Origin of the sequence: Paenibacillus marchantiophytorum (assembly GCF_014640555.1) — a bacterium.
Taxonomy (GTDB): Bacteria; Bacillota; Bacilli; order Paenibacillales; family NBRC-103111; genus Paenibacillus_E; species Paenibacillus_E marchantiophytorum.
Map to the genome: position 1 here is coordinate 24,639 of NZ_BMHE01000043.1, position 40,991 is coordinate 65,629.

A 40,991-nucleotide genomic window follows, 5' to 3' on the forward strand; every position below is an offset into this window, starting at 1 on the left:
TGAAAGAAATCCGAAAATTTCGAGATTGTGGAAACCCGAAAAAAGGGTTTAAGCTGCTCGTATGTGAAGGGTGCCACGATCTTAAGGCGGTGCCTTTTTTTTGGTGCAAGGGGCGTTTTCTGCACGACGTGTTCATGCGGGGAGACCGAAGAGTGGAGCCGTGTCTTGTCTGAGGACGTATGTCAAGTCAACCATCGACATGTTATCTTGACCATCGACGAAGGTCTAAGAGACATGCTTTTGGGTTGGGGTGAGTGAAGCTTGCCCAGAATTTAAATGTTGGAGATTGACGCCAGTCTCCAGGCTTGGGTTGTAGGCGGCCCAACACGTTGGAGTGGTTCGATGCGATGCGATGTGAATAAGGTAGCTGTGAACGTACTTATTTGTTCGAATTGGTGCTGGTTTGGAGGTATAAACAAGCTATTTGGCAGAATGAGATCCTCTAGCTTTGCAATCGCGCGGAGATAAGGGAACGTCAAGCCGCGATTGTAGGAAAATCTGTCATGATAAGGATCCAGAGGGAACTACAGTCCGCTATAATTGCGAAAACCGCCATATTCCACGCCAGAGGGAACTACGATCCGCTATTGCACCATTTCCTGGTTGAAATCAGCAGATTCCGCTTACATAGCGGATCTCAGTTCCCTTTCATGCTACGTTTACCCCAGTTCCCGCCATTTAACGGATCATAGTTCCTTTTCACACGACGAACTCTGTCATTTCAAAGCTCAAAGGGAACTAGGATCCGCTAGATTGCTGAAAACCGTTATGAAGATGCTCATCTCTCAGGGCGGCAAAGCCGCTTTTCTTAACTTTGAATTAATTTTTATAGACGGAAATGCAATGCGTCTATAAAATATGTTGTAAATTTATAAACAATTAAATATAATGTCTATATATTAACGTTCAATCTGTGAATTTGTTTATAATTTCAGATCGAACGTAATATGCAATTAGATATAGGAAGGGTGTAAATTTTCATGTTGTCCAATCGTTATGTACGTACGATTCTAATTTCTCGCGTGCTTTTGCAGCTTGGGATTTGGATCAGGAACTTTGCAATTCTGCTTTATGTTGCTGAAGTTACCCAGAACAATCCGCAGTATATTTCTCTTATTTCTGTAGCGGAGTATGCGCCGATATTCGTGTTTGCCATCATTGGAGGGACGTTTGCTGATCGTTGGCAGCCCAAACGCACCATGGTCGGGTGTGATTGGTTATCGGCCGTATCCATTTTGCTTGTTCTCTTTGCTTTGCATTCCGGATCATGGCTGGTGCTGTTGCTGGGCACACTGGTGTCGGCAAGTTTATCGCAGTTCTCACAACCATCGGCGATGAAATTGTATAAGAACCATGTTTCCGCGGAACACTTGCAAAGTGTTATGGCAATGAATCAGTCACTAATCGCCATCTTCATGGTCTTGGGTCCGATGATCGGGACTTTCATTTATCTGCATTACGGTATGCAGGTTTCGCTCATCGTAACATTTGTCACTTTTTGCGGTTCGGCGTTAGTCCTATCGAGTCTTCCCCGTGATCAGCAAGAATCCCAAGCAACTGCCAATACTCATTTATTGAACGAGATGATGGCAGGCATTCGTTATCTCTGGACGAACCAGGCGCTTCGAACTTTAAGCGCGACATTCGCCGTTACTGGGCTGGCAGCAGGAATCATTCAGCCGCTCGCGCTGTTTATAACCGTAGAGAACTTGGGCCAGGATAAACAATTCTTACAATGGCTGCTTATGGTGAACGGCGCCGCAATGCTGCTCGGTGGCATACTCATTATGGGAATAGCCAAAAAGGTGAAACCACAGCTGCTTCTAGCTGTAGGTTTACTCGTAACGGCATGTTCAACGGTAGCTATTGGCGCATCTCACAGCACGGTATTGACCATCATGCTTCAAGTTATTAGCGGTTTGTTTTATCCCTGCATTCAAGTAGGAATTCAAACGATGATTATGAAAAATACCGAAGGCGCCTTCTTAGGGCGTGTGAGTGGAGCTATTATGCCTATTTTTATGGGGATGATGGTCATCGGGATGTCATCGTCCGGTTATTTGAAAAATGGGCTTACACTTTTTCCCGTCTACCTGATCAGTGGTGTCTTGCTAGTCATGGGTGCCCTGTTTCTCAGCCCTTTACGTCAGCCCAAAAGCCTAGCAAACTAGTTCCTCAGACCGAGAACTTTTAAATACTGCAGTCGGATGATCGGAAGTCCATTTGGTTTTATGCTTATAGTGAAGATTGAACACGAGGCAACCAAATTGGATAAAGTTGAGGTGCACTTTTGAAAACGGAAGGCAATAACAAGAAATTAGTATTAATCGGACTGCTGCTTGGTCTAGTTTTCTCTGAACTGGATCAAACGATTGTGTCCACAGCTTTGCCAACGATCATTCGTGATCTGCATGGCTTATCGCTTTATGGCTGGGTTGCGGGTATTTACATGCTATCGATCACCATGTTTATGCCGATTTTTGGGAAGTTAGCGGATATTTATGGTCGGAAGAAGATCTATCTTACTTGCGTTATTTTATTTTTGACGGGGTCCGTGATCTGTGGATTGGCGGGTTCCATGACGACGCTTTTGATCGGTAGGGGCATTCAGGGCATTGGGGCCGGAGGGCTCATGCCACTCGCGATGATCATCATCGGAGATACGTTCCCACTAGAGCAGCGAGCTAAGCTTCAAAGTTTAATAGGCCCTATGCTCATACTTCCACAGTTGCTGGGTCCAACCATTGGGGGCTTCTTCGTAAGCCATGTGAGCTGGCATTGGATTTTCCTGATCAACATTCCTGTCGGGATTGCCTCGGCCATCGTAGTATCGAAGGGCTTGCGCGAGTCAGTCAGTACGGAGAAAAAATCTATTGACTGGGCAGGAGCAATCACGCTCGTACTCTCCATGCTTTCCCTCTTGCTGGCTCCGGTTCTGATTGATGTCAAAGGGTACACATGGGGTTCACCCGTCATTATCGCATTACTGATTGGCGCTTTAGCACTTATCGTACTTTTCGTACGCATTGAGGCGAGGGCGAAGGAGCCGATTATTCCCTTAGTTTTATTTCAAAATCGTTCCATAATCGTCCTATCAGTCATCGTTTTTCTCACGATGTTAGGCATTATGGGCGGTATGTCAGGGTTTCCGTTCTTCGCGCAAAATGTCATGGGCCTATCGCCGACTGCCTCCGGCTACTTGTCACTGGCCTTCATGGCGGGGGCAATTCCAGCGAGCATCGTTTGTGGTCATTTGATTACCAAGCTTGCTTATAAGCATCTATTCATTGTTTCTTTCATTTTCCCGATTGCAAGTTTTATCATGCTGTCGCGCATTCATATCGATACGACTGTGCTTTATGTCATCGTCGCTTTCTTCATTTTGGGATTGGGCATTGGCGTTCTGTTCGGATCAGATAATCTAATCGTGCAGGAGTCGGTCCAAAAGCAACATAGCGGAATTGGCGTAGCAACGGTTCAATTGTTCCAGGCCATTGGGACGACGCTCGGATTCAGTATTTTTGGCAGCCTGCTATCGCGAAATATTTCTGGTGGGATCGCCGGATTATCCGGGCAGTTTCCAGAAGGTACAAGTGAAACGATCATGAATGGCGGGATTCCCAAAGGGATCTCTGCCGAACTGCTGCTGAGCATTAAACATATTTTTACCGGCGCGTTTCAACATATTTTTGCTATTAGTATTGGTTTTGCGATTGTCGCCTTCATCGCGTGCTTGTTTATGAAAAAAGAAGTGCTTGCGACCACCGAGGAACTTCCTGCCAGCAAGCAAGCAACTCCTTCCAGTGCAGGCTGAGACTGCGCAGTGGCAGATCAGCTTTAGGAACCTTCGATTTCACTATTATGGTGGAATTGAAGGTTTTTTCTATGTGCTCTACTCATGTCGCAGCAAATAAAGATTGCATTCAATATTCATATGCGATATATTGCATATAATATAATTTATCGATGAAAGGATCCATAGCCATGACGAATAATAAAGATCTAAGAATACGCAGCAAAGTAATCAGTGAAGGTGTAAATCGCGTACCGAATAGAGCGATGTTAAGGGCTGTTGGATTTAAGGATGAAGACTTTCTCAAACCGATGATCGGCGTTGCCAGTACCTGGAGTGAAGTTACGCCATGCAATATGCACATTAATGAGTTGGCGCTGTATGCCAAAAAAGGTGTCCAAGCGCATGGCGGAGCCCCTTTAATTTTCAATACGATTACCGTATCAGACGGCATTTCGATGGGACACGAAGGGATGTTGTTCTCCTTGCCTAGTCGGGAAGCGATCGCGGATTCCATCGAAATTGTAACAGGTGCAGAACGTTTTGATGGTTTGGTAGCGGTAGGGGGTTGTGATAAAAATACGCCTGCCTGTTTGATGGCGATTGGTCGTATGAATATACCTGCGGTATATGTCTATGGGGGCACCATTCAACCGGGGAAATTAGATGGGAAAGATGTGGATATTGTCACGGCTTTCGAAGCAGTGGGGAAATATCATGATGGAAGAATGTCGGAGGAAGAACTGCATGAAGTGGAATGCAGCGTATGTCCTGGCGCCGGGGCATGTGGAGGGATGTATACAGCCAATACGATGGCATCTGCTGCAGAAGCGTTAGGTATGAGTTTGCCTGGATCATCGTCAACGCCAGCGATTTCGGCTAATAAACTAGTCGAATGTGAACGAGCCGGCGAACAAGTCATACAGTTGCTGAAAATGGGGATTTATCCACGTGATATTATGACCAAAAGAGCCTTCGAGAATGCGATTACAGTTGTTATGGCGCTAGGCGGATCCACCAATGCGTTCCTGCATCTTATCGCTATGGCGCATTCGGTTGATGTCGAGCTGACGTATGATGATTTTGAACGGGTTCGACTGCGGGTTCCGCATCTTGCCGATCTCAAGCCTAGCGGTAAATATGTGATGCAAGACTTAAATGATATTGGCGGCGTGCCGGGCGTGATGAAGCTTCTGCTGGCCCAAGGGCTTCTCCATGGCGATTGCCTAACGGTCACTGGCCGAACATTAGCCGAAAACTTGGCTGATGCAGCTTCGTTGCAGGAAGATCAGGCTATCATTTATCCTTTTGACCAACCCTTGAAACCTACCGGACCGTTAGTTGTATTAAAAGGAAATCTGGCGCCAGAAGGGGCTATTGCCAAGATGTCAGGGATGAAAAAGCTGCGGTTCACGGGTCCGGCGCGGGTATACGATAGTGAGGCAGAGGCGACAGAGGCAATTCTCCGAGATGATATCCAGAAAGGTGATGTGCTTGTCATCCGATATTGTGGACCCAAGGGTGGGCCAGGCATGCCTGAAATGCTTTCCGTAACCGCTTTGATCGTTGGCAAAGGGCTTGGCGGTGAGGTGGCGCTTATCACGGATGGCCGCTTTTCTGGTGGATCGCACGGATTTGTTGTTGGCCATGTAGCACCAGAAGCGCAGGTCGGCGGTCCTATTGCTTTGCTGCATCATGGTGATCCGGTCACGATTGACAGTGAGACACAAGAAATCTCCTTCGAGATTACAGAGGCCGAGTTTGAACGAAGACAAATGGCTTGGGTTCAGCCTCCACTCAAAGTAAAACGTGGTGCCTTAGTCAAATATGCACGATTGGTCTCCTCCGCTGCCAAAGGTGCCGTAACTGATTTGTGACATATGGTTCAAATACAACCTGTATGGGTAATGAAGATTAACAAATTACCACTATTTCAGGAGGTGCATCAACCATGAGCCAAGTCAATCCGGCTTTCCATGAAGCAGAAGAAGAAATCGTTGTGCAAAAACAAGGAAATAGCTATATCCTATCCACACTTGCAGGTACAGTAGGTGAAATTACTTATCAATTGGTTGATGTTGATACTTGGGTGATTGATCATACCTTTGTCGATCCGCGTTTCCGTGGCAGACACTTAGGCCGTCAGTTACTTGACTTCGTTGTGGAAGAGGCGAGAGAGAAGGGCCGTAAAATTATTCCTTCGTGTTCTTTTGCTTTGGAAGAATTTCAGCAGCACGCTGAATATGCGGATGTGTGGTCCAAATCGGATACCCAATACTCCGATGTATACAGCTCGGGCAGCGCCGAAATGAAATAGAGCTGGACGAAGCAGGCAGGTTTACGCGATAGCGTGAACCTGTTTTTGCGTTGTTTGGGGTAAAAAAGCCCCCGCGCGCAGCGGCGGCTTCAAGTTGAATTTTGTTCGTCATAGGTAATTCTTCCTTTAAGTCTGCGAATGAAACCTTTCGGTTGCAACAACTTTATGGCAGCTTGGACGTATAATTTAAAGTGAAATTATTTGGGGAAAAGGTTGGTGGAGAGTAGCGAATGAAGAATAAAACATTTATCTTAGTTATGCTGTGGTTCACGATTCTGACGATATGGGCTGTAAGCTCCATCAAGAGTTCTCTGCACGATAGTCGAAACATTACGGTACAGGGTGTGCCAGCGCCAGCGGTTCCGCAGCCCTATCAAACGGTTCATATGGATAAAGATACGGTATGGATCATTGATCCACTGAGCAGCAATATTAAAGTGATCAGCCATGATAAGGATGGCTATCATATTACACAAGCTACTATGGATCTCAAGAAATGAAATAAAGCCTTAGTTGCTGCCGACGCTGCTCGACAGAAACCAAGGCTTTTATTTATGAAATTCAGTGTTTAATTTTATTAGCTGATGCTAGAAAGACGATCAGGAATAGGCCACAGAGGATCGCGATGAACCCATACACGCCGAACACATCGTACCGGGTAGAGATGTAGAAGAAGCTTAAACCAGCCAGAATGTGAATTTCCGGGAAGCCTCAGAACCATCAGCGTGGCAGAAATAGTACCAAAGTAGTAGCCTCTCGATGACATAAGCTGGGATTAGGCTAGAAAAAAAGCGAATGGCGTACTGTATTCGAATGGTAAAAGTGTCTTTTATGATGAAGCTCCTCTCAAGTCTGATTGGGCAATAAGGCTCAATCAGTCAAGGCGGGGCTCGTGATGAATGATCTGCTAGATCTTAACAGGGCGGCCGAGCGAAATTAGGTATAGGACAGATTCCTTTTTTCACGAAAGCTGTGTTATTATGCTCATCATAAGATATGAGAAGTGACAGGTCAATTGAAATCCGCTCAGAGTGGTGGTGGCGAGTTTGAACAAAACGGATCGACTGCTGGCCATCGTCCTTGAATTACAGCGCAGTGGTACACTGCGTGCTGAGGATTTGGCAGCGACTTTCGAAACCAGCCAAAGAACGATCTATCGAGATATCCAGGCGTTGAGTGAAGCAGGGGTACCGATTGTCGGTTCTACAGGAATTGGTTATTCATTAATGGAAGGTTATTTTTTGCCGCCGCTAAGTTTCACGATTGAAGAAGCGGTTGCGCTGCTGATTGGCACTGATTTTGTTGAAACCAAGTTTGATTCTCGTTATCGAGCAACCGCGAATACTTCGCAAGCGAAAATAGAAGCTATTTTGCCTGATAAGGTGCTTGATGAGGTGCGGCGAATTCGAGGAATAACGAAAGTGGCAGACCCCAATGAAATTGGAATTAGCCGGATGGAGAAGGAATTCTTAGTTCAGCTTCGGCAAGCGATCTTACAGATGACCAAAGTGGAGTTTCGTTATGCCAAAAAAAGCCGATTTGGTGAAGATGTTGAACCAACTCGCCGCAGAGTTGCACCCTATGGCCTCATTCTTATTAATGGGTATTGGGTATTAATCGCAGCTTGTGAATTGCGGGATGCAATAAGGCATTTTCGCCTCTCACGCATCTCAGATCTTCATGAGACAGGCGAAATCTACGAAGTTCCTGCTGAGTTTAATCTGAAGGATTATAGCCCAGTTGATGACCGACATCTGCTCATTCGCGTTCATACGAACCTGCGATTGGCAGAGCAAATCAAAGAATCGAACAACTTTTATTTGGAAGACATACAGGTTGAAGAGAGGGGATTAATTGTAACTTTTCGTGTCCGACAGATCGAAGATATCCTGCACTGGGTCCTCAGTTGGGGATCAGATGTAGTTGTACTGGAACCTGATCAGCTTCGCCAACGTGTTCGCGAAGAACTGGAAAATATGTTAAAACGCTACTGACATACTGTTGTCAGTAGCGTTTTTGTATGATTAGGCTACCAAACGAAAGAGGAGCTGTATATCCCCGATGAATACGATGCTAACATTGAAGAATCTTGAAGAAGTAACCCGTGTATATGAGCAAGAACTACATGATTTTAATATGGCCCAGCTGACACAGAAACCGAGCGAGGATGAATGGTCGATTGGTCAAGTATATGTACATTTGATTCAAACCGCACTTTATATGCAAATTCGAAACATTGAAACTTGTCTCGCGGCAAATGAAGAGAAGCCCAATTATGAAAAAACAGCAGCAGGAAGTGCTGTTTTTGAACTCGGCAGCTTTCCGCCCATTAAGATTCATGTTCCGCCTTCTCCGCAGTACACACCTTCGCAACCAGTCGATAAGGAACAGATGGTTACGGGCTTGCAAACAGTCATTGCTAAAATGCAGGTTATTCAAGCTCAACTAGATGTAAATTTATCGAATTATACCGCTGCTCATCCCAGATTTGGTGAGTTGAACGCCAAAGAATGGTTTCAGTTGATCGAAATGCACTTCCGTCATCATCGCCTGCAGGTTAATCGGTTAAAAGAAAGTTTAGGTAGTATAATCTAATTGTGTTTTTCAGAGTGATTTCCTCTCCTAGCTTGGGCTTGGGCTCCCAGTCAAGATGGAGTGGCGAGGAGCTCTATACGCTGAGAATAAGCCCGATCTCATAATTCTAGGTGACCTAGCCGTAGGCTAGGATGGAGGAGACCCCGAGATCCCGCCTCAATTCACATGTGAAGCATGTGGCGGACAAATATATCCGGAGTACTACGAGGGAGTGCACGGGTATGTTTACCGTATCGAAGATGGATTGAACCAAAGAGAAGCTATAAGGGAACGTCAAGCCTCGATTATAGAAAAATATGACAAGATAGCGAGTTTGAGGGAACTACAGTGCGCTATAATTCTGAAAACCGCCATTTTCCACGCCAGAGGGAACTACGATCCGCTATTTCAGCATTTCCCGGTTGGAATGAGCAGTTTCCGCTTAAATAGCGGATCTCAGTTCCCTTTCAGGCTACGTTTATCCCATTTCCCGCTAAATAAAGGATCATAGTTCCTTTTCACACGACGCTCTCTGTCATTGCAAAGCCCAAAGGGAAGTAGTTCCGCTATAATGTTGAAAACCGTTATGAAGAGGCTCATCACTTAGGGCGGCGAAAGCCGCTTTTCTTAATGTCCACTCCGTGGCAGTCAACCGATGCTTTACGTGAGCACATGCCCGCCTTCCACATGAAGCACAGTTCCTGTTACAAAGCTGTTCTGAAGCAAATAAAGCACGCTTAATGCTACATCCTCCGGTTGACCCACACGCTGCACAGGCAGCTTATTGGCAATGGTTGAGTAGAAATTAGCCCGCGCCTCTTCGGACAATTGAATGCGTGAAGGCGTATCAATAATCCCTGGTGAAACGACATTGACACGGAGTGGCGCAAGCTCTAAGGCTAATGTCTGGCCAAGATTCGCGATGGCTGCATTGACGGCGCCAAGCACGGATGAACCGATCATCGATTTGTAGGCGACCACACCTGAGAATAGTGTTATAGAACCATTAGGCAAGATGTTCGGTGCCCCGTACTTGGCGGCATAATATTGCCCCCAGAATTTGCTCTCAAACAACTGGCGGGCTTTGGCTGTCTCTGTGTGAAGAAAGGGGCCGCCAGATGTTTCGGCTGCACTCACGATTAAATGGTTGAACGTGCCGACTTTTTCGAAAAAAGCTTGAACCTCCTGTTCGCTGGTTGTATCCAGGGGATAGGCGGATGCTTGCTTGCCCAGTTGTGCCCGTGCCTGTTGCAGCTTGATCTCGGAACGACTGGCAATGATGACCTCCGCACCTTGAGCAATCAGCCGTTTCGCTGTCGCTAATCCAATGCCGGAGCTTCCTCCGATAAGAACGATTTTTTGATTTTGAAACATGTAAGTTCGAAACATATAAGTTCCTCCTAGTCGTGTATTTCATGTTATTATAAACCAACTAACTTCATTGAGGGAAGTAATGGAAATAAATACATATAGTTTCCCAAATGATACTATTGTGCTATGATTCAGAAAATGATGGGGGAATAGGAGGAAGTAGAGATGAGCAACAAGGAACAAATACAACTAACCAAAGGAATCCCTGGTGTGATGTGCCCAATTGCCAAAACGATAGATTTAATTGGAACCAAGTGGACGTTCTTAATCATTCGTGATTTGTTGATCGAGGGGACGTTGCGATTCAGTGATCTGATGCGATCTATGGACGGAATCAGTCCCAAGACGCTCTCACTTCGACTGCGAGAACTAGAGCATAATGGCATTGTCAGTCGCAAGGTTTATCCCGAGGTACCGCCGCGTGTCGAATATACGCTTACTGACAAAGGAAGGAATTTGGAAGGCATTTTTATTGAACTGAAACGTTTTGGCTTGCATTTATAAGAGGGGGGAGTAGGAATGAGCGATTTATCAACATCGAAGCCTGATTTCAGTGTGCAAATTGAGCCGTGGGCAGAATCTGATCTAAATTTGCTAGTTCGGCTGAATATCCCTGAAATGCTGGAGCATTTGGGAGGAACTGAAACGGAAGATCAGGTGCATAATCGCCATAAGCGTTACAGGGAGCTAAAGGCAAAGGGGAAAGGATGTATGTTTAGCATCGTTCTGCTGCCTGAAAGCGTAGCCGTTGGCAATGTCGGTTATTGGGAAACGGAATGGCAAGGGGAAACAATCTACGAAATGGGATGGGGAGTGTTGCCTTCCTACCAAGGTCAAGGTATAGCTGCCATAGCGACAGCCTCTGCTATTTCTTTGGCGAAAGATGCGAATAAACATCGTTTTATGCATGCTTTTCCAGCTGTTGACAATCCGGCTTCCAATGCCATTTGCCGCAAATTAGAGATGGAATGGGTCGCTGAATGTTCGTTCGAGTACCCGCCAGGGACTTTTATGCGATGCAATGATTGGCGTTTTAAGTTAAATGATAAGGAATAAAATGGAAGATTAACTCACATAGCAAATAGGCAAGTAAGAACCTTACGCATTTTTGGGTTCTTTTTTTGCGTTTTTCTTAATTTTTTGCAAAAAAATGTATGCGACAAAAGAATGAATTCTTATCTGGTGCTTATCTCCTTTTCCAAATACAGTTCGTATCCTATGTAGGTCGAAGTGTTCAAAATGACTAGCCCTTAGTGCCTGAAAATGAGCATTTTCCAATTTTTGAGACAGAAAAATACATTTTATACGAAGTCTATAGGAATAAGTCAGGCAACCAATTGTAAAAATTTTACTGTTTTCTTGCCTATGAACTTGGTTATTGTTGAGGAAGCGAGACAGATACGAAGGGATCCGTCTGTAAATATTTAAATATCAGGTGAGGGATGGGTTATTCCTATGAGAAGAATGTTCTCAGGTGAAGGTAGAGTCTTTTACTTGTATCGTTATATTACGTTAGCCGTGACATCGTTAGTTTATGCCATTGAGGATCGAGGCCCTCCGATGGGCGTGAAGATCTGTATTATTCTCTCTTTATTTATATTCGCCAAATGGATTACAGACATGTATACCAAAAGCAGACAAGCTTCGCAGGTGATCAAAATAACTGTGGGCTTGGAAATGGCCGGTATGATGATTCTGCATCTGCTCAGCGGCGGCATGGAAAGTCCATTCCTATGGTGTGTATTCAATCCAGCTTGGATGGCTGCCAGTTATCTTTCCTCGGTGTATTGCTGGTGTATGATGATCAGTTATTTCCTAGTCAACACCGCATTTTCCTACTTCTTCGTTAATGAGAATCACGAGACCTTAGGTCAAATATTGTTGAATGACAATCATTTTTATCTCGTGCTGCTGTTCATGACCTTATCTATTCAACTGCTGGTCGGCGTGAAAACCAGACTGGAAATTGCCAATGCACGATCAACGGAAACGATGGAGCACATGAAGTCGCTTTATCAAATTGTGGAGGCTGCGACACATAGCGAATCCGAAAATTTGAAAATGATTTTCGCCGAATTCGCGCTCAAACTGACGAGATTGAAAATGGCCTTCTTCTGGGATGTCAATGGACAAGAACGTGACGAGCGACTTATTACGCAAGGAATTACACCGCAAGGACTTGAAGCTGCGCTTAGCGTGGCAATAGAAGACAATGTAGCAGAACTAAGACAGCTGGACAGTTGTATGGTGATGACGATGCCGGAGCAAGGTGAATTTCTGGTGATTCCGATTAAATCCTCAACCCGGTTCTGGGGTGTGATGGGGGTGAAAATTGAGCGTTCCAGTTATGAAGAGGGCAGGCATTGGTTCGTTAAGCAGTTATATTTCTTGTCCGAGCTGTGCGCTGTGATTCTAGAAAGACATCAGTTGGAGCGGATTGAGAATCAATTAATGATCATTGAGGAACAGAACCGGATTGCGGACGAGATGCATGACAGTGTCTCGCAATATATGTTTGGCATCGTATATGCGGTGCATTCGTTGAACCGCAAATGGGGGGATATTTCGGCAGAGCAGATCAAGGAGCAGCTGCAGGTCATTCAAGAATCCTCCGTTGCGGCTTCCCAAGAACTACGTTCAACGATCTATAGTTTGAGTTCCAGGAAAAATGGCGGTAATTTCTGGATCACAACGGTCAAGTCACATCTGGATAGTTTGTCTAAATTGCATGCGGTCAAAGTTAGTCTGAAAGTGACGGGCGACGACCATGGACTGCCCCTTAATTATCAAAAGGCGTTGTTCCGCATTATTTCGGAGGCAACGGGCAATGCGATTCGTCATGGCAGCAGTTCACAAATTTATGTGGAGTTGAGCATGAAACTTAGTGGGATCCACTTATCTGTGCTGGATAACGGGCGTGGCTTCTCCGTCACAGAAAGGTTGTCCGACCCGCTATCATCGGGTCTTGGTGTCAACAATATGAAATTGCTTGTCCATGCATTAGGCGGAACAATCGTCATTACGAGCAACGAAGGCAAAGGTACGCATATCCAAGTAGAGTTACCCATTCAACATCACGAGCAGAAGGTACCGGATGAGCTTCAAGCGATGGGCTAAACCAAGTAAACCCCCATTCTAACGAAAGCAGGTGTTACTGTGAAAGTCATTATCGTAGATGATCACCCATTAGTGCGCAAAGGATTATCAGCTGTGTTAAAACTCGAAAATAATGTGGAAGTTACTGGCGAGGCAGAAACGGTGGAGCAGGCTGTAGAGTTAATTATGCGAACGAAGCCAGATCTGGCAATTGTCGATCTCAAGCTCGGAAATCGCTCCGGCATTGAAGTAGTTGAACAAATCCGGGATTCATCCTGCCGAAGCATTATTCTTACTTCATCGACCATGGAGCAAGATGTCAGGAAAGCAGAAGCGGCAGGCGCTGATGGCTATGTGCTGAAAGAAGCGCTGCCGGAAGAATTGCTGCTTGCGATTAAGTTGATTTTCAAAGGAAAGAAATATTACGATCCAGGGTTGATGGAAATGATGTTCAAGAAAGAAGATGAAGACAGTTTCAGCAAGCTTACACCGAAAGAGCGGGAAGTGTTGATCGGACTCGGGGAAGGGCTGTCCAACCAAGGGATGGCCAAGAAATTGATGGTTACGGAGTTTACCGTGAAGAAGCATGTCAGTCAAATACTTAATAAATTAAGCGTGAATGACCGTACACAAGCAGCCTTATTAGCGCAATCCAAAGGGTTGGTCGGCAGTTTTCAGTAGAATACTAAGCTTTTGTGGTCCTAAAGTATACCATCGTTTTGTTACATATAGCCAAATGGGCATATACAAAATAGACCCAAAAATCACAATATTGAGTAATATCATAATCACGGGAATTCAGATAAGCTTTAAGTATAACCAAATAATTGACAAAAAGCGGCATGCTTTCTTCCTTATGACACGATCCTATGTCTGGGACAGATCAACTGCTGATCCTGTCGAAAGAAAGTGAGGTGTGCTCCACTGAAGGAGTGATTGATGACAGAGAGTAGGTAAAGGTTAAGAGAAATGAAACGCTTTCATTACAGCAATAATAGCTTAGACAAGTTTGAAAATCAATGCCGTTTAACTAGAATTACAAACTTTTTTTCGGGAGGGTGTCATGGAGAAATCGTTGCTGGATTACTTCGTACTCATTCGCAAAAAACTGTGGATGATTGGGTTGTTCGTTCTACTCTCCTGCCTGACCACCTTTTACGTCAGCAAGACATTCGTCGAGCCGGTATATAAGGCAAACACGCAAGTGTTGGTTAGCAGCAGCATGAAGAGTGAAGCAGCCATCGATCTGAACGAAGTGTCAATGAGCTTGAATTTGATTGAAAGCTACAAGGAAATTATGAAGTCGGATCATACGATTAATCTACTGCTGCAGAATCACCCTGAATTCAATCTGACGCAAAAGCAACTGCTGAAGAATCTCAAAGTGAGTTCAACGGACAAGACGCAGATCATCAAAATGGAGTTTGAAGACAAGAGCTATGAGAAAGCGGTTGTGATTACGAAAGCACTCGCTGACACATTCATCAGTGAAGTTCCAAGCTTGATGAATATGAATAATGTCAAAATCCTTTCATCTTCGGATCCAGCAATCAAGCCGTTGCCGATTAATTCGAGTGTGGCAATCAACTTGGCCGTCAGCTTCATTCTTTCGGCTATGGCAGCGATTGGCGTGTTTTTCTTCTTGGAAAACATGAATGACACGATTCGTTCTGAAAAAGAAGCTGAACACAGCATTGGGCTGCCCGTTCTGAGCTCGATTGGTACGATCAAGAAGAATCAGATCGGCAAACCAGCCAAAGCAGCGTCCAGAGAGGTGGGAGAACAAACGTATGCCACAGTTAAGTAATGCGCTTGTGACTGAGTTCGACCCGATATCGTCGGTATCTGAATCCTATCGCGCACTGCGGACAGCCATAAGGTACAAGAAGCTTATGCCAACGGCTAGAGGCATCATAATCATGATTGCTTCTCCCAAATCACAAGAAGGTAAAACAACGACTGCGGCCAACCTGGCTATCGCTTATGCGCAAGAGGGCAAAGCCGTTGTCCTCGTCGATGGGAATTTGCGCCAGCCATCGCTTCATGACGTGTTTGGCGTGAAAAATAACAAAGGGTTGCTGCAGGGACTTGCCAAAGGCATGGCTCAGCAGGACATTGTAACTGCAAGCGGTATTCCCGGTCTTGAGCTCATCGTAGCCGGCGGCCAGCCCGTAAATCCATCGGAGCTGCTAGGATCGGTGAGAATGGCTGAACTCGTAGCTCAATTGAAACAGCAATATGACGTAATCATCTTGGATTCTCCATCCACGCTGGATTATACCGATGCCAGCTTGTTGACGGAGTATAGCGACGGAGTCGTATTGGTCGCGAAGAACGGCAAAACGAAGCGCGAATGGGCGAAACAGGCTAGAACCCAGCTTGAACAGTCCGGTGCCAGAATGCTCGGCATTGTGTTCAATCAATCATAGAGAGGCTGGACTTTCCATAATCGATAGGAGGATGAGATTAGATGAAAACGGTGAAGAAAGCAATTATTCCGGCTGCGGGACTGGGAACCAGATTCCTGCCTGCCACGAAAGCGATGCCCAAAGAGATGCTCCCTATCATCAATAAACCCACTATCCAATACATCGTGGAAGAAGCCATTGAATCCGGTATTGAAGATATTATTATTGTGACCGGTAAAGGGAAGCGGGCGATCGAGGATCATTTCGATAACGCTTTTGAGTTGGAGAACAAGCTCTTGGAGTCAGGCAAACTTGAGATGCTGAAAGAAGTGCAGCGTTCTGCCAAAGTGGAAATTCATTATATTCGTCAGAAGGAACCTAAAGGGTTGGGACACGCTGTCTGGTGTGCCAGAAGATTTATCGGCAACGAACCATTCGCTGTTCTACTCGGGGATGATATCGTCACAGGACGGGTGCCATGCCTAAAACAGCTCATTCAGCAATATGAATTAACTGAAAATTCTGTCATTGGTGTGCAAGCCGTGCCGCCAGAATTGACAAACCGTTACGGCATTATTGATCCCGGTGTGCAAAATAACCGGTTGTATCAAGTCAATGATTTTGTTGAAAAGCCTAAGCTGGGAACAGCGCCTTCCAATCTTGCCATTATGGGTAGATACGTTTTCTCCCCTAAAATCTTTGAATTTTTGGAGCTTCAGGAGAAAGGCGCAGGCGGAGAAATCCAGCTGACGGACGCTATTCAGAAGCTTAATCAAATAGAACGCGTACTTGCTTACCATTTTGACGGTATCCGCTATGATGTTGGCGAGCGCCTGGGTTACATTCTTACAACGATGGCTTTTGCAATGGAAAGCAAGGATCTTCGCTTCGATGTGATGGAAGCTATGGCTGAAATTCTGATCAAAGAGAAATATCAACCGATGCTGGATCATCTGGGAGGTGTTGATAATGAGTTTGCGCGAACTGCAGGAGGATTATGAGTATTTAGGCCCTAAGCAAAGCTATTATCAAGCTGCGAGAATTCCTCGCGGGAAGAGCCTTGCATCCTATTTGTTCGTCAAGCGAATACTCGATATCGTACTTTCTTTGCTCGGCATGCTGTTCCTGACGCCATTGTTCGCTGTCATTGCGATCTGGATCAAAGTGGAAGATCCCAAAGGGACTGTGTTCTTCAAACAGAATCGCGTTGGGAAAGATGAAGTGCTGTTTCCCATGTATAAATTCCGTTCGATGGTATCCAATGCCGAAGAGCTCAAACAGCAATTACTGGAGCAAAATGAAGTTGAAGGCGCTATGTTCAAAATGAAAAACGATCCGCGTGTGACACGTGTAGGTCGCCTGATCCGGAAGACAAGTATTGATGAATTGCCGCAATTGTGGAATGTATTTATAGGCCACATGAGTTTGGTTGGCCCTAGACCGGCCTTGCCAAATGAAGTTGCTGAATATACACCTTACGAGAAGCAGCGTTTAACGGTAACCCCCGGTTGCACAGGGTTATGGCAAGTAAGTGGAAGAAGCAATGTGAGCTTTCAACAAATGGTTGAGCTCGATTTGAACTATATCACGCATCGCAGTTTGCTGTTTGATATCAAAATCGTGATGAAAACGGTTCTCGTTCTGCTAGGCTCCAAAGACGCATTCTAAGATCAGTGAAGTAACGAAGGGAGGATAGCCATGGTACGAAACCAGTCCAAACCTAGTATATCTATCGTCATTTGTACGTTTAATCGAGCGGATCTTCTGCATCTCACGCTAGATTCCATTCTTGCCCTTGAAGATTTGGATCAAGCTGAGATTCTGATTGTGGATAACAATTCAACCGATCATACCCGAGATGTAGCTCATACATTCATTCAGCGTTATCTTGGCATCTTGCGTGTTCATTACGTATTTGAGCAAAAACAAGGATTGTCGGCAGCGCGAAACAGCGGTATCGAGCAAGCTCAAGGTGACATTGTCGCATTTCTTGATGATGATGCCATCCCGTGCAAGGTCTGGATTCGTACCATGTTGACCACCTTTGGTGAGCAGTTGGAAGTTGAGGCGATGGGCGGCCGGATTCGTCCGAATTTTGAAAGTGAACGTCCTGAGTGGTTAATTAAAGGGTTAGAAATGCCCTACACCATCGTTGATTTGGGACCAAAGAAACAGGAATATCCAGTCACGCTTCATCCTTTTGGGGCGAATATGGCTATCAGGAAATCATTTCTGGTGGCTCACTACTTTCCTACCCATCTGGGGCGGATCGGAAACATGCTGTTATCCGGTGAGGAATCGTGGTTATTCGAACAAATGAAGAAGCAGCGGAAAGTAATTCTATATCATCCTGATATGATCGTTGATCACTTCATCCCGGACAGCCGCTTAACACAAGAATGGATTAAGAAAAGGTACTACTATCAAGGGGTCACGAATGGCTCTATGCATAAAGGAAATGTTGCAAAGCTCATTTTGCTTGGGAAGGTGGCAGCGAAAGTGGTTTACATTGCTGGAGAGGCCTTATGTGCCCGGTCCGCAGGGAAGAAACTGCTTGTTGCCTGCCGCATGGAGAGTATTCGTGGCACACTTGATACGATGCGTAAACGCAATAACATGCAATTGACTAGGTGAGGGCGCATATGACAGAACTTTCCTTACATGTGAAAAAGCCAGTGTATTACAGTGTCGGCTACCTAGGTATCGCCATTGTGATGGGAATCGCAGCGGTGTATCAGCCTTTGATTAGTCTGATGGGAATGGCTGTCCTTCTCCTGCTTGCCTTGTCGGTTCGCAACCCGGAAATCGTCAGCTACCCTGTCCTTATTTCTACGGCTATCTCGGTCAATTATATTATTACAGCGAGTGTAGGCGGTCTGGAAATCATCTCACTCTACAAGCTGGGTATTCTAATTCTCTTGGTGCCATGTATGCTGCAAAACGGGTTGCGCTTAAAGTTCATGTATCCGATCGCAGCGTTCATGCTGATGTTATTTCTTACCTTCTTTTTTTCCGATTGGCATCCAAGACTGACGACATCGCTCACCGTCAAAGCATTCATCGGGCTAACATTGCCTTTCTTTTTCCTCATGATCAAATGGAAGAGGGAAACGGCGCAGCGGCATATTCAAATTATTTGTTTGTTGCCGCTGATCAGCGTAGCAACCGGTATTGTCTTGCAGCTAGCTCATCTATATTCCTTCCTAAACGTTGAGTTTACAGGAGCCGTTAGAGTGCAGGGAGCGAATATAGCGCCGCATTTGGCCATGTTGGCTTTTCTGGGCATTACGATTGGGCTGATGGAGACCAAACGTGATCCGGCGCGAGCCAAATTTTATTACTGCACGCTTGCTTCTAATTTTGCAATTTTGATTGCAACTGGTACAAGAGGGCCTATCCTCGCGATGCTGGCTATGGCTGCTTATTATTTCTACGATATGGTCAAACAATATATCAAAGGCAAACTGATTTTGATCGTGCCGTTAGTTTGTTCGCTGGCTTTGATCGGCGGAGCCGTGTATGTGCAATGGGACAATATGACGAAGCGTTCCTTCGAACGCCAAACAGGAACAGGTATAGACTTATCCGGACGAACAGAAGCATGGACGTATTTTCTAAAAGGTGTACAGGATTCTCCCCTAGCAGGCAGAGGTTTGGGGGCTGTGACGGTTGCCAACGATGGCAGCTTATACGAAGGATTCGTCGTTCCGCACAATGAGTATATTCGCTTCTATTATGATGCCGGCTATACGGGGAGTATCGCGCTTTTTCTTTCCTTGTTGATCGTATTCGTGATGATTTACCGAGTGATACCATCCAAAATTAAAGTGTATTATGCCACTTTTATTCTGGGATTCTTCCTATATTCCTTTTCCGATAATACGTTATCCACGGTCCAATTTATCATTCCTTTCTGTTGGTATTTGAACGGTTTGTATATCCAATCAACGACAAATCCGAAAAAAGAAGAAGTGATTAGATGAGTAAAGTGACTATGTTCGATGTTAATTTTGATAATTATGATTTCCTGGACTTGCTTGCCTTCATGGACGAGAGAATTCGCCAGAGAAGCCATTCTTACATTTTGACTTGCAATGTCGATCATTTGATCAAGCTCAGGAAGGATGTCGAATTTCAGAAAGTCTATTCAGAGGCAGGGGCCATTGTAGCGGATGGCATGCCGATTATCTGGGCTTCCAAGATGTTGAGAAAGCCATTGAAGGAGAAAGTATCCGGTTCCGATCTATTCGCTAAGTTAGGTGAAGCATTCGCCAAAAGGCAGTACAAATTGTTCTTCTTGGGGTCTGCGGAAGGGATCCCGGAGCTGGCGATCAAAAATTTGAAATTATCGTTTCCAGCGCTCAATATTGTTGGCTATTACTCGCCTTCCTATGGCTTCGAGAAAAAAGCGGAAGAGAATGAGCAGATTGTTCAAATGCTGATCAAGGCGCAGCCTGATATTGTTTTCGTCGGCGTTGGCGCGCCCAAGCAAGAAAAATGGATTTACGAAAATTACTTATCGTACCAAGTGCCGATATCAATCGGAGTAGGAGCTACGTTTGACTTCATCTCAGGTTCTGTGAAGCGAGCTCCCAATATCATGCAAAAAACAGGCTTTGAATGGTTCTGGCGTCTGGCGCAGGAGCCTCGAAGATTGTGGAAACGGTATTTGATTCATGACTCCATGTTTATCGTTATGCTCTGGATGGAATGGAAGAAGCATTTTAAGCTGAAAAGGGAGGGGACGGGAGTTAACAATGGATTATCCAAGCAAAATGAGTAATCTGCTGATAGCGACTCAGCATCCTGTCACTCTAGGAACGAAATCGGCAAGGAGCTATCCGTTATGAGAACGTTGAGAGCACGCAATCCTTTTGTATCCCTATATGCAAGCAAGGCCACAATGGCTTGGTTAGTTGGAGCTTTGGTTGTTTCTCTAGTCATCGGCTATGGAAGCGCCACGTTAGGTCATGAGAACAAATCGCAAATTGCGATGCTGGCTATGCTGATCTTTCCAGCATTTATGCTCGCTTTATTGGATTCCCGCAAACTAATTCCCTACCTATTGCTGGTCTGGGTTGTCTGTCCCGAGATACGAAGATTTGAGGATTGGATGGAAGGGACCTATCATTCGGTATCTTTACTAAGTATTGCGCCGCTGTTGACAAGTGCTGTCGTTATCATTCCGATCCTATCGAAAATACATCTGTTAGAATCCGCGCTCAAACGCTTATTGATTTACTTTTGTATCGCCTTGTTGTATGGAAGCCTTATTGGGATGACCAAGAATGGGATGGGAACCTTTTATGACTTAGCTAACTATCTCATACCGATGCTGTTAATTCCTTATGCGGCCTTGAGTAATTTTGAGAAAAAGGATTTGGATCGCTTGTTGGTCGCCTTTTCCAATACAGCCATCCTCATTGCGGTCTACGGCATCATCCAATATATTGTGGTTCCACCATGGGATGCTTTTTGGATGAATCATGTGGAAATGACCTCGATCGGTCAGCCTTATCCGCTTGAAATTCGCGTGTTCTCGTTTCTGAATTCCCCTGGACCCGCTGGTATGTATATGGGAACAGCACTGGCGCCCATGATTCTGGAGAAAAGATGGCGGGGGCCGTTAGGGTGGATTGGCGTCATTCTCGTCACTGTAGGGTTATTAATTACTCTCGTTCGTTCCGCTTGGGTCATGCTGTTCATTGATATAGCCATCTACACAGCCGTATCGGCCGGAAAGCAGAAATGGAAATTGCTGGCTCAATTATCCGCTGTTATCGCTGCGATGTATTTCATTATTCCCAAACTTCCAGGTGCGCAGGGGCTTGTAGCTCGCTTGGACACAATGACTGCGATCCAAGATGATCATTCCTATAATGAAAGATTGGATTTCTTCCATACGGTGTTCCCCATGTTGTTTGCGAAGCCGCAGGGTCTAGGGCTGGGAAGCATTGGGGTTGGAACCAAGCTGAGCAATGATGGTGCGCTTGGTGAATATGGCATTTTTGATAATGGCTTTGTAGCGATTTTCCTAACATTCGGAATTATCGGGGGGATTTTATTCTTCTGGGGACTATGGCTTGTTATTAAGTATTTGATCTCCAAAAGAAAAGAAACCGGCGGTTTAAACCCCTATACACGGCTTGCTCTATCCGCCTTGGAGGGAAGTATCGTGTGTCTCGTTTTCGAGAATGGTTATACCGGCTTAAAAGGCTTTCTACTATGGTTGGTTGTTGGGATAGGGATTATGGCGCATCGCATGAACACGCAAGAAAGGAGGCAACGAACGGATGCAGCAACCGGTCGATTTAAAGATAATTCGCTCTAAACCGCTTCTAGGTATCATTAAGTCGTTCTATTCCAGTAAAGGTCATATGGCGAGTTCGATTAAAACGATGTTTTTCAGCGTGCTGATTCTATTGATTAACATGTTAACGGGCATCTTGACGGCACGATTTCTTGGACCTTCCGGCAGGGGGGAGCAAGCTGCTATGGTGTTGTGGTCTCAGTTTCTTGCCTTCAGCTTCACCTTTGGCATCCCTTCCGCGATTATTTACAACGTCAAGAAGAATATAAAAGATTCCGCCAAACTGTACACGACCGCTGTCCTGATGGGGCTGATGGCAGGTGTGCTGGCGCTCATCGTTGGGGTCCTGATTCTGCCGTACTGGCTCGGTACTTACTCACACAGCGTAGTTGTATTCTCACAATGGTCTATGCTGTTAGTTCCATTAATCGTGTTATCGCAAATTAATAACGCAATGATGCAAGTCAGAGGCGAGTACAAGTTATTCAACCGACTGCGGTTCCTGATTCCGCTTAGTACACTCATCATACTGGGAATTCTTATCGTGACCCAAATGATGACGCCATTCACATCGGCTGTTGCCTACTTAGCTCCTGCGCTGCCGTTTTATGTTTGGACAACGGCGCGTTTGCTGAAGCAGTATCGTTTTGAAATCAAGGATGCTTGGCAATCCTTCCGAACGTTGATTCGATATGGGATTGGGTCTTATGGCAATGATTTGATGGGCAATGTGTCTTACTACATCGATCAAATTGTCATTGTTGGTTTGTTGAATCCTGCTGAGCTTGGCTTATATGCCGTAGCTGTTAGCTTATCGCGTGTGGTGAATATCTTCTCGACTTCGATTATTGTCGTTTTGTTTCCCAAAGCATCTGGTTTGCCTAAGGATCAGGTTGTGGAAATGACCTTCCGTGTGTACCGGCTAAGCACTTGCATTGCGCTGTTTTGTTCACTCTGCATTATGCTCGTGGCACCACTCATTATGCCGCTTCTATATGGTTCGGATTTCAAAGAAGCCATTAGCGTCTTTCGTATGTTGCTGCTGGAAGTTTCCATATCCGGTGGAACGATGGTTCTGGCGCAGGCCTTCATGGCTTTGGGCAAGCCGAAAATCGTGACCATCCTGCAGGGAATTGGCTTACTAATCGTCATCCCGCTGCTGATGTTCTTAATCCCGAAATTTGGCTTGTTCGGAGCTGGTATCGCCATCTTATCCTCAGGCGTCTTACGCTTCTTATTTATTCTCATCAATGTGAAATTCACGTTAAAAACAAAACTGCCTAAATTATTCATAAATAAAGAGGATATCCGCTGGTTGCTCAAGGCAATATCGGCCAATAAAAGTAAACAGTCGGATTGAAATTGGGGGAAAGGGGCGAATCAAATGAGTCACCAACGTGACCTTGCGGGAAAGAATAGCCTCTCTGTTGTCATCATCGCGCAGAATGATGAATCAAGAATAGGCCGTGCAATTACTTCCTGCAAGTCGTTTGCAGACGAAATTGTTGTCATTGACGGGGGAAGCCAGGATGGAACTGTCCGTGTATCGGAACAATTAGGTTGTAAGGTATATACCAATGCATGGCCCGGTTACGCGAAGCAGCGTATTTATGGAAGTGATCGTGCCACCTATGATTGGATATTCGTCATCGATACGGATGAGGTAGTCAGCGAAACACTTGCGGCGGCCATTCGGGAACTAAAATTTGATTTGTCGGATACGAGTAAAGCCTACTCCGTCTTGCGCATTGGTGACTTTTTGGGACGTTGGATGGGGAAAGGAGAACGTTTGGTTCGGCTGTATAATCGGACAGAAATTCAGTATAGGGATAGTCTTGTACATGAAACTCCGGATGTGCAACAGGATCAAGTTTCCTTGCTGCCTGGCATCTTATGGCATTATGGCTTTCGCAGCATTCATGATCATATTCAAAGGTTCAATAAATATACGGATTTGGAAGCAGAAGGCGCTGTCGCACTGGGGAAGAGATTTAATTTGTTTCGCATGCTGGTGCGGCCGCCTTTGCGCTTTGTGCAGAAATACATTTTTCAAGGGTTATACAGAAAAGGAGTTCCGGGACTGGCTGTTGCGCTTTTCTGGGGCATGTATGAGTTTCTGGTTTGTTTAAAACAGTACGAATTGCAGTTAGCTCGCAAAAAAACGAAAAAGCCTGAGGGCGAACCCATTAAGGAGGGAAGTGCTTATGCGATTCAACAATAGCTTGCGAATTCTTTCTACCGGAATGGGATGGCCTTCTGCGCAGCCAGGTGGACTTAACACGTACTTCAAACATATTAATGAAGCTTTAGCTGAAAATCATGATCTGCAAGCTTTGGTTAGCAGCAGTGAGAAGCCTGTTGTGAAAGAAGGCCTTCAAGTCACGAATGTGGCCAAGACGCAGTTGAAACTGAGCAAGAGGCGTGATGCCTTTCGCCAGCATGCCGCTTGGCTGATGGACAATCAGGATGTGGATATCGTTTATTCCCATTTTGCCCCCTATAGTACTGGGGTTGCCATGGAGGCCAAACAACGCAATATACCGGTCGTAATGACTTTTCACGGTCCATGGAGTGAAGAGATTAAGCTTGAGGGCAAGGGCCTTAAACATTGGGTGAAAACCCGGATCGCCAAGAATATGGAGATGAAGGCCTACCGATTTGCCGATGCTTTCATCGTATTAAGTGAAACCTTTCGCGACATTCTTCATCAGAATTATCAAATTCCGCTTACAAAGATCCATATCGTACCAGGTGCCGCTGATATTGTTAGATTCCAGCCTTCCACCGAGCGTAAAGCAATACGAGAAAGACTTCATATAACAGAAGGAACAACAGCTGTATTGACGCTGCGAAGATTGGTCAATCGGATGGGTTTACTTCAACTTATCGATGCTTGGAAGGAGGTTGTACGTGAAGTGCCGGATACAGTACTTCTATTAGGCGGCAAGGGGCCGTTGAAAGAAGAATTGGAGAAGAAAATTGCCGAATACGGACTTGAGTCTCGTGTTCGACTCTTAGGGTATGTGCCGGATCATGAACTGGCAGATTACTATCAAGCCGCAGACCTGTTCGTTGTACCCTCGCAAGCCTTGGAGGGATTCGGATTGATCACGGTTGAAGCTATGGCGGCTGGTGTGCCGGTAATGGCTACCCCAGTCGGCGGCAATCGCGAAATTCTGCAGAAATTTCGCCCGGAGCTGCTGTTCGCAGGCAAAAGCAGCCAGGATATGGCGGCTGGCTTGATCCGCAGCTTGCGGAATCAAGATCAGTGGCCTACTGCCGAACAATGTAGAAATCATGTGCTGGAGAATTACACGTGGGAACGAGTGTCCGACCAAGTGGAAGTTATTTTCCGATCCGTCATTGATAATCATCTAATTGCTTATGGCCGCAACCGTTCTCCTCGGGTTCAGGCTGAACGAAAAGGAGGACATGAGAAGGATGTTGAAAATAGCGTATTTGGATCATACCGCTAGATGGAGCGGAGGCGAAGTTGCCTTATACAATTTAATTACGAATTTGGGGGAAGAAGTCAAACCCTTGGTCATTGTTGCGGAGGACGGGGCGCTAGTCCAGCGCTTGCGGGATAAAGGAATTGATGTCCGTGTGGTACCTCTGAGTGATAAAGTGAGGAACCGCAATCGCAATGCCGTCAATTTGGATGCTGTGTTCGGCGCGCTGGAACTCTTCACTTACGGCAAGCGAATCTCCAAGCTGCTGCGTGCGGAGCAGGTTGCCTGCGTGCATACGAATTCTTTGAAATCGGCGTTCTATGGCGCTGTGGCCGCTAAGTTTGCCGGCGTTCCGCTGATCTGGCATATCCGCGATCATATCGGTGTTCCGTATCTCAAGCCGATCGTTGCCCGTGCGATTCGGTTCCTGTCACGCATGCTGCCCAATGGCGTCATAGCAAACTCCAATTCAACGTTGGATGCTTTGCAATTGCCCAAATCGAAGAAAACGCTTGTCGTGTATTCGGCTTATGCCCAGCCATTGCGTGGACCGAATCGGATCAAGTCCGTTGATAGAAATACGAAGTCCTACGTCATCCTGCTAGTCGGTCGATTAGCGGAGTGGAAGGGTCAACATATTTTGCTGGAAGCTGCCAAGACGTTCTTGCACGATTCGCAAGTTGAGTTTTGGCTGGCAGGAGATGCTCTTTTCGGAGAGGATGACTACAAACAGCAGCTTTTGCAGCAAATGGCTGACAATCACTTATACAATGTCAAGTTGCTTGGTCATGTCGACGACATTCAAACCTTAATGCAGAAGGTTGATATTCTAGTTCATACGTCCATCACGCCGGAGCCCTTCGGCCAAGTCATTGTGGAAGGAATGGCAGCCGGTTTGCCAGTCATTGCTTCCAACGAAGGCGGTCCTCGGGAAACGGTCGTCCCTGGAGAAACAGGACTGCTCATCACACCAGGTGATCCCAAGCTGCTGGCCGAAGCGATTCGCTATCTGCTGGAGAATCCAGATGTGCGCAGTCGCATGAGCGAGAATGGTCTGAAACGTGTGGAACAACACTTTGTCATAGAAAAAACCGTTACCCAAATCACTCATTACTACGCCGGATTAATTGCTAATACGTAACTAATCCCCTAGTAAATAAAGGATGGATCAAATGAAAATAGCAATTGCGCATGATTATTTGGTTCAAATGGGCGGCGCTGAAAGAGTTGTCGAGGTCTTTCACCAAATGTTTCCGAATGCCCCCATCTATACAACCATGTTCAGCAGCCATCGATTGCTGGACGAGCTTCGAGATGCGGATATACGCGCCTCGTGGCTGCAGAAGATGCCTGGGGGGAAAAGTCACTTCAAAGAAATGCTTCCATTGTATCCATTTGCCATCAAGGATTTCGACTTCCGGGAATTTGATATTGTTCTAAGCTCCAGCAGCGCTTTCATGAAGAGCATCGAAGTCCCTAAGAGCACGTTCCATCTCTGTTATTGCCATACGCCTATGCGCTTTGCATGGGACTATGATACTTACATGGAGCGGCAAACGAAATCCAGTGTGATGAAAAAGCTGCTGAAAATTTACATTGACAGGTTGAAGCATTGGGATCAGAAAACGTCTGCTAACGTGAACCAATTTATTGCGAATTCTTCCGTCGTGAAGCATCGCATTCGGAATTACTATCAACGCGATGCTGACGTTATTTTCCCGCCGATTAATACCTCTCGGTTCCATAGTTCGAAGGAGATCGGGAATTACTACTTAATCGTGTCGCGCTTGGTCTCTTACAAACGAATTGACTTGGCTGTTGAGGCGTTTAATAAGAATGGTCTTCCGCTCTACATTGTTGGAGAAGGGCCGGATTCAGTCAGGCTCAAAGCCATGGCCAAAGCCAATGTTCATTTCATGGGAAGGCTGGAGGATCGTGTCGTGACCAAAATGATGGCCGAATGCCGCGCGCTTATTTTCCCAGGGGAAGAAGATTTCGGTATTACGCCTCTTGAAGCCAATGCAGCCGGCAGACCTGTAGTAGCTTACCAGGCGGGCGGAGCATTAGATACGATCGTGCCGCACGTGAATGGGGTGTTTTTCCAGCGGCAAGAGGTGGAGGATTTGCTTGGCGCAATTCGGGATGTGGAAAACCATGCTTGGGATGTCCAGCAAATTATTGGCCACGCTCAGAAGTTTGACGAAAAAACGTTCATGGATAAGTTGAAAACATATATGAGTACATCCTACCAACAATTTAGAGAGGGGCATTGATCGTATGAAAATAGCAGTCATCGGAACAGGGTATGTGGGGTTAGTATCCGGGGTTTGTTTTGCTGAAAAAGGCAATCATGTGATCTGTGTTGATCATGATAAGCAGAAGATTGAGAAATTGCAAAATCTGATATCGCCTATTTTTGAACCGGGGATCGAAGAGCTCATGGAAAGCAATCAAAAGGCAGGCCGCTTGTCGTTCACAACGGATCTTGCCCAGGCGGTTCGTCAATCGGAGCTTATTATTATCGCTGTAGGGACGCCATCCTTGCCGAATGGGGAAGCGGATCTTCAATATATCGAGCAAGCCGTGATAGAAATTGGCAAAGCGATGAATAGTTACAAAATCGTTGCTACCAAAAGTACCGTTCCAGTTGGAACCAATGAGCATATTCAAATGATTCTCGCGATGAATACGTTGGAATCCTTCGATGTGGTGTCGATTCCGGAGTTTCTGCGCGAAGGCTCTGCCATCCAGGATACACTTGAGCCAGATCGCATCGTGATTGGTTTGGATAATCTGACTTTGACCGAACCCTTGACCGAACTTCACAAGCCCTTCACGGATCAAATCTTCGTCACGAGCATTCGCAGCGCGGAAATGATCAAATATGCTTCGAACGCGTTCTTGGCAACGAAAATTTCGTTCATTAATGAAATATCCAATATCTGCGAGAAAGTTGGCGCTGATGTCACCGAAGTGGCGAAAGGCATGGGGCAAGATCGCCGAATCGGAGCTTCCTTCCTGAATGCTGGCATCGGCTACGGCGGTTCTTGCTTTCCGAAGGACACAGATGCTTTGATTCAAATTGCCGGCAATGTAGACTATGAATTCCAATTGTTGAAGTCAGTCGTTGAAGTGAATAAATCGCAAAGATATAAAATTATTACCAAACTAGAAGGTTCTCTCGGCAATTTGTCCGGTAAATTGATCGGGATTTGGGGATTGTCCTTCAAGCCGAACACAGACGACATCCGCTATGCTCCTTCGATTGAAATCGTAGAAACCTTGATTAGAGCAGGGGCACGTCTGAAGCTGTACGATCCGATCGCAATGGATAAATTCAGAGCCCATATCGACCATCCGGCCATTCAATGGTGCGAATCAGCGTTGGAAGCCGCTACCGGGGCAGACGCTGTCTGTTTACTGACCGACTGGGAAGAGTTCAAGACAGCTCCGCTGACACAGCTTATTTTCATCATGGAGAAGCCAATCTTGATTGATGGACGCAACGTATTCACACACGAGCAAATCGACGGAACGGGCATTCATTATTACTCTGTCGGAAGACCTGATCAGAAGCACGTCACTCGTCATAAAGCAGTTGTCTAAAGGCACGGAATCCTGCAACGAATTCCTATAAAACCGATTGGAGTGTGGTTTTCATGAAAATAGTTCTTCTTTCCGGCGGGTCAGGTAAACGGTTGTGGCCTTTGTCTAATGATTCAAGATCCAAGCAGTTTCTGAAGGTACTCGAAGACAAGGACGGTCGCAGTGAATCGATGGTACAACGCGTATGGAGGCAGCTTCGAGATAGTGGACTGGGTGACTCTGCCTATCTAGCGACCAATCGCTCGCAAGTTGAAATGCTCATGAGCCAATTAGGCAGCGACGCGCCATTGATTGTCGAGCCGGAACGCAGAGATACGTTCCCGGCGATTGCCCTCGCAGCGGCGTACCTCTACGATGTTGAAAGCCTTCCCCTGGATACGGTAGTCACCGTTATGCCGGTTGATCCTTATGTCGACGAAGCCTTTTTTCATAAAATAAAACAGTTGGAGCAAGTGCTCCAGGATACCGAATCGAATCTGGCCTTAATGGGCGTAGTCCCGACGGTTCCTTCGGAGAAATATGGCTATATTGTGCCATCGGAACAACGGCTTATGGGTTCAGAAGCGCTGTGGGTGAACCATTTTGCAGAGAAACCGAATCGCGAGCAAGCGGCAGCCTTAATTGAGCAAAAAGCGCTATGGAACTGCGGTGTCTTCGCTTTCCGTCTAGGTTATCTCATCGAGTTGATGGTAGAGAAAGGCGTGCCGCTCAAGTACGAGGAACTGCTCAAAAATTACAAAAAATTAAGTAAGATCAGTTTCGATTATGAAGTCGTTGAGAATGAATCGAGTATAGTGGTCGTGCCTTATGATGGCTACTGGAAAGATTTGGGTACTTGGAACACGCTCACAGAAGAAATGAGCCGTTCGCAGATCGGGACAGGCATCGTAACGGAGGATTCGTCCAATACGCATTTAATTAACGAACTGGATATCCCGGTTACGGTGATTGGCATTCAAGATGCTGTCATCGCGGTAAGTCCTGATGGCATCCTCGTCACCTCTAAAGCGGAAAGTCCGCGGATTAAAGAAGTGATGAATGCAATTGAGCAGCGCCCTATGTACGAAGAGCGCAGATGGGGACGTTACCGCGTCATTGATTACGTCAAGTACACGGAGGATAATGAAGTTTTGACAAAGCGCATTCTCGTGCGCGCAGGCAAGAATATTAGTTATCAACTGCATTATAAACGCAGTGAAGTGTGGACGATCGTTAGCGGTGTGGCGGACATTGTCATTAATGACAAACTCTATCAAGTGAAACCGGGGGATGTGGTACGGATTCCGGATGGAACGCGTCACAGTATTCGAGCCATAACGGATGTTGAATTCATCGAAGTTCAAAGCGGCTCTGAACTGGTGGAAGAAGATAATATCCGAATTTGTCTGGAATGGCACGATATTCCCCTTCATCAGTTTATTTAGCAGGTTGCAGACCCATAAATAGACCGCCTTCTATTCGAATTTGAATGGAGGGCGATTATTTATTTCGTCAGAAATCCGCATTTGGAAAAAACTTGAAAAACCCTTAAACTTACCTGATAAAAACTTAATATCTAACCTGTACGATAGAGATAGCACATAGGCTCGCCGTGCAAATCTATGGTTCGGGAGGTTTGATTATGTTGAAGAAATCCAAAAAGGTGGGTGTGCGAATAAAGGTGACTTCCTTGTTGTTTCTACTCTCATTATTATCACCGCATCTTTTGTTGCATCCAGATGTTTCGAATGCGGCAACAGTTCCGATTAATTCGCAAGCAACGCTGGAGGCGAAGGTCGTCCTACAGCAGCTATATGCGGTATCGGGGCTCAAAACGATTAGTGGTCAGCACGATTATTTGGAAAGTCCTGATGAATGGAATAACCGTGTGAAGGGGATTACTGGCAAATATCCGAGTATCCACGGTTACGAACTTGGAGCGATCATGAATCAGACTGCAAATGAGCAAGCTATGCAGCGCGAGAATGTTGTCAATAGCGCAATTGCCTGGCATGAGGCTGGGGGCTTAGTGACCATTTCTTATCATGAGAACATTCCTGGAACATGCTTATGCTGGGCGAATGTGAAGAAAGAAATGAGCCAGGCTGAATTCGATAAATACGTGACCCCTGGTACGCCGCAGTACAAGCAGTTGATAGCCGATTTGGACAAAACGGCAGTCTATTTAGGCAAGTTAAAGGATGCTGGCGTTCCTGTGTTATGGCGCCCCTATCATGAAAGCAACGGAGGCTGGTTCTGGTGGGGGAAGAAAACGAATTTCTCCGCGCTGTGGAATTTGATGTACGACCGTTTTGTTCAAGTGCATAAGTTAAATAATCTGTTGTGGGTATGGAGTCCCAATGCTCCCAATGCCTCATCAGATCCGTATAATGCCAGTTTTCCAGGGATATCCAAAGTAGATGTGTTGGCAGTTGATATCTATGACAATGATTATAATCCCGATTACTACAATAAAATTGTGGAATTAGCAGCAGGAAAACCAATCGCCATTGGCGAGAATGGAGAATTGCCTAGCCAAACGGTTCTTTCCAATCAATCCAAATGGGCGTATTTCATGACTTGGGGAAAAATGTTATCCGATAATAACGGACATGCTGAAATCTCTTCCTCTTATGCCAATCCACGGTTGTTAACGAGGGAGACATTCCTTAGTGATCTTCTGAATGCTATCGTTCCAGCACCATCAGCGGCACCGGCGCCGGCGCCCAAGCCGGGAACAGCACCCGTCGTGGCAAGGAATGGATTGCGCGGAGAATATTACGATAATAAAGATTTGACTGCATTGAAAGAGGTCAGGGAAGATCGGAAGATCGATTTCAATTGGTCGAATGCGGCGCCATTTCCTTCCATGCAGGCAGATACTTTCTCTGTTCGCTGGACGGGGAAGCTGAAACCCAAGTATACAGAAACGTATCAAATTTCAACCGTATCGGATGATGGTATTCGCGTGTGGGTGAATGGTGAATTGGTCATTGACAGTTGGTTCAATCAGAGCTGGGTGGAGCGAACAGGGAGTATTGCCTTACAAGCAGGAGTCCCTGTTGATTTCAAAGTGGAGTATTATGATAATACGAATGGCGCTGTTGCCAAAGTCAGCTGGGAGAGTCATTCCCAAACCAAACAATTGATTCCTGACGATGCCCTGTTTCTTCCTTGATGAATAAGCAGGAAACTACAGAAGATGGAGCGAGCAGGATGAACCCGAAATTCATAAGAGCTATGATCATACTCATCAGTTTTTTGATTTTATTGATTTTTACATCTGCATCCAATAGTCATGGTGTCGTTGCCAATAAGATTGCTGCGCTCAATGAGGTGAAGCCTGTGTCCGAGATGATCGGCAGCCAGCTATGGCGGCTAGGAAATCCCAATGATGCTGATGAGGAATTCAGCAAAGAGAGTAGCGCTTTAACGCATTACACCGTATCTGCGGATTCAAGTCAACCGCAAGATTTGAAATCGATACCGCAAGGACTGCGCAAATCGGTGAATCCAAGTTTTCAAGTTCAATTCCCACTGAGCGCGGTGCCCGCGCACGGTGTAGTGTTAAAAGTCCGCATCTTGGATGCTCATAAAGCGGTACCTCAAATGGCTGTATTTACGAATCAGCTTCTCTCGGGCATCGTTCAAATTGCCGGTGTAGGAGGGACGACCAGTTCGTTTCCATTTAAAAAAACGTATGAACTTTATATTCCCAAAGAGCAGCTTCAGCTTGGAGATAACGAGCTCAAATTCATGGCAACTGGGTGTTTATACTGTACGGCCGTTGAAGATAAGTATGTATGGTGGAAATGGGATTTTATCGAGTTGGATGCCTTGACGGAACCTGCCGCGGAACCGATTCATGGCAAATACGTTGAATCCGGCACGAAAGTCAGTAATTTATCCTTCTACTATGATGAGGGCGCGGTCAGACATTTGCCATATGTTTTAAAATGGTTGGGTATTGCCTACAGCGGCAACATCATGCGAGTAGATTGCGCGACTGATGTCCGGCAGGGCTGCTCAGCGATCAAAGCTTATTACGAAACGCTGCGCGATTACAACACACAAGCTGTAGCTTTGCACTTGCATACAGGAAATGTAAAGCTGCAGGAAGATGGCTCTTTACCGGCCGATGCCGAGAAAAAGCTGAAGGATTATGTAACAGCGTATGGGTCGATGTTTCAATACTACGAGATTGATAACGAGCCAGGCCTGTTTAATCGTTCCAAAGGTGTTAATCTAGCCATTGCCAATTGGCTCAAAGGTCATATCCCAGAGCTGGCGCCGCACTTGAAAACTGTTGCTCCAGGTTGGGCGTATGCGCCCAAATATGCGGTGCGGACTTGTCGCAATCAAGATGCCTCAGGCAGACAACAATGCGGAGAACCCGATGGTTGGGAAGGTGATCCCCAGCAGCGCCTCGAATTGGAGAAGGTGACCGATTTAACCAATGGTCATGCGTACGGCACCTCGTACTCCGAGAATAAGGGAGGGAGTTTGCTGGAAAATTTGCAAACGTTCGATGGGGCTGAGGACGGCTTGCCTAAGCAAATGCTCAATACCGAGTATGGGACATCGGATACGCATGTAGATAACCAAGCTTATGGCGCTGTGCAACCGAAAGCAGCCGTATTTGATCGAATCCTGAGAGCCCATATCGGCTTTGCGGATATGTTCATGCAGCATGCGGCTTTTTATCCGCAATATGCTCTGTTTGAGCCGAATATTGACTTAAACGGTCAGAATCCGGCAGAGATGAAGATTCATAAGAATTTGCCTGATACCGACTCCAGAGTCAGTATCATGAGAAGATTGAATCTGGCGTATGCCACACATGGCAGACCTCTCTCTTATGAGATTACGAATAAAACAGAGCTAAGTAATAAACTGGTCTATTTTCGCGGTGTAGATACCTCGAGCTTAGCGCCGCTGCCTGGTTCCAAAGGCACATCGAACAAACTCCTGCTTAATTTCGTGAATTTTGAAAATAGTGCACAAACGGTGCATGTCAAAGTTGCCATGCCAGAGGCTGGGCAATATGAAGGAGACCGATTCGGAAATGGGGACACCTATGAATCCGCTCGTACTTATGTGAGTCAACTGCAAGCTTCTCCAGAGCTTGAGTTCAAGGAGACGCTTGCTCCAGGTGAAGCAGTCCAGTATATCCTTACGCGGACTAAGGACGTGAAGCCCAAAGCGCCAAGTTGGGTAAAAGCCGTTTCGCAGCCCGATCATGCTATTGAAGTCAATTGGCTGGAATCGGAGGGCGCTCAAAGCTATGAAGTTTGGCGAAAAGAACGTGGCGCGACGAAGTATCAATTAGTCGCCAAAGAGGTGCCTGATCCGCATTGGACGGATATGAATACGGCAGTCGGCCAAACCTATGCCTATCAAATCCGCGTGACAGGCATGAAAGAAGCATCAGCTGAGGCGCTTGTGACCGTTACGGATGAAGCTGCGCTTAACCGCTCAGATTGGGTCATCACCAGCAGCTCCGGGAAACCGCAAAGCGCGATTGATAGTAATCCGTATAGCCGGTGGGATACAGCGAAAAATCAAGTGCCTGGTCAATTCATCCAAGTCGATATGAAAGAATCGTTTACGATCAGCCGGATCGAGCTGCAATCAGCGGGCTCGCCTAATGATTATCCGAGAAATTATGAAGTCTTCCTTTCAGCCGATGGGGTGAATTGGACAGCTTCCATTGCTTCTGGTGCGGGATCCACACAGACGAATATTACTTTTGAGCCGCATAACGCTAGATTTGTGAAGATCGTTCAGACGTCCAAAGCAGGCAATTATTGGTCCATTTACGATTTGCAGGTGTATGGGAAGAGGCGTGATTAAGAGAGGATTCTATGGTGGAATGACCGATGTTCGGCACTTTGTTGGTGCTGAGGTCGGTTATTTTTTTCATTTATGGCCGATAAGCAGGCTTCTCGAACAGATGAATAATTGACTAGCCTCCTTATCAGAGCTATCATTTAAGTAATGAATTTGTAAGTTGAAAGAGATTGGAGGTAGGCATCCACGGTGCAAAAGAAATTCAAAACAGCCGCTAGTCTCGCAGTCGCCGGCTATCTCATAAGTTTAATCACTTCTACTTTTATTCCAGGCGCAGTAAACTTGCTCATTCCTGCAGCCTTCTCGCTAGGCGGGGTGTTGGTTCTGAATCATCGTTCGACAACTTTGGATGAGCCAACCGTTCCGCCAAGGATCAATGACTCAAGCGACAACTCGCAATTGCCGATTCCTGATCGTACAGTTGAAGCCGCTGCTGAAGTGAGGACGGAGGAGGATTCCTTCTGGGGACCCGTCACCGAGTATATTCATGTGATTGAAGAAATGGTCATTTCAGAAGGCCAGAAAAGCAGCCTGGATGATGAGATTGTGGAGAAAACTCTTAGCTTGCTCGCCAGGGTAAGCCGTATTATTCCACAGTTAAAAGAACTGAATGACGGCAATATGAATCATAACATTCAACGATTAGTATTTAAAGATTTGAATGGCGCCATTAACCCGTTTCTTAAGCTGGGCGGTGAGGCCAAACGTTTGAATCGTCGGCTTTTGCTTAATGGTCTGAAAGATATTAATTCCAAACTCTCGGCCTATGTGGAGACAATTGAACAAAAAGACCTGATTGAATTGCAGACTCGCATGGATCTCATCCAGCAGCGTTATCGTTCTTCAGACTAACAAGGAGGTCATCAATCATGACAACACAATTGGTGCAATTGAAAGAAGCCGACATCATCAAGGTGGAACAAGAGGCGAAGCAGCTGCTTCAGAAAGTTTCAACAACAGATACCATGGAACTCGAAACACTGATGGATTCCATTGGACGAATGGGCTCCAAAACCATGGAGCAGGCCGGCCAATCGTTAGCGATGCTGGAGCGGCCCGTGAATGACTTAATGTCAGGAAAGCGTTCTGATGTTCAAAATAACATTTTGAAGCTGCGCGGTGAAATCGATTCCTTGAGCAAAAGCAAGCAGCTGGGCTTTTTTGAGAAAATCATGAAGAAGACGCCGCTTAAAAACTATATCTACAAATATCAATCCGTCAAAACAAATGTGAATGCCATTGTGCAATCTTTGCGCAACGGCAAAGAAACCTTGGAAGAAAATATGGCTTACATGAAGACTTTGAAACGAAACTCTCTCGAATCTGTTTACAATTTGCAGATGAGAATCGCGATGGGAGAGAACCTGAAGCAGCTTTTTGAACAAGAGATCGCCAAACCGGACAATGAGCATCGCAAAACGCATCTGGAAAGAGGCCTGCGCAAGGTCGTTACACGCATTCAATCCTTTCAAGAGATGATTATACTGTATCAACAAGCGATCGCTGGAACAGATATTATTAATGACAATAATGATAAACTCATCGATGCTGTGGATGCGACAATTGATAAAACGCAAAACCTGCTTACCGTTTCTGCGATGATTTCCATGGCTATTGACGATCAAGTTCAAACGATTGATGCCGTCAATGCTGCGAATTCTACGCTTAACAAAATGTTCGAAGAGAATTCGCGCTTGCTCAAAGAAACAACGCAAAGGACGAATGACTTGCTAGGCAAACCCGGTGTTCAGATGGAATCCATCGAACGTGGGATGACTGATCTATTTGCCGCCTTGGATTTGTTCGAGCAGTCGAATCGCACGATCATTCAATCTGCGACAGAACATACGAAGCGTCTTGGTTCTATCAGTCAGCAGATGACGCAGCGTTTGGGGTTAATGCCAGGCAATAAACCAAATGCGGAATTGAAAACTTCCGAATTGGACGAGCTGATGCAGTAAAAGGGAGGCGTTACAAGGATGAATTCCATTATGAATCGTATTGGAACCGTGTTTATTCCCGTAAGCAACATTGAAAATGCGCGTGATTGGTATTGCAAACTGCTAGGCTTGCCGGCTGATGGGGAAGTGCTGTTCGGACATCTGTATATCCTGCCGATGGAGGGTACAGGGATTGTGTTGGACAGTAAAATTTACCATGAGGATCGGCTGTACGAAACGCCAGCTTTCCATTTCAATACAACGAATATCGAAGCGGCATTCGAATTTCTCCAAGCAAGCGGCATTGAACTTGCCACAGGCATTGAGCATAATCAGTGGATTAACTTCAAGGATCCGGATGGGAATCTTTTAATGGTTTGCAGATGTTGAATGGGCTGGGCTCACAAGTAGATATTTACTTGTGGGTCAGCCCTTTTATTGTTTTTGTGCTTCATGGTTTGCCGACAAGCTTGTAGATGTTCGTAATTGTGTTAAAATGAGATAAATTGGTTATTTATGGAAGAAGGGTGGAGATGGGATGGACAAGAAGAAGCTTGCCGGCGAGCAAGCCGCAACCTATATCGAGGAGGGAATGATTCTAGGTTTGGGAACCGGTTCGACGGTATATTGGACGATTCAAAAACTAGGCGAGCTTGTAAAACAGGGACTTAAGATCAAGGGAATTCCAACTTCCAAGGCAACGGAACATCTGGCAAGAGAACTTGGCATTCCAATTCTAGATATTTCCGAAGTGCAGGAAATTGATTTGACGATTGATGGTGCAGACGAAGTGAATCCGGATTTCGCGCTTATCAAAGGTGGAGGCGGAGCCTTGTTTCGAGAGAAAATGGTGGCGTCGCTTTCCCGTCGTCTGCTTATTGTCGTTGATGACTCCAAAGTGGTGAGTACATTAGGGAAGTTTCCTTTGCCTGTTGAAGTCGTTCCTTTCGGTTGGGAAATCACAAGCCGCAATATCGCCAGATTGGGCTGCTCGCCCAAACTTCGCCTCCATACGGCAGGTCCTTTTATTACGGACAACGGAAACTATATCCTAGACTGTTATTTTACAGAGATACAGCATCCAGAGCTGCTAAATGAACAGCTGACTAAGATTATAGGTGTCGTTGAGACAGGGCTTTTTGTGAATATGGCGGAAATGATTATCGTCGGTGGGAATGACGGTGTTTCTGTAAAATCTACCCCCATGCAATCGGAGGCTGCCAATGAATAAATCAATCTTTCGAGCTCTTGGGGTTGGCACTCTGTTTATCTCTGCTTATTATGCTTACCAGATTAGTTGGGGCATGATCATGACCTTTCGTTATGCACCGGACTTCGCCAACACCACTGGATCGGTAGGTAATGCTCAAAGTAAAGTGGCATTCGGACAAGCGGCTAGTAATTGGCAGATAAGCCTTGAGTTAATTGGCATGATGGCTTTAGGCATGTGCATGTATTATTTGGTTCGTTATTTCAAAAAAGGCAAATGAGTTTAAAGGATTCTGCCAGCTTCCTTCAACATTTGTGAGGGCGTTTTACCCCGTACCTGCTTGAATTGTCGGCTGAAGAAGGAGAGATCGTTGTAGCCAAGTGCTTCCGCAACTTCGGTAACGTTCATGCCATTGTAGCGCAATAAATGCTCGGCGCGATCGATCCGCATTCTGATCAAGTATTGATCAAATGTAATGCCCATAATCTGTTTGAATTTAAGAGCGAAGTATCGAGGCGAGAGCTGAGCTTTCTCAGCTAGTGTTTCCACAGTGTGAAGAGTACCAGGAGATTGTTTGATTTGATAGGCGATTGAACGAATGACAGAACTTAGCCGATCTATATTAGGTTGATGTGTGTTTGACTCTTCCCGGCGAAGCTGCATGAGCAGCAAAGTTAACAGTAGCTTTGCTTCTGAATCATCTTCGCTTTCAGGAGTCATCATCGTTTCAACAAAATGGTTTAAATACGTTTCAAATAGGTATGTGTCTTGGACGATACGGTAGTAGACAGGAAGTTCGCTCGCCATCACCACTGGTAATGAGAAATGAATAAACGTGACAGTCAGTGGTTGCTGAGGATTGTGCTCAGCGAGCGTTCGGTCTCCGGGACGGAATAGAAAACAACTCCCTTTACTAATATCATAGGTATGATTGTGCAAGTTCATCGTTCCTTCCCCGCCCCAGGCATACCACAAATCATAATCGATTAAAGGTTGATGACGTGTATCCCATTTCCAGTTCTTTTCACAGGTTACCTTTCCTATATTGCTGTTGAGCTGTAGTTGAGCGGCTAGTTCTAACAGGATAGATCACCCTCTTCTTAGGTAGAAAAGTACCAATATTGTGTGGTTAAGTCTATTCATTTTAGCCTATTTACTCTTTAAGATAAAGGGAGTATCAGCAAGTCATCAAACTTATAGGTATTTGACAGGAGTGATTAGCATGCTTCATCCATTCATGGGAATTGAAGAGTGGGACCGAGTTGGTCTATCCGTGGAAGAGTCGGCAAGAAGGCTTCAAAGAATTGCTTATATGGATCGTGGTCTCATGCGTATGGAGGCCGGATTTATGATCGCCACGCCTGAATACGAAGTCAAGGGCGCCCTGTCAAGGATGGTATGGCAAGATGCCAGCCATCATGACGAACTGAGAAGCCGCTGCAAGCAGCTCAGAATGAGTGTAGTCGCCTTCGATAAATGCCAGGATGCGGCACTGAAAGAACTCTTGGATAGGTCACTGGAGGCCGAGTCGACATGGATCCGATTGAAGGTTCTATTCGAAGTGATCAAACCGGCGCAGATAGCGGCAATTCGATCTTATATGAGCCTGGCACAACCTTTGGTTGATGAGCCTACGCTAGCGCTGTTTAAACGGCAATTGCCGAAGAGAGAAGATCAAGTGGCTTGGGGAATTTCTACGATTGCTGAATTATCCCAAGCGGCGAAGGAAGACGAACTGGCGTATGCCGTGAAGTGGAAGGGTTATATGGAGGCGCTCCTTAGAGCAGCAGGGGGAATAGAGGGCACGGATAAGCGGGAAGAGATAGCGGAGGCGCTCATCTTGAAGACACGTCCTTTCGAAGTTCCCCAGCAAAGTACGCGCGACTCTCGATTCGTTTCTGCGATTAAGAAACATAAAGATCAGCATTTCGCTGATTCGGATCAGGGAAGGCTCGAACAGATGATGTTCACTCGTTTTTTTGAAATGTCACCAGCAGAAGGCGTGGCTTATGTGCATTTTACGACCGAAGGCAAGCCTTGGGCGTTCTATTACGATACGGCGCGTCATCTCTGGGACGAGGTCAGGCATGCGTGGTTTGGCGAAGCTGCGCTCCGCAAGAACGGTTACGATATTTATGAAGTTCCCAACTGGACTGGTTGGTACGATATGACTGCTCAGCTGTTCGAAAATGATGAAGCCTATACGCATCTGACCATTGCGATTGAGAAGGCAGCGATGAAATATCCCCCTGGCAAGCGAGAAGAATGGGAGTTTTGCCGGGATATCGCCAAGGATCCCTTGATGACGACCTTCCAGGATTTCGATTGGGCAGATGAGGTCGTTCATGCCAGCTTTGGCCAGAGATGGATCATCGATGAAGTCCATCACGGTGACAATAGAGCAGCGAAAGAAGCGGCGGCAGCTACCGTGACGAAGCGACTCGCCTATATGAAAAACTATGAGGACGACGCTCCTCAGAAGGCAAATCGGTTTGCTGGAGGGTACTGACTACTTGTGAATCAAACGCCCACCAATAAAGAAGAGGCTGTGCCAAAAGGTTATATAATTACCTTTTGGCACAGCCTCTTTTTTAAAAATAGCGCGCCTAGCCAAGCTAGGCACAACTAATTGATGAAAGTTCAACCGGGGTAAGAGCCAAGTCGCCTCGTAGCTGACAGGCAACTGGTGGAGAGATCCTAAGGCTGAAGCCCTGTGACAAAGTATCCCTGCAAGGGGAGCGAGCAAAACAGCAGGCCGTAACATGAAGTGAATCCTGCCGCGTCGTCAAAAAAGACCTGAAAAGGACAAGAGAGTGTCGAGCCTCGTGTATTTGGGCGAAGACCATGGAATGCGTGAAGCCCTTGGAAGTGCAGCGCAGAAGAACTCTCCGGCGTAAGGGGATCGGCATGCTGGGAAAGTTGTGTCTGGAACTAGGGAGATCCTCTCTCGCACGAGTTTTTTTTTTTTCTACGACAGTATAATTAACTAACCGTTCAATAAATCCCATTTTTGCTCTAAATCATTGAGGTAACCTTCGGTATTGCGATTAAATTTCTTGCGTAATATAACGCTGGTTAAACGCTG

General features: G+C 45.9%; 36 protein-coding genes and 1 pseudogene. 35 read left to right on the forward strand and 2 right to left on the reverse strand.

Going from position 1 to position 40,991, the window contains the following annotated elements; all coding sequences use genetic code 11:
• The 8 genes and pseudogenes from IEY34_RS38180 to IEY34_RS27790 all read left to right on the forward strand — a co-directional run.
• Window positions 1–243, forward strand: a pseudogene (locus IEY34_RS38180) (transposase zinc-binding domain-containing protein); the annotation flags it as partial.
• 737 nt (window positions 244–980) lie between these two features.
• Complete coding sequence (locus tag IEY34_RS27760) at window positions 981–2,171, forward strand: MFS transporter (protein WP_189018154.1); 1,191 nt, start codon at window positions 981–983, stop codon at window positions 2,169–2,171.
• 119 nt (window positions 2,172–2,290) lie between these two features.
• Entirely contained in the window at window positions 2,291–3,814 is a 1,524-nt protein-coding gene (locus tag IEY34_RS27765; protein ID WP_189018157.1) for an MDR family MFS transporter, read from the forward strand.
• Between the two features lie 170 nt (window positions 3,815–3,984).
• A complete protein-coding gene (gene ilvD, locus IEY34_RS27770) occupies window positions 3,985–5,670 on the forward strand; it encodes a dihydroxy-acid dehydratase (RefSeq protein WP_189018160.1) in 1,686 nt (561 codons plus the stop codon).
• 74 nt (window positions 5,671–5,744) lie between these two features.
• Window positions 5,745–6,110, forward strand: a complete 366-nt coding sequence (locus IEY34_RS27775) for a GNAT family N-acetyltransferase (protein ID WP_189018163.1) — start codon at window positions 5,745–5,747, stop codon at window positions 6,108–6,110.
• Window positions 6,111–6,340: 230 nt separating this feature from the next.
• A complete protein-coding gene (locus tag IEY34_RS27780; RefSeq protein ID WP_189018166.1) occupies window positions 6,341–6,610 on the forward strand; it encodes a hypothetical protein in 270 nt (89 codons plus the stop codon).
• Window positions 6,611–7,156: 546 nt separating this feature from the next.
• Window positions 7,157–8,104, forward strand: coding sequence for a helix-turn-helix transcriptional regulator (locus tag IEY34_RS27785; RefSeq protein ID WP_189018169.1), 948 nt, complete (start codon window positions 7,157–7,159; stop codon window positions 8,102–8,104).
• A 67-nt stretch (window positions 8,105–8,171) separates the two neighbouring features.
• Window positions 8,172–8,705, forward strand: a complete 534-nt coding sequence (locus IEY34_RS27790; RefSeq protein WP_189018172.1) for a DinB family protein — start codon at window positions 8,172–8,174, stop codon at window positions 8,703–8,705.
• Between the two features lie 639 nt (window positions 8,706–9,344).
• Here the strand turns inward: IEY34_RS27790 and IEY34_RS27795 are convergent.
• The gene (locus IEY34_RS27795; RefSeq protein WP_189018256.1) at window positions 9,345–10,058 is read right to left on the reverse strand and encodes an SDR family oxidoreductase; all 714 of its coding nucleotides are present in this window, start codon (window positions 10,056–10,058) and stop codon (window positions 9,345–9,347) included.
• Window positions 10,059–10,220: 162 nt separating this feature from the next.
• Between IEY34_RS27795 and IEY34_RS27800 the strand changes: the two genes are divergently transcribed.
• The 26 genes from IEY34_RS27800 (at window position 10,221) to IEY34_RS27925 (ending at window position 38,186) form a co-directional block, all read left to right on the forward strand.
• Complete coding sequence (locus tag IEY34_RS27800) at window positions 10,221–10,559, forward strand: winged helix-turn-helix transcriptional regulator (RefSeq protein ID WP_189018174.1); 339 nt, start codon at window positions 10,221–10,223, stop codon at window positions 10,557–10,559.
• Between the two features lie 15 nt (window positions 10,560–10,574).
• Window positions 10,575–11,111 carry a GNAT family N-acetyltransferase gene (locus IEY34_RS27805; RefSeq protein WP_189018177.1) on the forward strand — a complete coding sequence of 179 codons (537 nt, stop codon included), beginning with the start codon at window positions 10,575–10,577 and terminating at the stop codon, window positions 11,109–11,111.
• A gap of 399 nt (window positions 11,112–11,510) precedes the next feature.
• On the forward strand, window positions 11,511–13,172 hold the full coding sequence (locus IEY34_RS27810; RefSeq protein WP_189018180.1) for a sensor histidine kinase: 1,662 nt from the start codon (window positions 11,511–11,513) through the stop codon (window positions 13,170–13,172).
• 39 nt (window positions 13,173–13,211) lie between these two features.
• Window positions 13,212–13,832, forward strand: coding sequence for a response regulator (locus IEY34_RS27815; RefSeq protein WP_189018183.1), 621 nt, complete (start codon window positions 13,212–13,214; stop codon window positions 13,830–13,832).
• Between the two features lie 382 nt (window positions 13,833–14,214).
• Entirely contained in the window at window positions 14,215–14,958 is a 744-nt protein-coding gene (locus tag IEY34_RS27820; protein WP_189018186.1) for a YveK family protein, read from the forward strand.
• Window positions 14,942–15,580: a CpsD/CapB family tyrosine-protein kinase gene (locus tag IEY34_RS27825; protein WP_189018188.1), complete on the forward strand. Its 639-nt coding sequence runs from the start codon at window positions 14,942–14,944 to the stop codon at window positions 15,578–15,580. The genes IEY34_RS27820 and IEY34_RS27825 overlap by 17 nt, the downstream gene beginning before the upstream one ends.
• A gap of 41 nt (window positions 15,581–15,621) precedes the next feature.
• Complete coding sequence (gene galU / locus IEY34_RS27830; RefSeq protein ID WP_189018191.1) at window positions 15,622–16,560, forward strand: UTP--glucose-1-phosphate uridylyltransferase GalU; 939 nt, start codon at window positions 15,622–15,624, stop codon at window positions 16,558–16,560.
• Entirely contained in the window at window positions 16,529–17,227 is a 699-nt protein-coding gene (locus IEY34_RS27835) for a sugar transferase (protein ID WP_189018194.1), read from the forward strand. Before galU ends, IEY34_RS27835 begins: the two co-directional genes overlap by 32 nt.
• 30 nt (window positions 17,228–17,257) lie before the next feature.
• Window positions 17,258–18,193 (forward strand): glycosyltransferase, encoded by a 936-nt coding sequence (locus IEY34_RS27840; RefSeq protein ID WP_189018197.1) that lies wholly within the window; start codon window positions 17,258–17,260, stop codon window positions 18,191–18,193.
• 8 nt (window positions 18,194–18,201) lie between these two features.
• A complete protein-coding gene (locus IEY34_RS27845) occupies window positions 18,202–19,542 on the forward strand; it encodes an O-antigen ligase family protein (RefSeq protein ID WP_189018199.1) in 1,341 nt (446 codons plus the stop codon).
• Window positions 19,539–20,342, forward strand: a complete 804-nt coding sequence (locus IEY34_RS27850) for a WecB/TagA/CpsF family glycosyltransferase (RefSeq protein WP_189018202.1) — start codon at window positions 19,539–19,541, stop codon at window positions 20,340–20,342. Before IEY34_RS27845 ends, IEY34_RS27850 begins: the two co-directional genes overlap by 4 nt.
• A gap of 63 nt (window positions 20,343–20,405) precedes the next feature.
• Window positions 20,406–21,890: an O-antigen ligase family protein gene (locus IEY34_RS27855; protein ID WP_189018206.1), complete on the forward strand. Its 1,485-nt coding sequence runs from the start codon at window positions 20,406–20,408 to the stop codon at window positions 21,888–21,890.
• On the forward strand, window positions 21,853–23,229 hold the full coding sequence (locus IEY34_RS27860) for a lipopolysaccharide biosynthesis protein (protein WP_189018208.1): 1,377 nt from the start codon (window positions 21,853–21,855) through the stop codon (window positions 23,227–23,229). Before IEY34_RS27855 ends, IEY34_RS27860 begins: the two co-directional genes overlap by 38 nt.
• Window positions 23,230–23,253: 24 nt before the next feature.
• Window positions 23,254–24,090 carry a glycosyltransferase family 2 protein gene (locus IEY34_RS27865; protein ID WP_189018211.1) on the forward strand — a complete coding sequence of 279 codons (837 nt, stop codon included), beginning with the start codon at window positions 23,254–23,256 and terminating at the stop codon, window positions 24,088–24,090.
• A complete protein-coding gene (locus tag IEY34_RS27870) occupies window positions 24,074–25,345 on the forward strand; it encodes a glycosyltransferase family 4 protein (RefSeq protein ID WP_189018214.1) in 1,272 nt (423 codons plus the stop codon). Before IEY34_RS27865 ends, IEY34_RS27870 begins: the two co-directional genes overlap by 17 nt.
• Window positions 25,311–26,462, forward strand: coding sequence for a glycosyltransferase (locus IEY34_RS27875; protein WP_189018216.1), 1,152 nt, complete (start codon window positions 25,311–25,313; stop codon window positions 26,460–26,462). The genes IEY34_RS27870 and IEY34_RS27875 overlap by 35 nt, the downstream gene beginning before the upstream one ends.
• A gap of 31 nt (window positions 26,463–26,493) precedes the next feature.
• A complete protein-coding gene (locus IEY34_RS27880; protein ID WP_189018220.1) occupies window positions 26,494–27,594 on the forward strand; it encodes a glycosyltransferase in 1,101 nt (366 codons plus the stop codon).
• A gap of 4 nt (window positions 27,595–27,598) precedes the next feature.
• Window positions 27,599–28,927, forward strand: a complete 1,329-nt coding sequence (locus tag IEY34_RS27885) for a UDP-glucose dehydrogenase family protein (RefSeq protein ID WP_189018223.1) — start codon at window positions 27,599–27,601, stop codon at window positions 28,925–28,927.
• A gap of 53 nt (window positions 28,928–28,980) precedes the next feature.
• Entirely contained in the window at window positions 28,981–30,351 is a 1,371-nt protein-coding gene (locus IEY34_RS27890) for a sugar phosphate nucleotidyltransferase (RefSeq protein ID WP_189018226.1), read from the forward strand.
• A 197-nt stretch (window positions 30,352–30,548) separates the two neighbouring features.
• Window positions 30,549–32,084, forward strand: a complete 1,536-nt coding sequence (locus IEY34_RS27895; protein WP_189018229.1) for a glycosyl hydrolase — start codon at window positions 30,549–30,551, stop codon at window positions 32,082–32,084.
• A 38-nt stretch (window positions 32,085–32,122) separates the two neighbouring features.
• Window positions 32,123–34,759: a discoidin domain-containing protein gene (locus IEY34_RS27900; protein WP_229757884.1), complete on the forward strand. Its 2,637-nt coding sequence runs from the start codon at window positions 32,123–32,125 to the stop codon at window positions 34,757–34,759.
• Window positions 34,760–34,945: 186 nt separating this feature from the next.
• On the forward strand, window positions 34,946–35,608 hold the full coding sequence (locus IEY34_RS27905) for a hypothetical protein (RefSeq protein WP_189018232.1): 663 nt from the start codon (window positions 34,946–34,948) through the stop codon (window positions 35,606–35,608).
• Window positions 35,609–35,625: 17 nt separating this feature from the next.
• Complete coding sequence (locus IEY34_RS27910) at window positions 35,626–36,717, forward strand: toxic anion resistance protein (protein ID WP_189018235.1); 1,092 nt, start codon at window positions 35,626–35,628, stop codon at window positions 36,715–36,717.
• 18 nt (window positions 36,718–36,735) lie between these two features.
• Entirely contained in the window at window positions 36,736–37,086 is a 351-nt protein-coding gene (locus tag IEY34_RS27915; RefSeq protein WP_189018238.1) for a VOC family protein, read from the forward strand.
• A gap of 148 nt (window positions 37,087–37,234) precedes the next feature.
• Window positions 37,235–37,927: a ribose-5-phosphate isomerase RpiA gene (gene rpiA / locus IEY34_RS27920; protein WP_189018241.1), complete on the forward strand. Its 693-nt coding sequence runs from the start codon at window positions 37,235–37,237 to the stop codon at window positions 37,925–37,927.
• Window positions 37,920–38,186, forward strand: a complete 267-nt coding sequence (locus IEY34_RS27925) for a hypothetical protein (RefSeq protein ID WP_189018244.1) — start codon at window positions 37,920–37,922, stop codon at window positions 38,184–38,186. The genes rpiA and IEY34_RS27925 overlap by 8 nt, the downstream gene beginning before the upstream one ends.
• Window positions 38,187–38,188: 2 nt before the next feature.
• Here IEY34_RS27925 and IEY34_RS27930 read toward each other — a convergent pair whose 3' ends face one another.
• Entirely contained in the window at window positions 38,189–38,992 is an 804-nt protein-coding gene (locus IEY34_RS27930; protein ID WP_189018262.1) for a helix-turn-helix domain-containing protein, read from the reverse strand.
• Between the two features lie 136 nt (window positions 38,993–39,128).
• Between IEY34_RS27930 and IEY34_RS27935 the strand changes: the two genes are divergently transcribed.
• The gene (locus IEY34_RS27935; protein WP_189018247.1) at window positions 39,129–40,415 is read left to right on the forward strand and encodes a hypothetical protein; all 1,287 of its coding nucleotides are present in this window, start codon (window positions 39,129–39,131) and stop codon (window positions 40,413–40,415) included.
• Window positions 40,416–40,991 lie beyond the last annotated feature (576 nt).

Excerpts from the sequence above, each read along its gene's own strand:
- IEY34_RS27760 (WP_189018154.1), top strand. The coding sequence starts at position 981 with ATGTTGTCCAATCGTTATGTACGTACGATTCTAATTTCTCGCGTGCTT.
- ilvD (WP_189018160.1), top strand. The coding sequence starts at position 3,985 with ATGACGAATAATAAAGATCTAAGAATACGCAGCAAAGTAATCAGTGAA.
- IEY34_RS27775 (WP_189018163.1), top strand. The coding sequence starts at position 5,745 with ATGAGCCAAGTCAATCCGGCTTTCCATGAAGCAGAAGAAGAAATCGTT.
- IEY34_RS27780 (WP_189018166.1), top strand. The coding sequence starts at position 6,341 with ATGAAGAATAAAACATTTATCTTAGTTATGCTGTGGTTCACGATTCTG.
- IEY34_RS27790 (WP_189018172.1), top strand. The coding sequence starts at position 8,172 with ATGAATACGATGCTAACATTGAAGAATCTTGAAGAAGTAACCCGTGTA.
- IEY34_RS27795 (WP_189018256.1), bottom strand. The coding sequence starts at position 10,058 with ATGTTTCAAAATCAAAAAATCGTTCTTATCGGAGGAAGCTCCGGCATT.
- IEY34_RS27800 (WP_189018174.1), top strand. The coding sequence starts at position 10,221 with ATGAGCAACAAGGAACAAATACAACTAACCAAAGGAATCCCTGGTGTG.
- IEY34_RS27805 (WP_189018177.1), top strand. The coding sequence starts at position 10,575 with ATGAGCGATTTATCAACATCGAAGCCTGATTTCAGTGTGCAAATTGAG.
- IEY34_RS27810 (WP_189018180.1), top strand. The coding sequence starts at position 11,511 with ATGAGAAGAATGTTCTCAGGTGAAGGTAGAGTCTTTTACTTGTATCGT.
- IEY34_RS27820 (WP_189018186.1), top strand. The coding sequence starts at position 14,215 with ATGGAGAAATCGTTGCTGGATTACTTCGTACTCATTCGCAAAAAACTG.
- IEY34_RS27825 (WP_189018188.1), top strand. The coding sequence starts at position 14,942 with ATGCCACAGTTAAGTAATGCGCTTGTGACTGAGTTCGACCCGATATCG.
- galU (WP_189018191.1), top strand. The coding sequence starts at position 15,622 with ATGAAAACGGTGAAGAAAGCAATTATTCCGGCTGCGGGACTGGGAACC.
- IEY34_RS27835 (WP_189018194.1), top strand. The coding sequence starts at position 16,529 with ATGAGTTTGCGCGAACTGCAGGAGGATTATGAGTATTTAGGCCCTAAG.
- IEY34_RS27840 (WP_189018197.1), top strand. The coding sequence starts at position 17,258 with ATGGTACGAAACCAGTCCAAACCTAGTATATCTATCGTCATTTGTACG.
- IEY34_RS27845 (WP_189018199.1), top strand. The coding sequence starts at position 18,202 with ATGACAGAACTTTCCTTACATGTGAAAAAGCCAGTGTATTACAGTGTC.
- IEY34_RS27850 (WP_189018202.1), top strand. The coding sequence starts at position 19,539 with ATGAGTAAAGTGACTATGTTCGATGTTAATTTTGATAATTATGATTTC.
- IEY34_RS27855 (WP_189018206.1), top strand. The coding sequence starts at position 20,406 with ATGAGAACGTTGAGAGCACGCAATCCTTTTGTATCCCTATATGCAAGC.
- IEY34_RS27860 (WP_189018208.1), top strand. The coding sequence starts at position 21,853 with ATGCAGCAACCGGTCGATTTAAAGATAATTCGCTCTAAACCGCTTCTA.
- IEY34_RS27865 (WP_189018211.1), top strand. The coding sequence starts at position 23,254 with ATGAGTCACCAACGTGACCTTGCGGGAAAGAATAGCCTCTCTGTTGTC.
- IEY34_RS27870 (WP_189018214.1), top strand. The coding sequence starts at position 24,074 with ATGCGATTCAACAATAGCTTGCGAATTCTTTCTACCGGAATGGGATGG.
- IEY34_RS27875 (WP_189018216.1), top strand. The coding sequence starts at position 25,311 with ATGTTGAAAATAGCGTATTTGGATCATACCGCTAGATGGAGCGGAGGC.
- IEY34_RS27880 (WP_189018220.1), top strand. The coding sequence starts at position 26,494 with ATGAAAATAGCAATTGCGCATGATTATTTGGTTCAAATGGGCGGCGCT.
- IEY34_RS27885 (WP_189018223.1), top strand. The coding sequence starts at position 27,599 with ATGAAAATAGCAGTCATCGGAACAGGGTATGTGGGGTTAGTATCCGGG.
- IEY34_RS27890 (WP_189018226.1), top strand. The coding sequence starts at position 28,981 with ATGAAAATAGTTCTTCTTTCCGGCGGGTCAGGTAAACGGTTGTGGCCT.
- IEY34_RS27895 (WP_189018229.1), top strand. The coding sequence starts at position 30,549 with ATGTTGAAGAAATCCAAAAAGGTGGGTGTGCGAATAAAGGTGACTTCC.
- IEY34_RS27900 (WP_229757884.1), top strand. The coding sequence starts at position 32,123 with ATGAACCCGAAATTCATAAGAGCTATGATCATACTCATCAGTTTTTTG.
- IEY34_RS27910 (WP_189018235.1), top strand. The coding sequence starts at position 35,626 with ATGACAACACAATTGGTGCAATTGAAAGAAGCCGACATCATCAAGGTG.
- IEY34_RS27915 (WP_189018238.1), top strand. The coding sequence starts at position 36,736 with ATGAATTCCATTATGAATCGTATTGGAACCGTGTTTATTCCCGTAAGC.
- rpiA (WP_189018241.1), top strand. The coding sequence starts at position 37,235 with ATGGACAAGAAGAAGCTTGCCGGCGAGCAAGCCGCAACCTATATCGAG.
- IEY34_RS27925 (WP_189018244.1), top strand. The coding sequence starts at position 37,920 with ATGAATAAATCAATCTTTCGAGCTCTTGGGGTTGGCACTCTGTTTATC.
- IEY34_RS27935 (WP_189018247.1), top strand. The coding sequence starts at position 39,129 with ATGCTTCATCCATTCATGGGAATTGAAGAGTGGGACCGAGTTGGTCTA.